This window comes from Micrococcus terreus, from assembly GCF_900116905.1.
In the GTDB taxonomy this organism is placed as follows: Bacteria; Actinomycetota; Actinomycetes; order Actinomycetales; family Micrococcaceae; genus Citricoccus; species Citricoccus terreus.
On record NZ_FPCG01000001.1, the window covers coordinates 1 to 56,469 of the forward strand.

Genomic DNA, 56,469 nt, shown 5'->3' on the forward strand with positions numbered 1-56,469 from the left:
CCCACGGTCTCGGTGGGCGGGTACATCTTCACGATCGCGAAGTCGTCGTCGAACTCGATGAAGTCCAGCATCCGCCCGCCCACCAGGTGGGCCGCGCGCACACCGGCATCGTGCTCGGGGAAGATGATGTGGTTGGCCCCGATCCGCCGCAGGATCTTGCCGTGCGCGGGGGTGATCGCCTTGACCCAGATGTGCCCGATCCCCAGGTCAACCAGGTTCACGGTGATCAGCACCGATGACTCGATCGAGGTGCCCACGCCCACCACCGCAGTGGAGAACTCCTGCGCGCCCAGCTGGCGTAGCGCCTCCACATTGGTGGCATCGGCCTCCACCACGTGCGTCAGGGTCCCGGCGAAGCGCTGCACCAGGGCAGGATCGCGCTCGATCGCCATCACCTCACGGCCCTGGTCGACCAGCTGCTCGGCCACAGCCGAGCCGAAGCGGCCCAGGCCGATCACCAGGACGGGGGCATGGGGGTCCGGACGGTTCTCAGCCAATGATCGGCCTCTCCTCGGGGTACCGGTACAGGTTGCGGCGCTGACGCAGCGCCAGGGCGGACGCGAAGGTGATCGTACCAACGCGCCCGGCGAACATCAGCGCGGCCAGGACATACTTTCCCGACGGCGGCAGCTCACTGGAGAGTCCCGTGGACAGTCCGGAGGTGCCGAAAGCCGAGATCGCCTCGAACAGTGGGCGCTGCAGGGACTCGCCGCTGATGGCGACCAGGGCCATGGTGGCCACCAGCACCAAGGTGGCGGCCAGGGCCAGCACGGAGATGGCCACGCGCATGGCCTCCGGGGCGATGGTCCGACCGTGCGCGGTCACGTCCTTGTCACCCCGGGCCTCGGCCACGATCGCCAGGAACATCACCGCCAGGGTGGTGACCTTGATCCCGCCCGCAGTGGAGGCCGAGCCGCCGCCCACGAACATCAGGGCGTCCATCAGCAGCAGCGTCTCCGGGAACTGGTGGTTGATCGTGTAGACGTCGAAGCCGCCGGAGCGGGTCATCACCGAGGCGAACAGGGAGAACTGGATGCGCTCGCCCAGCTCGAACTGGCCTAGGGTGCGCGGATTGGACCATTCGAACACCGCCACCAGCAGGGCGCCGATGACCAGCAGGGCCAGGGTCATCTCCACCGTGAGCTTGGTGTGCAGGTTCCACCGGTGGTAGTTCCACCGGTACTTGTGCAGCACCATCACCACGGGGAAGCCCAGGGCACCCACGAACACGCCGATCATCAGCGCCCAGACGATGAACGGGTCGTGGATGTAGGGCAGCAGCCCGTCCGGGTGGATGGTGAACCCGGCGTTGTTGAACGCGGAGATCGAGTAGAACACCCCGTTCCAGACGCCCTCCCAGAAGCCGTCGGTGTGTTCGATGAACCGGGGGACCAGCACCAGGGCGAGGATGCCCTCCAGGGTGAACGTGGTGGCCAGCACCACGCGCAGCAGCGTGCCCACCTCGCCCAGCTGCCCGGTGGTCATGCCCTCCTGGGTGACCAGCTTGGAGCGCACCCCCAGCCGGCGTGAGACCGCCAGGGTCAGCAGGGCCGCCATGGACAGGATGCCCAGGCCGCCCAGCTGGATGGCCAGCAGGATCACCAGCTGGCCCAGGAAGCTCCAGTGCTCGGCGGTGTTCACCGGGGTCAACCCGGTCACCGACACTGCGGACGTCGCCACGAACAGGGAGTCGTGCAGCGGGGTGACCTCACCGGAACGGGACATCACCGGCAGGGAGAGCAGGGCGGTGAAGAAGGCGACCACCAGCATGAACACCAGCAGCGCCGTGCGGGAGGGGGAGGCGCCGGCGAACCGCGAAATCGCCGCGGTCACCCGGCGGTAGGTCCCCCGGATGCCGCTGGGGCCGTCGTGCCCGTGGATCCTGGCCCGAGCGTTCGGTGACCTCCAGGTCATCGGGTCTCCGGCCGGCGTCGGGATCCTGCGTGCGCTGCGCAGCGAGCCGGGCCGGCGCGTGCGTCCCCTGCCGAACAGGCCTGCGGCCGGGCCGCGGCGCGGACCGGGTGAGCTGGACTGCCGGGGCATGGGACCTCTCAGGGCGGGGCGAACCGGCTGCGGGAGCCGGGGGATGGGTTCATCCTGCATCATCCTGCACCCGGGAAGCGTTCACCGCCACCGGCAGGACACAGACCAGTGCGAATCCCGTCTGAGTCGAGACGAGGCCGAGTCACGCTGTGCCCCACGTGACCGGGGGGAATAGGCTGTAGGTGATGAGCAGCACACGAGACGACCAGGTCCCCACCGCGGTGATGTGGGATGAGGTCCTGCTGAGCTACAAGTTCAGCGAGGCCCACCCCATGGCCCCGGTGCGCCTGGAGCTGACCCACGCCCTGGCCGAGCAGCTGGATGTCTTCGAGGCCCAGAACATCCAGCTGGTCACGCCCCCCGAGGCCACCGACGAGCAGCTCCAGCTCGTCCACAGCCCCGAGTTCATCCAGGCCGTGCGCTCCTGCAGCTGCGGGGACGGCACCGACCGTCAGGACCTGGGGCTGGGCACCGAGGACAACCCCGTGTTCGAAGGGCTGCACGCCGCCGCCGCGCGGATCGCCGGAGGGTCCATGCGGGCCGCCGAGATGATCTGGTCCGGAGAGGTCCAGCACGCCGTGAACTTCGCCGGCGGCATGCACCACGCCCACCGGGACTCGGCCAGCGGGTTCTGCATCTACAACGACTGCGCCCTGGCCATCCAGCGTCTGCTGGACCTGGGCGCCGAGCGGGTGGCCTACGTGGACCTGGACGCCCACCACGGGGACGGCGTGGAATCGATCTTCTGGGACGATCCCCGCGTGCTGACCATCTCGGTCCACGAGACAGGCATCTCGCTGTTCCCCGGCACCGGGTTCGCCAACAACGCCGGCGGACAGGACGCCCTGGGCACTGCCGTGAACGTGGCACTGCCGCCGGGCACCGGGGACTCCGGGTTCCTGCGCTCGGTCCACGCCGTGGTGCCCCAGCTGCTGCAGGCCTTCGACCCCCAGGCCCTGGTCACCCAGCACGGCTGCGACGGCCACCGGGACGACCCCCTGACCAACCTGATGATGTCCGTGGACGGCCAGCGTCAGCTGGTCCTGGATGCGGCCGACTGGGCCCGGGACTTCGCTCAGGACCGGTGGCTGGCCACGGGCGGTGGCGGCTACAGCCCGTTCACCGTGGTTCCGCGCACCTGGACCCACCTGATCGGCGCGGCTGCCGGCCACCCCATTCCCTCGGGCACCGCCCTTCCGGCGACCTGGCGGGAGCAGGCGGCCACACGGGGCGGACTCGAGCTGGACGAGATGCCCACCACCATGGGGGACAGTGCGGATGTGTGGTGGCGTTCCTGGGAGGTCGGCTACGACCCCTCGGACGCGGTGGACCAGACCATCATGGCCACCCGCAAGGAGATCTTCCCGTACCACGGCCTGGACCCCTGGTTCGACTGATGCGCGTGCCCGTCCTGGGCCCCGGCACCGCCGCCGGTTCGCACGCACTGCCTGCCGCCAGGTAGTCTGGAGGGCGACGTTCTCACGTTAGACACAGGAGGCACGCATCGCCGTGGCCTCCGCCGAGCAATCGATTGAGGTGTCCCTATGGGATCAGTGATCAAGAAGCGCCGCAAGCGCATGGCCAAGAAGAAGCACCGCAAGCTGCTTCGCAAGACCCGTCACCAGCGCCGCAACAAGAAGTGATGCGCGCCCGGCGGTCCACGGACCGTCGGTGACAGCACAGGCCGCTCCCACGCTGTGGGGGCGGCTTTCGTGTTCCTGGGGAGCTCTACAGTGGTGAGCATGGCGAGCACACAGATTCCCGACGACGGCCCCGCACCTTCCACAGGCCGGGCCACCTGGCCGGATGTGGCGGTCCTGGTCAAGGAGGGGTGCCACCTGTGCGAGGACGCGGTGGCCGTGGTGGAGCAGGTCTGCACCCGGGTGGGAGTGCCCTGGCGGGTGGTGGACGGGGCGGATGAGCCGCAGCTGCTGGAGCGGCATGCCGAGGAGGTCCCGGTGCTGTTCGTGGACGGAGTGCAGCGGGACTTCTGGCGGATCGACCCGGACCGGCTGGAACGGCTGTTGACCGGATCCCGCCCGTGACCCCACTGCCCCAGGCCGCCGTGGCGCGGATGCCGGTCTATCTGCGGGTGCTCTCCCAGCTCGCCGCCGCCGGTGCATCGCGCGTCTCTTCGGCCCAGCTGGCCGACTCCTCTGGGGTCAGTGCTGATGTGCTGCGCCGTGACCTGTCCGGGCTGGGCCACCTCGGACAGCGTGGGGTGGGCTACCCGGTGGAGGTGCTGCGGCAGGCGATCAGCCAGGCGCTGGGACTGAACCAGGACCAGTCCGTGGTGCTGGTGGGTGCCGGCCACCTGGGGACGGCGCTGGCCGGGTACACCGGCTTCGCCGAACGCGGACTGCGGATCTGCGCTGTGGTGGACGCCGACCCCGCGCTGGCCGGGACCGCGTGCGGTCCGCTGAGCGTGCAGCCCTTGGACGATCTGACCACCGTGGTGGAGGACAGCGGTGCGCGGCTGGCCATCCTGGCGGTTCCGGCCGCCGCCGCCCAGAAGGTGGCCGACCTGCTCGTGCGGGCCGGGGTCCAGGGGATCCTGAACTTCGCCGCCGTGGAGGTCAGCGTGCCGCCCGGCGTCTCGGTCCGGGCCGTGGACCTCTCCGCCGAGCTGCAGCTGCTGGCCTTCCGCAACGGAACGGCTGGCTGACCCAGATCGCGGGTCAGCCGGCCGTGGATGTGCTCGGTGCTGGAGGGTGGTGTCAGCGTCGGATGCCGCTGGCCTTCTCCCAGGCCCGGGCGCGCATGTATTCGCTGGACGGGCGCAGGTAGGCGAAGACGATGCCCACGATCCCCGGGACCACGTAGAGGAACCCGAGTCCGAAGATCGAGAACACGGAGATCGCCGCGAAGATGGTCCCGAAGATCCGGGCCACGTTCGAGCCGTTGCGGATGCCCCGGGCGATCAGGACGTAGACGCCCACCAGGATCAACGTCATCACGATCGTGGTGGTCTGCACCAGGGGCAACAGCTCCTGGACGCTGATCGGCATGCCGGCATCGGAGAACTGCTGCTCCAGCAGGTCCATCTGCTGCTGGGACATGCCCAGGTTCGGCAGGAAGGCCGAGATCAGGTTGATGATCCCGAAGATCGCACCGGCGGCCAGGATCAGCCAGTAGGAGCGGTCGATGGTCTGCGGCCGCTGGACCGGTCCGGCGGGGGCACCGGGCTGGAAGCCGCCGAACTGCTGCCCGTAGCCGGGCTGGCCGTACTGCGGGTGTGGCTGACCGTAGGGCTGTCCATACCCCTGCTGCGGCTGCTGCCCATAGGGCTGTCCGTAACCCTGCTGTGGAGGCGCTCCGTAGGGGCTCGGCGCCTGCTGGCTGGGCTGGCCCGGCTGGCCGTACTGCGGGGGAGCGTACTGCCCGTACTGAGGCTGGCCCTGCGGCTGTCCTGAGGGAGCAGACGGATCGCGGTTCGGGGCGTACTGGCCGTAGCGCGGCTGAGCGGGCTGGTCGGACCCCGTGTTCGGGTCCTGCTCGCCATACGGATTCTGGCCGTAGGGCCGCTGGGGGTCGCGGGGCTGATCGGTCATGGTGCCCTCCTGGGATGTTCGTCAGTCATCTGATGTCTGATGCTCGAGCTCAACGCTAGCGGTCCCGGGCCGTCCTGGCGGTGAGCTCAGTTCTGCCAGACTGGAGGAATGACCACTTCCTCCACCACTGCCACCGTCCACCTCGTCCGCCACGGAGAGGTGCACAATCCGGATCGAGTGCTCTACGGCCGCCTCAACGGCTTCGGGCTCTCTGAGCTGGGGCAGCGGATGGCCGAGGACCTGGCGGACTGGTTCGCCGGGCGAGCCCGCGCGGCGGGACGGACACCGGTGGTCCTTTCCGCTTCCCCGCTGCAGCGTGCGCAGGAGACCGCAGAGCCCATCAGCCGCGCGTTGGGACTGACCATCGACACCGACGCCCGCGTCCTGGAGGCCGAGAACCACTTCGAAGGCCTCTCGGACGTCAAGGCCGAGCTGAAGAACCCCAAGCACTGGCCGTTCATGGTCAACCCCTTCCGGCCCTCCTGGGGTGAGCCGTACCAGGACCAGGTCAAGCGCATGGCCGCCGCCGTGCATGATCTGCGGGACCGTGCCCTCGCCGCAGGAGGCCCCGGTTCAGAGGCCATCGTGGTCTCGCACCAGCTGCCGATCTGGGTCACCCGGCTCTCTGCCGAGGACCGTCCGCTCTGGCACGATCCCCGCCAGCGTCAGTGCAGCCTGACCTCGGTGACCTCGCTGCATTTCGAGCGGGGTCAGGACCGCCCTCGCATCGAGTATCAGGAGCCGAACAAGGCCCTGCTCAAGGACGCCCTGAACCTGCCCGGAGCCTGAGCGCTGATCCGTTCCGCCTCGTTCTTCTACGGACTGTAGAATCCATCGAAGCCCTGTCCTCGTCGGAAGTGTCTCCCTGCATGTCTGCTCCCACCCCGTCCCGCCGCCATGTCCTGGCCGGACTGGCCGGCGTCGCCGCCCTGCCGCTCCTGGTCGCGTGCAGCTCGGATGACCCGTTGGCGCAGCAGGCCGGCAACGCCGACGGCAAGAACTACATCGCCGGGGACGGCTCGGTGCTGGAGATCGCCCAGGGCGAGCGCGGTGAGTCGGTGCAGTTCAGCTCCACGCTGTTCTCCGGGGAGGAGATCACGGCCGAGCAGATGCAGGGCGAGCCCGTGGTGATGAACTTCTGGTACGCCGCCTGCGCCCCGTGCCGCGTGGAGGCACCGGATCTGCAGGCACTGCACGAGGAGTTCGAGTCCGACGGCGTCCAGTTCCTGGGCGTGAACGTCCGGGACACCGTGGCCACCGCAGAGGCCTTCGAGCGCAACTTCGGCATCACCTACCCCTCGGTGGAGGACCTCAACGGCCAGGTGCTGCTGTCCATGACGGACTACGTGCCGCCTCAGGCCGTGCCCACCACGATCGTGCTGGACCGTCAGGGCCGGGTCTCCGCGCGCATCCTGGGCATCGCCGAGCGAGGCACCCTGCGCAGCCTGATCACCACGGTGCTGGACGAGCAGGCCTGAGCCCTCCATGCCCCTGCTGCTGAGCGCCGCCAACAACCCCTTCGCCGAGGCCGTCACCGACGGCTCTCTGCTGTTGGCCGTGCCCATTGCCGCCCTGGCGGGGCTCGTCTCCTTCCTCTCGCCCTGTGTCCTGCCCCTGGTGCCCGGGTACCTGGGCTACGTGACCGGCCTGACCGGAGCCGATCTGCAGGACCAGAAGCGTGGCCGCATGCTGGCCGGCGTGGCCCTGTTCATCCTCGGCTTCGCCGTGGTCTTCGTGCTGATCGGCATCGTCTTCTCTCAGGTCACCATCTGGCTCCAACGCGATGGTGAGTGGCTCACTCGGCTGCTGGGCGTCGTCGTGATGGTGCTGGGTGTGGTGTTCATGGGCGGACTGGACGCCTTCCAGCGCGAGCGGCGCATCCACTCCCGCGCTCCTGCCGGACTGTGGGGCGCACCCGTGCTGGGCATGACCTTCGGCCTGGGCTGGGCGCCGTGCATCGGCCCCACCATGGCCGCCGTGCTGGCCATGTCCACCGCCGGCTCGCAGTCCCCGGTCAAGGGTGCGCTGCTGGCCTTCGTCTACTGCCTGGGACTGGGCATCCCGTTCCTGCTGATCGCCCTGGGGATCCGCCGCGGCATGGGTGCCCTGGCGTTCTTCCGCAAGCACCGGCTGGCCATCATGCGCTTCGGCGGGGGACTGCTGATCGTGCTGGGCCTGCTGATGGTCACCGGCGTGTGGAACACCTGGGTGATCGAGCTGCAGACCTGGTTCGCCAATGAAGTGAGGCTGCCGATTTGAGCCACACCGAGACTCCTGAGGAGCCCGTGAAGCAGCCGACGACTCCGCCGACTCCCGCCTCGACGCCAGCCAAGAACCGCGCGCGTCAGGACGTGGCCCAGCCGGATCTGGGCTTCTGGGGCATGCTGCGCTTCGCCTGGACTCAGCTGACCAGCATGCGCACCGCCCTGATGCTTCTGCTGCTGCTTGCCGTGGCCGCCGTGCCCGGATCCCTGTTCCCGCAGCGCCCGGCCGGCCCGCAGATCGTGGAGGACTATCTCCGGGACAATCCCACGCTGGGCCCCATCCTGGACAGCCTGCAACTGTTCGACGTCTACTCCTCGGTCTGGTTCTCGGCCATCTACCTGTTGCTGTTCATCTCGCTGATCGGCTGTGTGCTGCCCCGCGCCATCCAGCACGCCAAGGTGTTGCGCTCAGCTCCGCCACGCACCCCGCGCCGCCTGTCCCGGCTCCCGGAGAGCGGCCAGGTGGCACTGGAGTCGGACGGGCCCGCCCCCGCAGAGGCGGTGGAGCAGGCCGCCCGCTGGCTGAAGAAGCGCGGGTACCGCACCGAGGTCCGGCAGGAGGCCGACGGCGGTGCCTCCGTGGGCGCCGAGCGCGGCTACCTGCGCGAGATCGGCAACATCGTCTTCCACCTCTCTCTGGTGGGCGTGCTGGCGTTCATGGCCGCCGGGTCCTTCCTGACCTACCGCGGCCAGAAGATCCTGGTGGAGGGCGAGGGCTTCGCCAACACCCTGGTCGCCTATGACGCCTTCACCCCCGGCAGCGCCTTCAGCGAGGACCGGTTGACCCCGTTCTCCATGACGCTGACCGGCTTCGAGGCCGTCTTCGACCGTGAGTCCGAGACCCACTACGGCCAGCCCCTGGACTTCACCGCCACCCTGGATGTGCGGCGCGGTCCGGGCGAGCCCGTGGAGTCCACCGAGCTGAAGGTCAACCACCCCCTGGACATCAACGGGGCCCGGGTCTACCTGGTCGGCAACGGCTACGCCCCGGAGGTGACCGTGCGGGACGGCAACGGGGACATCGCCTTCCAGGGTCCGGTGATCGGACGCGTGCAGGACCAGGTGTACACCTCCCTGATGGTCATCAAGGCCCCGGACGCGCAGCCGGACCAGCTGGGCTTCGTCGGCTTCTTCGTGCCCACCGCGTACACCGGGGAGGACGGGGTGGCCGTCTCGATCGACCCCGAGCTCTACAACCCCGAGCTGAACCTGAACTCGTACTACGGCGACCTCGGGCTGGACGAGGGCACCCCGCAGAACGTCTACGTCCTGGACACTGAGAGCCTCACCGAGCTGAACTCGCGCACCCTGGACGCCGGCGGCATCACCCTGACGCCCGGGGAGTCCTACGAGCTGCCCGAGGGGAAGGGGTCCATCTCCTTCGACGGCGTCAAGCGCTACGTCGGCCTGGACATCCACCACGACCCCACCAAATGGGCCGTCGGCTTCTTCGCCATCACCTCCATGCTCGGCCTGGGCGTGAGCCTGTTCGTGCGCCGCCGCCGGGTATGGGTTCGTGGCGCCACCGGGCCGGACGGGCGCACACTGGTGGAGTACGGACTGCTCGCCCGCGGCGAGGAGTTCGGCCTGCGCGAGGAGAACCTGGCCCTGCGCCGTCAGATGGAGAAGATGTGGCCGGTGCAGGCACCGGACCAGATTCCCGACGACGGCCCCTCGCCGCGCGCGTCCACCGCACCTTCCGCCCGCACCTCTTCTGATTCCACAGATCGACCGGAGTGACCATGCAGAGCATCAACCTGGAACTGGCCGGCTACAGCGACCTGTTCATGCTGATCGCGGCGTTCATCTACGCCGCCGCGTTCATCCTGTTCACGCTGGATGTCTCCACCTCCTCCAAGACCATCCGCACGCTGGAGGCCGACCTGGCCCGCCAGCACACCGGAGCCCAGGCGAGTGCGCGCTCCGGTGCGCGAGACCGGGAACTGGTGGGGGCCGGCGTCGGGACCTCCGGGGTGGATGCACCGCGCACCGGGACCGCTGCCGCCACCGCTGAGGACGCCGCGCTGACCGCCCGTGCGGACGATGAGCTCGTGGACGACGACATGGACTACACCGGGTCCGTGAAGCGGCCGCTGGCCAATGTGGGCGTGGCGCTGACCGTGATCGCCACGGCCGTGCACGCCTTCGCGGTGATCGCGCGCGGGGTGGCCGCCCACCGTGTCCCGTGGGGCAACATGTACGAGTTCTGCACCACCGGCGCCCTGCTGGTCTCGGTGGTGTTCCTGCTGTTCCTGCTGCGCAAGGACCTGCGGTTCCTGGGGACCTTCGTGACCGGCCTGGTGGTCATCATGATGTGCGCCGCGACTATGGGCTTCCCCACGCCGGTGGCGCACCTGCAGCCGGCCCTGCAGTCGCCGTGGATCATCATCCACGTGTCCATCGCCGTGCTGGCCTCCGCACTGTTCACCCTGACCTTCGCCATGAGCGTGCTCCAGCTGCTGCAGCACCGCCGCGAGGCCGCCGTGAAGGCCGGCACCGCCTCCGGCCGCTCCTCGGCGTTCCTGCGCATGGTGCCCTCCGCGCTGAGCCTGGAGAACTGGTCCTACCGCATCAACGCCATCTCGTTCGTGATGTGGACGTTCACCGTGATCGCCGGCGCCATCTGGGCCGAGGCCGCCTGGGGTCGGTACTGGGGCTGGGACACCAAGGAGGTCTGGTCCTTCGTGATCTGGGTGGTCTACGCCGGCTACCTGCACGCCCGCGCCACCCGCGGCTGGACCGGGGACCGCGCCGCCTGGCTGTCGATCATCGGCTACCTGTGTGTGATCTTCAACTTCGCCGTGGTCAACACCCTGTTCCCCGGCCTGCACTCCTACGCCGGCATCCCCGAGTGATCTGAGGGGCGGGGCTGGGGGCGTCGCCACAACCGTCACCACAACGTGAGGCTGGGAATCACCGGTCCTGCTCCGGCCGGACCCCCGATTCCCAGCCTCACGTTCGTCGACGATCGCCGAAGCCCGTTCTGGGGAATCCGCCCGTGGTCGGACCCCCGCCCGCACCCGTTCCCCCGCCCCCGCGCGTTCCCGGGTCAGCAGTTCCGGGCGCACGGCGTCCGGACTAGGGACTGCTGCCCTCGGAACCGGTGCCGCTGGGCTCGGGGAACGGCTTGGGCCGGCCGTTGGTGAACTGGGAGCGGTCGTCGTGGGGGTACAGCGGATCGTTGGATCCGTGCATGGGGTCATATTCGGAGCGGGTCATGGTGTGCCCCTCTGGCATGCCCAGGCAGCTGGTGGTGACCTCAAGCCTGATCCGCGGGCGGCCAGCTGTGGTCCGGTAGGTCAGGTTCAGGCCCATGTCATCTTTGACTGCCTGATAGACGCGACCATCGTTGGCACTGGAAACCTGTTGAGTGCTCCATCCTGTGTCCTCGGCATGCCCCTGGACCGCGGCAGCTATGCCGTTGGCCTCCTGCTGATCACCGTTCGACCGGCCCGCCACTGCAGACCAACGGGTGCTGCGGGATGCCTCCTCTGGAACGGGCGATCCAGAGGAGGTCACTTCCGAGAGCTGCCCCACTGCATCCCAGCCAGCCGCTCGGACCAGACCGGGCATGATCTGCTCCACCCGTTCACCCTGCTGGGCCGACAAGGTCTCTGCGTCCACCTCTGATGTGTTCCTGCACCCTCCCAGGGCCAATGCTGTGACCATGAGCAATGCTGATGTGGTCCATCGTGTCTTGATCGTGCGTGAACTCGTGCCCATGCGCTCAGCGTTCCAGATTCGGCACGGGCACGGTCTCCGGCTTGCCTGGACCGTACGCCGGGTTCATCCGAAGGGGCTCTTCGACCCAGGGGCCGCCCCCAGAGTTGTGAGGAACTGGTTCGACGTACAGGGAGGCCTCGCCGGCGGGGTCCACTCTGCCCGGAGGGCATGGAGACGTCGATGAGGAGAACTCCCCAGGTCACCCGTCAGCTGCGCGGGGGCGTGGTCCCGGTCCCGGGTCCGGAGCTCGGCGCATCCGGGTCCTCGGGCAGGTTCGGGTCCTTCGGCGCGGACCTCTGCTCGCGGGCCCTCAGCTCGGCCTCGCGGCGGTCCAGCTCTGCCTGGCGGGCCTGCTGGCGGCGCTGGACGTCCAGCTGGCGCAGGAAGGCCTCGTCGTCATCCGGGGAGGACACGCGCGGGGCCGGTCCGCGTCCGGCGGCCGCAGACTTGGCCTTGTGGGCGCGCCCCAGGAACAGCCACAGCAGTGCCCCGACCACCGGGACCAGCAGCACCACCAGGACCCAGGCGGCCTTGGGCATGGCACGGACCTGGTGCTTGGGGGTCATCAGGCACTCCACCAGGGAGTAGATGATCACGCCGGCGGCGACGATGGCCAGGGGGATGAGGAAGCGGGGCATGCCCTCCAGTCTACGGAGCCGCGGCCTACCCGCAGTCAGCGGTGCGCGGATTCAGCGCACAGGGAAGCCAGTGGACCCCGCCTCCCCGGCCGGGCACTGGCCGAGTCGAGCCGAGACTGTGCGGTGAGGGTCCGTCGTCGGGAAAGCTGTCAGGGAGTCTCGGTAGACTTGCCGGGTGAATCTCTTGAAGTACGCCCTCATCCGCCTGGCCGTGTTCTTCGTGGTCTGGGCTGCGTGCATCCTCCTGGGGACGGGGTGGGTGATCGCCACGGTGATCGCCGCGCTGGTGGCGCTGGCCACCGGGTACCTGTTCTTCAACCGCCTGCGCCTGGCCGCCGGTCAGGACCTGGCCAACGCCTGGGAGGGGCGCCCGGGGCAGCGGGGCCGTCAGGAGCAGGCCGACGCGGACGTGGAGGACGCCTACACGCATGGCCGGTACTTCGACCCGGCTCAGGGCCGTCAGGCCGACGGCCGGGCCTCAGACCAGCAGACCCACCGCGAACAGCACTGAGTACACCAGCCCCAGGATCCCCGTCAGCTTCAGCACCGGGATCAGGTCCCGCCGCTCGGTGGAGCGCAGCATGGTGAGCGCAGGCTTGACGGCCAGCGCGCCGGCCAGCAGGACCAGCGCCAGCCACGGGTGCTCGCCCACGAACAGCAGCGGCAGCAGGACGGCCACGGCCACCATCACCAGGTAGGACCAGCGCGCGGCGGTGTCGCCCAGGCGCACGGCCAGGGTGTGCTTGCCGACCTCACGGTCCGTGGGGATGTCCCGGACGTTGTTGGCCATCAGCAGGGCGGTGGAGATCAGCCCGCAGCCGATGGCCCCGGCCCACGCCTCGCCGCTGACGGTGAGCGCCTGCGTGTACGTGGTGCCGAGGACGGCCACCAGCCCGAAGAAGATGAACACGAAGACCTCGCCCAGGCCCAGGTACCCGTAGGGCTTCTTCCCGCCGGTGTAGAACCAGGCGGCAGCCACCGCCAGGATCCCGACGACGATCAGCCACCAGGTGCCCGGCCACACCACCAGTGCCAGTCCAGCCAGGATGGCCACCCCGAAGCAGGCGAACGCCGCGCGCTTGACGTGGGCGGCGGGGGCGGCACCGGATCCGGTCAGGCGCAGGGGACCGACACGGACGTCGTCGGTGCCGCGGATCCCGTCCGAGTAGTCGTTGGCGTAGTTCACGCCGATCTGCAGGGCCAGGGAGACCACCAGCGCCAGCAGGGCCCGGCCCAGGTGGAACCCGCCGAGTTCAGCGGCGGCCGCCGAACCCACGATCACCGGCGCGATGGCCAGGGGCAGGGTGCGGAGCCGGGCTCCTTCGATCCACTGGGCGGGCGTGGCCATGGGCAGGAAGTCCTTCCTCAGGGGGTGTCACGACGATGCAGGACAAGGGTGCCGGCGCCTGGGCGGCGGGACCGGACAGTCCATTGTCGCCCATGGGCAGGGCCGGGACAGAACCGTGGTGGTCCTGGGGAGAGGGGGAGCGGAGCCGGGCGTCAGGCCTTCGCCGCTGCGGGAGGCTGCTGGTCCGGGAAGATCATCCCGATCGGCTCGCGCTTCTCCGCCTGGAACGTCTCCTCGGCGCGGCCGTAGGCCCAGTACGCCGAGAGGGACATCTGCCGACGGTCCACGCCGCGGACATCGCTGAGGTACCGGCGCAGGTCCTTGATCATCTCCCGCTCGCCGTGGGCGAAGACCTGCACACTGCCCTCGCGCCACTCCAGCTCCATCACGGCGTGGGCCAGTCCGGTGGACTCCGGGGTGAACATCTGTCCGCGGTGCAGCCAGCGGATCTCGATCCCCTCCGGGGCGGTCAGCTCCAGCTCGTCCTCGGGGCCGGGGACCTCGATCAGTGCGGTGCCCTGGGCGTCGTCCGGCATGGCCTCGAGCGCCGCGGCGATGGCGGGCACGGCGGACTCGTCCCCGGCGATCAGATGCCAGTCTGCGTCCGGGTCCGGCGCGTAGTTGCCGCCGGGGCCGGAGAAGACCACGGTGTCCCCGGGCTGGGCGTTGGCCGCCCACGGTCCGGCCAGCCCGTCGTCACCGTGCACCACGAAGTCCACGGTCAGGGTCTGTGCCTGGTGGTCCACCGAGCGGACGGTGTAGGTGCGGCGGACCGGCATCTTCTCCATCGGGAGGCGTTCGCGCAGCGCGTCCAGGTCATACGGGGGCGTCAGGCCGAGCGCGGGGTCGGCGAAGAGCAGCTTGATGTACTTGTCCGTGGCGTCCTTGTCCTGGTACTGCGCGAACCCGGGTCCACCCAGGGTCAGCCGGACCAGATGCGGGGTCAGACGGAGACTCTCCACCACCTCCAGCACCACCTGCGGACGCGGCGGGCGCGGGGGACGACCCCCGGCCTGGGCGGGTGCGGCGGGCTGTGCAGGGGAGGGCTGGGGCGAAGAAGTCATGATGGACAGCACGTTACGTCATGCATTGCTGATGTAAAGCCGAGTGTCCTGCGCGGTCGTACTAAGCCGGTCAGTGCTGGTCGGCGAATCGGGCGATCAGCGCCTGGCGGTCGGTCTTGCCGTTGGCCAGCAGGGGCAGCTCCTCCAGGGTCAGCCAGGTCTTCGGGACGGCCGCCGGACCGAGCTCGGCGCGAATGGCCTCAGCCGCACCGCGTTCGTCCCACTCACCGGAGCCCAGCGCGACCGCCGCGCAGACGCGGTGGCCCCAGTCGTCGTCGGGAAGGCCTGCGGCGAAGGCCGCGCGCACCCCGGGCATCTGCTCGAGCACCTGCTGGATGCGGGCGCCGGAGACCTTGATGCCCCCGGTGTTGATGACGTCGTCCACCCGGCCGGTGACGGTGAGCAGCTGGGTGCCGTCCTCGCGGTTCGTGACGGTGCCGGTGTCCTCGGTGAGGTACCAGCGGGCGGTGGGATCAGCGGGTGTGCCGGTCCCGAAGTGCGTGGCCGTGCGCTCAGGGTCGGCGAGGTACCCGGCGGCGACCATGGGTCCGGACAGACGCAGCCGAGGCGTGCCGGACTCCGGGTCCGGCACCAGGTCCGCGTGAACGCCGTCCAGGGGGACGCCGTCATAGACGCAGCCGCCGCAGGTCTCGCTCATCCCGTAGGTCAGGTGCAGGGGCAGGTTCGCCTCGGCCGCGCGCTCGCGGATGGTGTCCGGCGTGCGGGCGCCGCCGATCAGGATGGCATCGAACCGGCGCAGGGCCTCGACTCCGAGGGTCCCTGCGGCGGGATCGAGTAGGCGTGCGAGCTGGGTGGGGACCAGGGAGACGGCCTGGAAACCGGTGCCAGGCACCTGCTGGGCGGCCTCGGCGAACCGCTCTGGGGTGAAGGTGCCGGGCGGCAGGAGCGTGGGGGTGGTGCCGGCGTGGATGGAGCGTGAGAGCACGGCGAGCCCGGCCACATAGTGCAGGCTCAGCGCGAGCAGCCAGTGGCCCTCGCCGCCCAGCCGCGCAGCCGTGGCGGTGGACGAGGCGGCCAGGGCTTCGGCTGTCAGCAGGGTCTGCTTAGGGGTTCCGGTGGAGCCGGAGGTCCTCACGACGGCGGCCACTCCAAGTGTGCTGCCAGCGGCGGTCTCGCGGGCCTCCGGGCGGGTGACGGTGCGCCCGTCCTCGGTGAACTCGACCGGCGGACCGGAGCCGTCCAGGGCGGCGGCGAGTGAGGTCCGGGCAGTGAGGAGCGCGGTGGGGGTGAGGTAGGAGGTCATGTCTTGTCAAGGGGGGAGTAGGTGACTACTCGCACGTCCAGGCCCTCGATGCCCGTGAAGTCGTCCGGATTCGCAGTGTAGACCGGGAGTCCACGCGACATGGCCGTGGCGGCGATCATGGCGTCGTAGGCGCGGGCAGTGGTCTTCCGGCCCTGGGCACGCAGGGACGATGACACGGCGCCGAAGGATCGAGCGGCAGCAGCGTCAAAGGGGATCGGCTCGAAGTCAGCTTCGGCCTGCTGGAGATGAGCCTGTCTGACGGTGCGATCTCTGTCCGTTCGAGCAACGAGAGGCCCGACAGACAGCTCCGCCAGGGTGACCGCGGTGATGAGGGGCTCGGCAGGAAGCGAACTCGGGTCCAGCGCAGCCAGGTCGATGACGGCGGAGGTGTCGAGGACACCTTGATCAGCAGGACGATTCACAGGGATGAATCCATGAGGTCGTCGAGATCAGCGCGGAGATCCGCAGAACTCATCCGTGGAAGGGCCCGTCGGCGAGAGATCAGGTCTTCGGCGCGAAGTGCTTTGCGGGGCAACGGGACGACACTGGCCACCGCCTCACCGTCACGCGTAACGGTGAGGGACTCGCCATGCTCCACCCGTCGAAGGACCTCTGCACCGCGGTTGCGCAGGTCACGAACGCTCACGGTCTTCATGGAGGAAATGTATCACCGGTGATACACCGTCGCCAGTGCTGATGGACAAGGGGCGAGAGCGCCCCGCGTTGACGTCAGATCCCGCACCTCAGGTGTGCTTCCGTCCACGAGCGGATCCGGCGATTGCGGGCGGCGACGAAAGTCATCGATGCTGCCCTGTACTCCAGGTAGTGCGCTGTCGTCGCTGGGAGGGGACTCTGGTCGAATCCCTCGAACGGCAGATGGAAGCGAACTGAGCCATGGTCGTCGACCAAGTCCTGAAGCAGGAAGAACTCCACGTACGTCTCGAAGTCCTCAAGGAGAGAGAAATAATCGGAGTAGCGGTGGAGGACCTCACCCAACGGGTTTGCCTCGTTCACATAGAAACGACGAATGCACTCCAGCGTCAGGTCGAACCGGTCGCGAATGCGGGGATGCATTCCACGTGCACCGTTGACGGTGGGCTTCCGGTTGATCGTGTTCCCGGGGAACACCAGGTAGGACCCGATCGTGCAGTTCAGGGTGTAGAACGACTCGAGTGCGCCGAGGGGAACGGATGCGAGAACGGATCTCATGCTGGTGATGGACGAGAGAGAATGCGAGATGGCGTCGCTGCTCAGCCAGAACTCTCCCGCATGCGAACGGTGATGCAGGTAGGTTCCCGGGGTGTCGGTGCTGAGCGTGAAGTGGTGACCCGAGGGAAGAGACTTGCTCCAGAGGAGCTGATGGTAGCGACGCAGAGTCGGGCTGTGGACATCGGGATCTCTGCCACCCGCATCTGATCTGACGTCGAAGTCGACGTCCACTGACTCCGAGGCCGGCCAGGCGACTGGCTCAGAAGTAGTACGGGAAGCTGGACCAGTCCGGATCACGCTTGCCCAGGAAGGCGTCGCGGCCCTCGACGGCCTCATCCGTCATGTAAGCCATGCGCGTGGCCTCTCCGGCGAAGACCTGCTGACCTGCCATGCCGTCGTCGGGAAGATTGAAGGCGAACTTCAGCATGCGGATGGCCTGCGGGGACTGCCGGTTGATGTCCGCTGCGTACTCCAAGGCGACCTCCTCGAGGCGCTCGTGGTCCACCGCCTCGTTCACGGCTCCCATGCGGACCATGTCCTCGGCGGAGTGCTCGCGGGCCAGGAAGAAGATCGCGCGGGCGTTCTTCTGTCCGACCTGGCGGGCCAACAGCGCGGAACCGTAGCCGGCGTCGAAGGATCCCACGGTGGCGTCGGTCTGCTTGAACCTGCCGTGCTCGCGCGAGGCGATGGTCAGGTCCGAGACCACGTGCAGGGAGTGACCGCCACCGGCAGCCCAGCCGTTCACCACCGCGATGATGGGCTTGGGCGTGGTGCGCATCAGGCGCTGGACCTCGAGGATGTGCAGACGTCCTGCGCGGGCCGGGTCGATGGACTCCGAGGTCTCACCGTCCGCATAGCGGTAGCCGTCACGCCCGCGGATGCGCTGGTCCCCGCCGGAGCAGAACGAGTGGCCGCCGTCCTTGGGGGAGGGGCCGTTGCCGGTGAGCAGGATGCATCCCACGTCCGGGGTCATCCGGGCATGGTCCAGGGCGCGGTACAGCTCATCCACGGTGCCGGGACGGAAGGCATTGCGCACCTCGGGGCGATCGAAGGCGATCCGCACCGTCCCCAGGTCCTTCACCACGGCTCCGCCAGCGTCGCGCTCGACCTGACGGTGGTAGGTGATGTCCTCGAAGTCGAAGCCCTCGACCACGCGCCAGCGCTGGGGGTCGAAGATGTCAGACACCTTCTTCGGCAGCTCCGAGAAGCGGGAATTGGCGGGCTGGGACGCGGGGGAGGAGTTCTGTGCGGTCACCTGGCCGAGTCTAGTGGGGTGGGCGGACGGGGTGATGGGGTGGGGTGCCGGGTCATCCCGTCCTGCACAGAAGACCGATGTGCTGACGCTGTCCCCAGTCGGCCCGGCGGCCCTTAACGTGTCTGCGGGCTGTGGTCGGATATATGTACGAAGGAAGTGGCGGTTTGCAAGAGCGGCAGAGGAGGTGGCAGGCATGGCGCTGGCAGTGGATGACGTCCACGACGAGGGGCTGAAAGCCCGTCTGCTCACCATGGTTGCGGGAGCTGGCCGGGAGGACCTGTGTGCTCTGCCGCTGGAGAGCCTGTTAACGTTGGCACAGCAGGTGATGGGCGAGCTGAAGGACCGGGTGGTGAGTCCAGGCTTCGTGGAGACGCTGGCAGCGGTGAACCTGGAGTCGCCCTCGGGGGCTGACGAGTCCGGGATGACCCTGCCGAAGGTGCAGTCGGAGATCAGGCAGCTGAGCCGTGTGGTGGAGGGCGTCCAGACGGCCGTGGTGGGGCACACCGACCGGGCGTTCAACGACCCGCGGGACCGGCATCGACTGCTCGGATTGCCAGTGGGGAAGAGCGGCTTCCGATCCACGGCTGACTTCCTGGAGCAGACGCAGCAGACCCCTCAACGGGACACCCGTGATCGGGTGAGCCGGGCGGCCCAGCACCTGGCGCCACCGCCGTCGGCAGACGGAGGGGTGCAGGTGGGCAGTGCGCTGCCAGAGGTCTCGAACGCGTTGTGGGACGGGTCTGTGGATCCGTCCGTGGTGGACATGATCACCCGTGCCCTCAACGAGGCCCGGCGTGATGCCGCGAGGGCCGGTGCTCGGCGGGACCTGGTCGAAGAGCTGATCGCCGCCGGTCAGACCCGCCTGATGGTCACAGCCCGTCACGTCTCACCCTCCGCGGTGAAGATCGCGTGCCGGAAGTGGCGCCTGGAGTTCGACCGGGCCATGGAGCGTTCTGGGGCAGAGCAGACCGCCTCGCAGGCCCATCTGGGGCGGAACGCGAAGTTCATCGGTGAGGAGAACGGCCTCTATCTCTGGCATCTGCGTCTGACCCAGGGGCAGCACGAGGTGATGAAGACCGTCACCTCTGCCGGCTCCAACCCCCGTGCGCGCAAGAACCGCGTGGAGACATCCGAGGGGAATGCCTCTGGTGGTCCGGCAGACCAGGGGCTGTTCGACCTGGTCGGCGCAGAGGCACTGGACGCAGACTGTGACGGTGAGCGGTTCTTCACCGCCGCGCCGCCCGAACGGTGGGAGGACCGTCAGCGCCGTGAAGTGGATGCCCTCATCGCGGCCCTGCAGGCGGCACTGACGTTGAAAGACCGCGGTGTTCTTCCCGACGCCGGTGGCGCCAGGCCCCAGGTTCTGGTCACCATCGACTTCGAGACCTTGGCTGGTCGCCTGGCAGCCCATCCGGATCTGCCGCCCCCGCCGGACATCCCGGACAGGCTGGCGGATCAGCATCCGCCAGGGGAGACGAGGGGGCCGGTCATCTCCCACGGAGCGTTCAGCGGGCCGATCGACCCCAGGATCCTCAGGATGTGGGCCTGCGACGCCGACCTGATCCCCGTGGTGCTCGGGGGCGAAGGGGAGGTGCTGGATATCGGCCGGGCACAGAGACCCTTTCCGCCAGCCATCCGCAAGGCGATCATCGCCCGGGACCGAGGATGCGCTGCCCCGGGCTGTGACTTCCCACCCTCCTGGTGCGAAGTGCACCACATCCGGTTCTGGAAGGAGCACTCCGGTCCGACGAGCGTGGACAACGGTGTGCTGCTCTGCTCCCATCACCATCACGCCCTGCACTTTGACCAGCTCGCGATCCACCTGAAGAATGGCGTGCCCTGGTTCGAGGACATCAGCCCCACGGGGCGCATGCAGAACCGAGATGGTGCCGAGCCGGTGCTGCAGAGGAATCCGCTGTGGCACGACTGAAGGGGCCAGGGGAGGGCTCTGCCCGCCGCGACCCGGTGAGCGGTGGGGCCGAGGGCGGTGGGGCTGAGAGCGGTCAGCTGCGTCTGGGGGCAGGCAGGAAGGGGCCGGCAGGAAGGGGCGGCCCGGACGATCGCACTAGGGTCGGGAGCATGAGCGATGCATACGAACCGCTGCCGGTGGACTGGGATGGGGCCGTCAATGCCTGGAGGGTCCGGCACGGACTGTGGCGGATGGGCCGGGCCGAATGGCTGACTGAGGCCGGCTGGGATGCGCTGGCGCAGGACGGAGTGCGGTCCGTGGTGGACGTGCGCCTGCCCCAGGAGGTCACCCGGCGCGAGACCGATCCGCCGGTGAACGTGATCCCCGATGCCGTGGAACGAGTGCACCTGCCCATCGAGGACCACGAGAACCAGGAATTCCGAGAGCTCTGCTTCCTCTACCTGGACCACCCTCGGTACTACAACGACGCCGTGCGGATCTTCCCGGACAAGGTCGCCGATGCCCTGACGGCGCTGCGTGAACGGTGGGACGCAGGGGGAGTGGTGGTGCACTGCTCTGCCGGGCGAGACCGCACCGGGATGCTCACTGCCCTGCTGCTGCAGCTGCCCGACATCCCGGGTGGGCCCGCCAGCTGGGAGGAACAGGCTGCGGTGTACTCAGCCGCCGTCCGGGGGATCAACGAGCACCACCGGACCTCCGGGATCAAGCACCCCTACGAGTCCTACCAGGCACCGGACGTCCTGGAACCGGCCCTGCAGGACCGGCTGGCCTCACTGAAGTCGTTCCTCGAGGAATGGCCCGGCGAGCGGGTAGCCGAGCTGATGGCCTCCCGGGTGTGGCCAGGCGCGGGAGCTCGAACGCACTGACCGGGTGCCGAGGGGGCGTCGGTGCAGCCCGGCAGTCAGGCCGACGGATGGAGTCCAGCGCTGGCGGCTGAGCGAACCGCGCTGCGGAGACGGTCCAGGCGGTCTGAACGCAGTGTCCAGGACTGCCAGTAGAGGGCGACGTCTGCATCGGGGAGATCGGGCAGACGGACGAGGGGGTCGTCCTCGGGAAGCTGCTGCCACTGGTGCTCGGTGACCATGCCCCAGCCCAGGCCAGCGTGGATGGCCGAGAAGAAGCCGTCGAAGGACGGCACGGTGTGTGACGGCGGCTCCGTGTGAATGCCCAGAGAGCGCAGGGCCTGGCGCTGCAGATCGTCCTTGGCGTTGTACTGGACCATCGGCAGGGCGGCGTAGTCCAGGGTCTGCCGTTCGTCCATGCGGTGCCGCTCCAGGAGGGTGGCGCTGGCCACCGGCAGGTAGCGCATCCGGCCCAGCGGCTCGATGCTGCAGCCGTGCACCGGGGAGGGGTCAGCAGTGATGGCGCCCAGCACCTCCCCGCGTCGCAGCAGCGTGGCGCTGTGGTCCTGGTCCTCCACGTGCAGATCCAGCAGCACGTCCGCCCAGTCCGCTGCCTCCCGCAGGACCGGCACGAACCAGGTGGCCAGGGAATCGGCGTTGACCGCCACCGGCAGGCGAGTGCGGCTGTCCGCATCCGCGCCGAGCCGATGCAGGGTGTCGGCCTGCAGGAGCTGGATCTGACGCGCCATCTGCACCAGGGCGACCCCGGCCTCCGTGGGAACGCACGGCACCGAGCGCTGCACCACCACCTGGCCCACCGAGGCCTCCAATGCCTTGATCCGCTGGCTCACCGCAGACGGGGTGACCCGCAGCAGGTCGGCGGCGGCCTCGAAGGTCCCCTCATCCACGATCGCCGTCAGGGCCCGCAGCTGCTCGAAGGTCATGAAGCAACGCTAATGCACCTGCAGAATCATTCGTTTGTCTCAGGTGCGGCACCGGCATAGATTTCAGCACCATGTGGACCACCTGGACTGCCGGACTGCTCACCGGCCTCGCACTGATCGTGGCGATCGGAGCGCAGAACGCCTTCGTGCTCCGGCAGGGCATCCGCCGCGAGCACGTGGGCGTGGTGGTGCTGGTGTGCCTGCTCAGCGACGCCCTGCTGATCCTGGCCGGAACGGCGGGGATCGGGGTGATCGTGGAGAAGTTGCCCGTGGTGCTGGAGATCCTGCGCTGGGGCGGCGCGGCCTACCTGATCTGGTTCGCCGTGCAGTCCGTCCGTTCAGCGTTCAGCCCCACGTCGCTCACGCCGGAGAAGCCGCGGTCCCAGGGCTCCGTGCTGACCACCACGCTGGCCCTGACCTATCTGAACCCCCACGTCTACCTGGACACCGTGGTGCTGCTGGGCAGTCTGGCCAACCAGCAGGGGCCGGACCTGCGCTGGGTGTTCGCCGGCGGCGCCGTGGTGGGCAGCATCGTCTGGTTCAGCGCCCTGGGCTACGGTGCCCGCGCGCTGGCCCCGGTGCTGGACCGGCCCCGTGCCTGGCAGATCGTGGACCTGGTGATCGCCGCGGTGATGCTCGCGCTCGCCGTCAGCCTCATCCTGCGCTGAGGACCATCCAGGCCCGGTCAGCGGTATCCTGGATCCGGCGCCGCATCTGAGCGCGCCCCGCACGGGACGGCCCGCCGCGGACACCTGTGGACGGGGACGACCCCGTGGAACAGGTGCCTGCCGATGTCACAGACCCACACCAACTCCCGCATCCTCACCCCCATCGCCCTGGTGCGTCTCGCGCTCGGGTGGGGTGCCGTCGTCGTGCTGGCCCTGTCCGGACCGCTGCTGGAGCCGCCGGTGGCCACGCCCCTGCTGGTGAGTGCGCTCGCGGTGATCATCGGCGTGATCGTGCTGTGCTCCTTCGGCGTGGTGAAGGAGGCCGAGCAGCTGGCGCACCGGCTCGGCGACCCGTACGGGACCCTGGTGCTGACGCTGTCGATCGTGCTGATCGAGGTGGTCCTGATCTCCGCCGTGTTGCTCGGCCCGGGGGAGCACACCACCATCGCCCGCGACTCGGTGATGGCGGTCTCGATGATCATCCTCAACGCGGTGGTCGGCACCTCGCTGCTGGTCGGCGGACTGCGCCACGGGGACCTGCGGATCAACAGGACCGGCACCTCGTCCTACCTCGCGCTGCTGGTGCCGCTGCTGGCCGTGGTCCTGGTGCTGCCGGTGATGATCGGCCAGGGCGGTGCCTACACGGGCGGTCAGGCCATCACGGTCATCGTCCTCACGCTGGCGCTGTACGCGTTCTTCCTGGTGCGGCAGATGGGCGTGCAGGCGGGGGACTTCCGCGAGGTGACGGTGGTGCCGCCCAGCGGTGCCGTGGGGGTCACGGCCACCTCGCGGCCAGCCATCCGCACCGTCATCGCCGAGCACCGCAGCGAGATCCTTGCCCGCGTGGGTCTGCTGGTGGCCACGGTGCTGCCGATCGTGCTGCTCTCGCACGACATGTCCGCCCTGCTGGACGACGGCCTGGGGCGCACGGGCGCACCGGTGGCGCTGACCGGACTGCTGATCGCCGTGATCGTCTTCCTGCCGGAGTCGATCACCTCGGTGCGGGCGGCGCTGGCTGGAGAGGCCCAGCGCGTGGTCAACCTCTGCCACGGCGCACTCGTCTCCACCGTGGGTCTGACCATCCCCGCGGTCCTGGTGATCGGCATGCTCACCGGCCAGCAGGTGGTGCTGGCCGAGTCTGCCGCGAACCTGGTCATGCTCGGTGTGACCCTGCTGCTGTCCGTCACCACCCTGGCTGCCCGGCAGGTGACCGCGCTGCACGGCGCCGCGCACCTGGTGGTCTTCGCCGTCTACGTGCTCGTCCTGTTCTCCTGACGGGGCAGAGAAGGCGAAGGCCCGACGACGGCCGCACGGGGCGTCGTCGGGTCTTGGCTTCTGCTGGTGGCCGGGTGAGGCGAGGCGGGAGGTCTCGCGCGCTCAGGTCACTGGGCCAGGAATCCGCCGTCCACCACGAACTCGGCACCGGTGATGAAGGAGGCATCGTCCGAGGCCAGGAACAGCAGGGCTGCGGCGACCTCCTCCGGCTGGCCCACGCGCTTCAACGGGGCGGCGTCGGCGAGCATCTGGCGGTCGGTCTCACCCAGGATGGGGGTGTCGATGAAGCCCGGGTGGATGGAGTTCACGCGCACGCCGGCCGGAGCGAAGCCCAGGGCGTTGTTCTTGGAGAAGGTGCGCACGGCGCCCTTGGCGAAGGCGTAGGCGGGGGAGGTGCCGAAGCCGCCGGCGATGCAGAAGATCGAGGAGGTGTTGACCACGGAGCCCTGGGACTTCTTCAGCTCGGCCTCGGCGGCCTTGGTGCCCAGGAACACGGAGGTCTGGGTGATGGCGATGACGCGGTCGTAGGTCTCCTTGGAGGTCACGTCCAGCGGCTCGTTGTCCCCGATGCCGGCGTTGTTGGCCAGGAAGTCGATGCCGCCCATGACCTCCACGGCCTTCGCGACGGCGTCAGTCCAGGCCTGCTCGTCAGAGACGTCCAGGTGGTGGTAGAAGGCCTGGCCGCCGGCCTCGGTGATCTCTCGGACCACGGCCTCGCCCAGCTCATCCTGCACGTCGGCGACCATCACGTGGCCACCCTCAGCGGCGTAGCGGACGGCCGCTGCCTTGCCGATGCCGGATGCGGCGCCGGTGATGATGGCGCGCTTGCCCTCGAAACGTCCTGCGAACTCGGTTATGGTGACTGCGCCTTGATAGTGGGTATCTCGGGAGGCCTGTCTGGTCTCTCACTGGTTCACACTTGAAATAGCTCTGGAGTATTCCGACAGGCTCTCGGTCCATTCTTGCCGGGATGCGGCCGCCGTGGGTGGCGGAAGGGTGAACAGTGCGCCGGGTTCGTAGGATCAGGGGTGTGAACGCCGCCGACGCTGCCGAGATCACCTCCGTCCCCCTGGCCGGGCGCCTGGTGGCGCTCGAACCGCTGAGTCCGGAGCACTGTGACGGGCTGCAGGAGGCGGTCCGGGACGGGCGTCAGTGGGAGCTCTGGTACACCTCGGTGCCGGAACCGGAGGACATGGCGGCTGAGATCGAGCGGAGGCTGGGTCTGCAGGAGGCCGGCACCATGATCCCGTACGCCACGCGCCGCCTGGCCGACGGAGCCCTGATCGGGATGACCACCTTCATGAACATCGACCGCGCCATCCCACGGCTGGAGATCGGATCCACCTGGAATGCGGCCTCCGCCTCTGGCAGCGGCACCAACGCCGAGTCCAAGCTGCTCATGATGACCCGAGCGTTCGAGGCCTGGGGTGTGGTCGCCGTGGAGTTCCGCACCGACTGGATGAACCTGCAGTCCCGGACCGCCATCGAGCGGCTGGGTGCCAAGCGCGACGGGGTGCTGCGCCAGCAGGCCCAGCGCGACGGCTACGTGCGGGACACCGTGGTCTACTCCGTGGTCGCCGCCGAGTGGCCCGCAGTGAAGAAAGGGCTGGAGTTCCGTGTGGAGCGCGCCGCGCGGCGCGACTGACGGACTCGCGCTCCCCGTTACGATCATCGAGTCCCGACGAGGGGACCGGACGCGGCAGGAGGCCGAGATGATCGAGACCACCACGGTGGATGGAGTCCCTGTCTTCTGGACGACGACGCCGGGCCGGCTCAGTGCCAACCTGTACTTTCGCGTGGGAGCAGCGGATGAGACCTATGGGGCTCTGGGCATCTCACACCTGATCGAGCACCTCGCCTTCCACTGGGAGGAGGATTTGGATCCGGACTCGAACGGCAGCACGAACCCCCAGACGACCGAGTTCTGGGTCGAGGGTTCGCCGGAGAAGGTCGTTCGCCAACTTGATCTGATCTGCGCCAGCCTGACCGCCCTGGCGGATGGGACATTGCCGGCCGAGGTGATCGAGCGAGAGAAGAAGGTGCTGATCGCCGAGGGCGGCACATCGCTGGGTGAGCCCTCAGTGGGCGAGGCGCTCACCGCGCGGTTCGGGCTCGAGCGCCACGGACTGGCCGGGATCCCTGCCGCACTGCTGGCCAGCATCACCGTGGACGAGGTCCGCAGCTGGACGCGCACCTACTTCACCCGTGGCAACGCCGTCCTGACGCTCACCGGTCCGCCGCCCGAGGGGCTGGGTCTGCGCCTGCCGCCAGGGGTGAGGCATCCCGTCCCGGACACTGTCGATCCGGTGCCGGCCCTGCCCGGCGAGTACATCTCCGGCGGGGACGAACTCGTCCTCTCCTTCGCCGTCCCCGGCGCGAGCACTGCCGACGACGCCCTGGCGGGGCTGGTGGTCGCGGTGCTGGAACGGCGTTCCTTCCGTACCCTGCGGCGAGAGTCGGGGCTGATCTACGGCATCGACTCCGGCGTGTTCCTGGCACAGCGAGACGGCGTGTTCATCTGCACCGTCCGCGTCAAGCCGGAGCACGCGGGGGAGGCCGCACGGGCAGTGGTGCAGATCCTGCGTGACCTGCGTGATCAGGGCTTGGATGAAGCCGAACGAGTGGCCGCGGTCCAACGGACCCTCGATGCGCTCGACCGGCCTCAGCAAGCCGAAGCGGAGCTCTATGACCAGGCCGTCAGTCACCTGACGGGACAGCCGAGTCAGACGGTCGAGCAGATCGCTGAGCAGATGCGGGTGGTCACCCGGCCGGATTTGGCACGCTATCTCGCACTGTTGGACGAGACCCTCCTGGTCGGCGCGCCCACGGAGGCCTACCCGGAGGATGCTGAGCCTGGTCGCCCCGGGCTGATCGCTCCCTTGCTGGGCCCGGTGCCGGGTCCGGAGATCCAGGGGAAGGATTTCCCGGTGAAGCTGATGGCACGCCTGGCGGGAGCCCCCAAGCGCCTGCGACTGACCGTGGGGGAGGTCGGCGTCTGCTTGGATGACGGCAACGTCCGGCAGGTCCAGGTCTGGGAGGATGTCGTGGCCCTGGAATGGGGGGAGAGCGATCCTGAGTTCCCGCTGCTGCAGGTGGTGGGGCGCAACGGGCAGGTGGTGGAGATCCCGGTCGCCGCTCTGAAGGGCGGGGATGCGGCCGTCCAGCTGATCCAGGAGCATGTGCCCAGCCGTCTTCAGGTCGTTCGCAGTGCCTCGGGGGAGGGCTCGAAGACCGAGGCTTGAGCGCCGCCGTCTCGACCTGGAGAACCGAAGCCGAACCGTGACCTGATCCCTCTAGGCAGATGGCCTACTGAGTATGCATACTCGGAATACATCCTCGGTATGCAATCGAGGAGGCATTCGTCAGGAGGCATCATGTCGGTCAAGCACAGCCTGCTCGCCCTGCTCACCCAGGGCCCGCGCTACGGCTATCAGCTGCGCTCCGAGTTCGAGGAGCGCACCGGCGCCACCTGGCCGCTGAACATCGGGCAGGTCTACACCACTCTTGACCGGCTGGAACGGGACGGTCTGGTGGAGGACACCGGCGACGACGGCGAGGGCCACCGTGTCTACGCCATCACCGATGCGGGGCGGACGGAGGTGGCCGACTGGTTCACCCAGCCCGCCACCCCGTCCACCCCACCGCGCAACGAGCTGGCCATCAAGCTGGCCATCGCCGTGACCACCCCGGGGGTGGACGTCGAACGGGTCATCCAGGCCCAGCGGAGCTCCACCCTGCGCCAGCTGCAGGACGTCACTCGAGCCAAGCGGTCCGTGTCTGAGGATGTCAGCGGGACGGAGCTGGCAGGACTGCTGGTGCTGGAGTCGCTGATCTTCACCGCAGAGTCCGAGATCCGCTGGCTGGACCACTGCGAGGCGGCGGTGCTGCGCGCTGCCCGGCACCGGCAGGACACCACGAAAGACTCTCCCTCCGGCGCGTCACCGGGACAGGACTCCAGTCCGCGCCCTGTCCCCACACACTCCACCCCGAAGGGTCGTTGACCGCCATGAGCCACTCCACTCCCATTGACCATCACGGGGAGGACCACGATCGCCTGCCCGAGCATGACCGACCCGGCACCCACCACGACTCACCGGGCATGCCGCGCCGGCAGATCCTCGAGCTGCGCGGGGTCTCCAAGACCTACGGATCCGGGGCCACCACCGTGGCTGCCCTGCGCGAGGTGGACCTGACCGTCCACGCCGGCGAGTTCGTGGCCGTCATGGGCCCCTCCGGATCCGGCAAGTCCTCCCTGCTCGCGCTGGCCGGCGGGCTCGACGAGGCCACCGAGGGGGAGGTCTACGTCCGCGGGACGCCGCTGGGACGGATCGGCCTGGCAGAGAAGGCGAGGCTGCGTCGTCGGGCCGTGGGGTACGTGTTCCAGGACTACAACCTCATCCCCACGCTCACGGCCGTGGAGAACGTGGCCCTGCCGTTGGAGCTGGACGGGGTCACACCGGGCAAGGCCCAGCGCCGGGGCAAGGACGCGCTGCGGCAGGTGGGGATCGAGGACCTGGCCGGCCGGTTCCTGGACGAACTCTCCGGAGGACAGCAGCAGCGCGTGGCGATCGCCCGCGCGATCGTGGGGGAGAAGTCCCTGATCCTGGCCGATGAGCCCACCGGCGCGCTGGACTCCGTCACCGGTGAGGAGATCATGGGCGTGCTGCGCCGCCGGGCCGACTCCGGTGCCGGCGTGGTCCTGGTGACCCACGAGGCCCGCCACGCCGGCTGGGCCGACCGCGTGGTGTTCCTGCGGGACGGCCGCGTGGTGGACGAGACCCAGGCGGACCGGGACCCGCACGCCCTGCTGACCGGGAGCCGGCCATGAGCACCGGCGTCCAGGACCGCGCGTCCACGCCCGGCGGGGGACCGGAGGCGGGAGTCCCGACGGCGGGAGGAGACGGAGTGGACCTGGCCCCGCGCGCTGGGGGCAGGGCGGGGTCTCGGCGTGCCGCCGCACGGATGGCGGCCCGGGACCTGCGCCGGCACCCGTGGCGGACGCTGCTGGTGCTGCTGCTGATCGGCCTGCCGGTGTTCGGGGTGGCGTTCGGGTCCACCCTGGTGGCCTCCACGTCCCTGCCCACCGACGAGGAGCGGCTGCACCGCCAGCTCTGGGGGTTCGACGGCGTCATCCAGGCCTCGGGGGACCAGGCCCACTATCAGGCGCCGGATGAGATGTACACGGTGGACGCCGAGACGCTCACCCGGCGGGGGCTGGACCTGAAGCCGATCGACGCCGCCGCCGAGCGTCATCCCGTGTGCCCGGACGGCCAGGAGCTGGAGCGTCAGGACCCTGGGTTCCCCGGGTGGGCAGAGCCGGCCTGTTCCGTGGAGGAGGCCGCCGGCCACGTGCTGGGCGGCGGCGGAGAGCAGATCCCGGTCCGCTCGGTCCAGGTGGAGGCGGAGACCTCAGGTGCGTCCATCCCGGTCTGGGTGCACATTGCCGACTTCACGGACAGCCGTCTGGTGGGAGAGGGGAAGCGGTTCGACCTGGTGGACGGGGAGGTCCCGGCCCCGGGTGCGGCGCTGGCCAACCCCGCCCTGCGTGAGGCGTTGGCGGAGGCCGCCCAACGTGCCGAGACTCGCGGCGCCGAGCCGGTGGCCACTGACCGGGTGGACCTGGCCGCAGACGGCTCCACCACGGAGCTGCGCCTGGCCGGGACCATGTCCGACCGGATGGACGACTGGTCCACGATCACGGATCTGCTGTTCCGGCAGGACCACACCGAGCCGGGGATCTTCGTCCAGGCCGGAACGCCCGCCGCGGAGGTCTTCGAGACCCAGGCGGACACCACCGTGTACCTCTCCGGACAGGTGCCCCAGGACTACAGCGCGGTCCGGGCCCTCAACCGGGGCGGATTCGTGGGGATCTACCACCCCGTGGCCACCGCGGACACACAGATCCACGAGGTCTTCGCCGGGGCATGGGGCTCCGAGGTGGGCTGGATGACCGTCCTGCCGCCCCTGCTGCTCGGTGTCCTGGCCCTGGCGGAGACCGGGCTGCTGGCCGGAGCGGCGTTCGCCGTGGGCGCCCGGCAGCAGCGGCGGGCCACCGCACTGCTCTCCGTGACCGGCGCGGAGCCGGCCACGCTGCGTCAGACCATGGTGTTCAGCGGCCTGTGGTGCGGGCTGATCGCCGTGGTGGCGGGCGCGGCCACGGGCGTGCTGGCCGGCTGCGCGGTGGTGTGGGCGGCGCGGGGACCGGGCGTGCTGGTCTACGGGCCCCATGTCCCCTGGTGGGTGGTCCTGGGCGCGATGGTGCTGGGAGTGGCCTGCGCCGTCGTCGCGGCCTGGATCCCTGCCCGCGCCGTGGCCGGGCAGGACGCCTGGGCGGCCATCAAGGGTGCCAGTGGGGAGAGGACACCGGTGCGCCGCGGGATCCTGGTGGCCGGTGCCGTGCTGGCCGGCCTGGGTCTGGCCACGGTGCTGGGGGCCACCCTGTACGGGATGTCCATCCCCACCATGGGGGAGCTGATGTCGGCGGTGCCGGACCTGGTGCTGCTGCTGATCGGCGGGACGTTCGTCCTGCTGATCGGCGTGCTCCTGGTGGTCCCGGGGATCGTGGCCCTGGCCGCCCGGGCGGCCGGCCGGCTCCCGGTGGCGCTGAGGATCGCCGCTCGGGACGCCCACCGGAACCGCAGCCGCACGGTGCCCATCACCGCCGCCGTGGTGGCCGCCACCGCCGTGGGGACCGTGGTCATGACCAGCATGGCCCTGACCATGGGGGACCGGGAGCAGTATTCGCGCGGCGCCCCGGACGAGCGGACCGCCGGCGTCTACGTCTCTGACCCGGAGGAGATCCAGCGTCAGCTGGAGTACGAACGGCAGCACTACAACCCGGACATGACCGCCGAGATGATGGGCCTGTACACGGGCGGACCGGAGGGGATCCTGGCGCAGGTGCAGGCCGCCCGCGCCCTGCCCGGGGCGCCCCGGCTGACCCAGAGCTGGACCCTGCACCGCCCCGCCCAGGACTGCCCACGGTCCTACTCCTCGGACTGCTTCGAGTTCGTCCCGCTGTATCCGGAGGGCTCCCAGTGCCACCTGCCGATCCCGGACACGGACGAGGAGCTGGCGCGCCGGGAACAGATGCAGGAGCGGCTGTACCAACGCTCCCGCCAGGTCAGCCGGGCCTGCGGAGGGCGAGGCGGATCCGATGACAGCGGGTACTTCAGCACCACTCCCCTGGACGGGATCCTGGTGGTGGACACCGACCGCCCGGAGACCGTGCCGCTGCCCGTGCTCCACCACGACCCCGGCCTGGTCCGCGCGCTGGAGCAGGGGCAGGCCGTGGTGTTCGACCAGGAGTTCATGGAGGTGGACGGCACTGTCACACTCGGTGACTTCACCATGGACCCCAGCAGCGTGCCGGGGATGACGCCGATCGAGTACGACGAAGAGCTGATGGGCCCCCTGGCGCCGGGAGAGGAAGGGCTCTCCGGCAGCGCCCTCGAGGGTCGGAACCCGATCTGGGCACCGGAGCGGACCGTCACCCTGGACGCCGTGCGGGCCGACCCGCTGCCCGGAGACACCCCGCTGCTGGTCATCCCCGTCAGCGCTCTGGACGGGCTCGAACAGCGGATGGAACTGCAGACCCTGCTGATGGAGTTCAGCGAGCCCATCACGGAGGCCCAGGCGAACCTGCTGAATGACGAGCTCGCGCAGGACCACCTGGTCGTCAGCACGCTCTCCACCGGCCAGTCCCAGGTCCTGGTGCTCTGGGGTCTGACCGGGCTGATGGGGCTGATCGTCATCACGGTGGCCGGCATCACCACCGGTCTGGCGCTGGCGGACGCCCGCCGGGACCACACTGTCCTGTCCTCGATCGGAGCCAACCCGGGGACCCGGAAGTCCATGGCGGCGGCCCAGACGTTCACGGCCTCCCTGCTGGGCACCGTGCTGGGCGTGCCGGTGGGCGCGCTGGCCGTGATCGGGATCGGGCTGGTGCAGGACGGGGAGGCCGCATGGGTCCCCTGGCCGCAGCTGGCACTGCTGGTGGTGGGCGTCCCGCTGCTGGCCGCGGCGATCACCTGGCTGGTGGTGCCGGGACGGCTGCCCGTCCGTCAGGCCGACCGGGACTGACACTCGGTGCGCCACGGCCCCGGTGAGCCTCCCTCAGGAGGCCGCCGGGGCCGTCGTCGGGACCTGTGTCAGACCTGCTGCGCCGAGCCTGCGGCGCTCGCCGCGCCCGCCGTCAGCTCCGTGGCACCCAGCGCGGTCAGGATGAACGCGTAGTCCCACGCCCGGTCCTCCCACGCCCGGTACCGCCCGGAGGCGCCGCCGTGGCCGCCGTCCATCTCGGTCTTGAGCAGCACCGGCGCCCCGCCCTGGGCCAGCGGCGTGGACTGGTCCGAGGTGACGGTGCGGCGCAGCTGCTGGACCCACTTGGCCGGCTCCACGTAGAGCACGCGGGTGTCGTTGAGCGAGGTGACCGCGGCGATGGCGGGGTAGTCCACCGCGCGCACGTTCTCGTACGGCGTGTAGGCCTGCATGTACCGGTAGACCTCAGGGTCTTCGATCGGGTTGCCCCACTCCTCCCACTCCAGGGCGGACAGCGGCAGATCCGGATCCAGGATGGAGGTCAGGGCGTCCACGAACGGCACCTGGGCCACGCAGGCGCGGTAGAGCTCCGGGGCCAGATTGACTACGGCGCCCATCAACAGTCCGCCGGCCGAACCGCCCATGCACGCGATCCGGTCCGGGTCCACCCAGCCGGACTGCGCCACGAACCGGGTGGCGTCCACGAAGTCGGTGAAGGAGTGGTTCTTGGTCAGCTTCTTGCCGTCCTCGTACCAGCCCCGGCCCAGCTCGCCGCCGCCGCGCACATGGGCCACCACGTACACCACGCCGCGGTCCAGCAGCGAGAGCCGGGTGGCCGCGAAGCCGGGGTCCATGGAGATCTCATAGCTGCCGTACCCGTAGACCAGGCAGGGGTTGGAGCCGTCCCATTCCACATCGCGCCGCCGGATCACGGTCAGCGGGATGCGCACGCCCCCGGCCGAGGGGTCCGTGGCGGTGTGCTGGCTCTGCGCCGGAGCCCACCACCGCTCCACGAGGTACTGCTCCGGGTCGTACTGCGGCACCTCGACCTGACGGCGCAGGTGCACGGTGCCGTCCTCGACCGCATAGTCCAGGATCTGGGTAGGCGTGACCCAGGAGGAGTAGCCCAGCCGCAGGAACGGCGACTCGAACGGGGCCTGGCCCAGCTCGCAGGAGTACAGCTCCTCGTCGAAGTCCGGCTCCACCGGCGCGGCCTGGTCTGCAGTGCCCAGCCCGGCCAGCGGCATCACCAGCACCTTGGGCGTGGTGTCCCGCCGCGCTGAGATCACCAGGTGGGTGGCCGTGACCTCCGCGCCGTCCACCTTGGTGGTGGAATCATGCCCGACGACGCCCCGCCAGGTCCGCGGGTCGGTCACCGTCTCGCGGTGGGCCAGGGAGACGAGGTTGTTGGGCGCGTGCGCGGGCGTGGGGGAGGGGGTGGCGAAGTCCTTGTTGTGCACGATCACGTAGTGCCGTCCGGGGCCGGAGCCGGTGTCCAGGGTGACCGGCTCGACGCCGTGCAGCATCCCGTGGGAGCGGTCCACCAGCAGGCGCACCGGGCCCAGGGGCTGCTCCGGCGACTCGGGCAGGTCCACGGCGTGGGTCTCGGCGATCTCGGAGTTGCCGATCGAGATGACCAGTTCGGTCCGGTCCGCAGCGAGGCCGAAGCCGGACCACATGCCCGGATCACTCTCCTCGAGCAGCAGCTGGTCCTGGGCGGGGTCGGTGCCCAGGGTGTGCGCCAGGATCCGGTACGGACGCCAGGACTCATCCGGGACGGCGTAGAACACGCGCGTGCCGGAGCGGTCGAAGGTCAGGCCGGCGGCGATCCCGGGGATGGTGTCCGGCAGGTCCTGACCGGTGCTGAGATCGCGGATGCGCAGGGTGTAGCGCTCGTCGCCCGTGTTGTCCGTGGCATAGGCCATGCGGGTGCCGTCCGGGGAGACGGCCAGGCCGCCCAGGGAGAAGAAGGGCTGGCCTGCGGCCTCCGCATTGCCGTCCAGGATGACCTCTTCGCCGGGCACCGGCACGCCACGCTCGATCACCGGCGGCGTCCAGTCGGCGGTGAGGTCCCCGGTGTCCTGTGCGGCCACGCGGCAATGCACGGCGTACTGCTCACCCTCCACGGTCCGCACGAAGTACCACCAGCCGTCCTTGCGGGAGGGCACGGACAGATCGGTCTCCACGGTGTGGGACTTGATCTCCTGGAAGATCGCGGTGCGCAGCTCCTGCTGGTCGGCGGTGAGGGCGTCCGTGTAGGCGTTCTCCGCGTTCAGGTGGGCGATGACCTCGTCGGACTCCTTGGCGCGCAGCCAGTCGAAGTCGTCGGTGAAGGTGTGGCCGTGGTGGGTGCGGTCCACGGGGCGGGGCTCGGCGACCGGGGGAGCGGGGGCGGTGTTCGGGGTGGCCGGGGTCTGAGCGTCAGGAACAGAGGTCATGCGTTCCATTCAAACGCATTCGGTCAAACGTGGGGCTCGGTCGGCTCCTCCACGCTCTCTGTCAGCGCAGAGAGGAACTTGGCGACGGCGGCCAGCTCGTCCTGGGTCAGTGCCTCGGTGGCGGCCAGCATGCGCTCGTGCATGGCGCCCAGGGTCTCGCGCACCTCGTGGTCGCTCTGGGTGGTGGGCTCGATCGCCACGGACCGCCGGTCATCCGGATGGGGGACGCGGCGAACGTGACCGCTCTTGACCAGGCGGTCCACCAGGGCGCTGGCGGAGGCTGCGGTGATCTCCAGCGCTGCGGCCAGGTCGCGCTGGCGCATCAGCTGACCGGACTGATGGGTGCGCAGCAGCAGACGGATGGCGATCAGGTCGGTCTCGCCCATGCCCATGGACCCGCGGGTGCGCACGCGCATCCGGCGTTCGGCCTCGCGGTAGCGGCGCAGCAGGTTGAGCACGTCCACCGGCTCGGGAGTACTACCGGGGTACCAGTATCCGGAGGGCGGCTTGGCGGCTGGGGACTCACCCGTGTCGGCTCGGTCACTCATGGCGACACCTCCCGCCAGTTCTGTGTAGTCTGTCTAACAGATAGATTATCAAACGGATGTTTGAGGGCCATCTGCCCCGGACCGCAGTCCCACACCCCGTGCGATCTGCCTGAGTAGAACTGAGCATGACCGTGACTGTGGACACCCCGCCACTGACATCGGTGGACATCTCCTCGGCCTGGACCACGCGGATGGGCCGTCTGGCCCGCAGCGCCTCGCGCGCCGCGCTGGTCCTGCCCGGAGTGGATGCCGCCGAGGTGCAGATCACGGGCTCCCCGTCTGCTCCAGTGCTGCACGTGGACTGCGCCGTCCGGGGCGCCGACGCTCTGGACAGGGTGACGGAACGGGTCACCCTGTCCATCGTCCACAGTCTCGAGGAGCTGATCGGCGTCGGATTTGCCGAACGCCACATCACCGTTCGCCACGTCCAGCTCGCCTGCTGAGGCCACGGGCCGGATCACTCCAGACCGAAGATCCCGCGGAACACGCCCATGCCGAAGAACACCACGAAGGCGGCCGCCACCACCCACAGCAGTGGGTGCACCTCTCGCGCCCGTCCCTGAGCCGTGCGGATGACCGCGTAGGCGATCATGCCGGCGCCGATCCCGTTGGCGATCGAGTAGGTGAACGGCATCAGGATGAAGGTCAGGAACGCCGGGAACGCCGCACCCCAGTCGGTCCAGTCGATCTGCACCACCTGGGTGGCCATCATGAATCCGACCACCACGAGCGCCGGGGCCACTGCCTCGAAGGGGACCAGGTGGATCAGCGGGGTGAGGAACATGGCGATCAGGAACAGCACGCCGGTGACCACGGAGGCGAAGCCGGTCCGAGCGCCCTCGCCGATCCCGGTGCCGGACTCCACGAAGATCTGGTTCGCCGAGCCGGAGGCACCACCGCCGCCGGCCACGGCCAGGGCGTCCACCATCAGCACCCGGTTCAGGTCGGGGATCTCGCCCTTCTCATCCACGTTCCCGGCCTCGCGGGCCAGTCCCACGGAGGTGCCCATGGCATCGAAGAACACCGAGAGGAGAATGGCGAACACCAGCAGTGCGGCCATGATCGGGCCCACCTGGCTGAACGCGGCGAACAGGTCGGCCTGACCGATCAGGGACAGGTCCGGCGCGGTCCACTCCGGGAAGGACGGGGCCACCAGGGACCAGCCCAGCGGGTTGACGTTGCCCTCGGCGTCCACGGACGGGCCGATCCGGAACACCGCCTCCAGGATGTTGGCCAGCACGGTGGCGACCACGATCCCGATCAGAATGGCCCCGCGCACCTTGCGGATCACCAGCACTGAGGTCACCAGCAGGCCGACCACGAACACCACCACGGGCCAGCCCTCGAGCTCGCCGCCGGTGCCCAGGCCCACGGGGACGGTGGTCCCGGCGGCATCCGGCAGGCGGCGCACGAACCCGGCGTTGACCAGGCCGATCAGCGCGATGAACAAGCCGATGCCCACCACGATCCCGGTCTTGAGCGCATCCGGCACCGCGTTGAACACGGCCCGCCGGAACCCGGTGGCCACCAGCAGCACCATGACCAGTCCGGTCAGCACCACCAGGCCCATCACGGCGGGCCAGGTCAGGTTCTCGGTGGTGGCGATGGAGATGGCCACCAGCGCGTTCACGCCCAGCCCGGCCGCCAGCGCGAAGGGGTGCCGGGCCCACACGCCCATGGCGATCGTGGCCACGCCGGCCACCAGGGCGGTGACGGCGGCGACCTGGGGGATGCCCAGGGTCGCCCCGGTGGAGTCCGGGCCGGAGAGCACCAGCGGGTTGAGCACGATGATGTAGCTCATCGCCAGGAAGGTGGCCAGCCCGCCGCGGATCTCCTGGGCCACGGAGGATCCGCGGTGGGAGATCAGGAAGTAGCGGTCCAGCCCGTTGCGCGGCTGGGCCGGCACGGCATTGACGGTGTCGGTGGTGGCCGGGCCACCACCGCGGCCGGATCCGTCCCGACGACGGCCAGCCGGGTCGGCCTCGGCGGTCACCGCAGGATGCGGGGCCGGGTGAGGGGAGTCGCCGGGGCGCTGAGGATCAGGGACGGAAGGGTGCGAGGAGTTCTCGTCGATCGGCATGGGCTCATGGTACCGAGGGGTGGCACCGGACCCTCCCGATCACCCTTCGATGTCCTGCTCGGGCTCATCCCACCGCCGACCGATCCTTCCGATCCTCACCCAGTCTTGACGGGGGAGGATCCTCCAGGCCAGCCAGCCTGCGGCTCCCATCAGGACGACCAGCAGAGGTGCCAGCTCCTCGGGCTGCGCCTCGGCTGCCGTCTCCCAGAGGTCGGGGTCTGCGAAGAGAGCACCGTCTGGCTCTTGGGCGTCCAGCACCACGGACGCGCTGTCGCCCACAGCCAGTCCAGGGTCGTCCCAGAAGTGGAGGAAGCGCGGGCCGGTGGGGGTGTCCACCAGGTACTCGGTGTAGGTCTGGCCCTTGAAGCGGGAGACGTTCGTCTGCAGCACCTGGGCGCGGAGCGGGACGGAGTTCTCCACCAGCTCCGCCCGCCGCAGATGATCCGCTCGGGCGGACCATAGGATGAGGACGCAGATGCCCACGGCGAGCACAGGAATCGCAGCAGCGACCAGGCGACAGATGCCGTCCGGTGGAGTCATCCGTACCAGTCCTCTGCGCAGCCTGGAGCTCAGTCGTTCCCAGGTCTCGGGGACCAGGTGGTACGTCAATACACCGGCCGCGGAACCGGCGAGGAACAGTCCTGCTCCCACGGCGGCGACCTCCACGAGCGGCTCGCGCTGCCAGGGGCGGTGGGAGCCGACGGCGATGACAGTTCCGGGGTCGTGCGGATGGAGGACGACGGGGATCCGCGAACCGGGACGGGCCTGGAACCCCTCCAGCCAGCTGGTGTCCACGGCGGCCAGACGCCCGTGCACCTCGCGTGGTAGTCGATGCTCAAGTCCTCGAGGGCGGTCTGCCGGACCACCTCGGCTTGGATCACCGGTCCGGCATTGACCACACGGGCCGTGCCCACGTACCACCCGATCAGTCCCAGGGGGAGCCCGATCAGCACCAAGGCGGACAGGGCGATCAACGCCAGGGCGAGGCGTCGTCGCCGGGCGAAGGGCATGGTCTCGCTGCCGAAGCGACGATGTGAGGCCATGGCCCACGCCCTCCGTGCTGCCTGGGCGGGGTGGCCCATGGTCGGAGCAAGATTCTACGGTCGGATCGGCCGATCTCCGTACCGTGTCCTGCGGTGGGATTAGTCTGACTGGCAGTGGCTTGGTAAGGCTCAGCCGCCGCCCGCAGCCGCCGATCCGGACACGCGAACGGAAGGTCCCGTCATGACTGAGTCCTCAGCCCCGCAGGCGCAGCGCGAGGTCGTGCACGGGTGGACGCGTGTCTCCGAGCATGCCTACACCCGCCCACTGGAAGGCTGGAAGGCCAACGTGGGGGTCGTCGTCGGGAAGCAGAGGGCGCTGCTGGTGGACACCGGTGCGGGTCCGGAACAGGCCCAGCGGCTGCTGGGGTTGGTGCGGAACCTGACTGATCTGCCGCTGGTGGTGGTCAATACGCACGCGCACTTCGACCACGTGTACGGCAACGCGTTCTTCGCTGACTCGGAGGCCGGTGGCGCCCAGGAGATCTGGGGGCATGAGGCCGCCGCGGCGTGGATCCGGGAGCACGGCGAGAGCCAGCGCACCGAGGTGGCCGACCTGGAGCCGCAGTTCGCCTCCGCTGAGGGGTCGCATGCCCAGATCCTGGCGCCCACGCGGACCATCGGTTCCGCACCGCAGGACCTTGACCTGGGCGGGGTGACCGCCACCCTGTTCCACCTGGGCCGCGGGCACACGGACGGGGACCTGCTGGTGGGCGTTGACAACGTGGTCTTCGCCGGGGACCTGGTGGAGCAGGGCGCCGATCCGGCGTTCGAGGGCTCCTGGCCGCGGGACTGGGTGACCGCCCTGCGCAAGCTCTCCGCCCTGCGGGACCTCTACCCGGTGGTGGTCCCCGGTCACGGCGAGGTGGTGGGGATGGACGTCGTGGATGACATGCGCGCCACCATGGGCCAGGCCGTGCGCGTGGCCACCACCGCTGTGCAGCAGGCCGCCACCGACGCCACCAAGGCGGTGCCGATCCTGCCGTACGGTCCCGAACAGGCCCGCGCGCTGATCCGTCGTCTGCGCGCCACCGGCTGACCGGATGACTGGCTCACTCAGACACCCCTTCCGGGACGGACCCCTCGCTCATGCCTTCCAGATCTACGCGCCCTCGGTCATCTACTCCGTGGGGCTGGGAGCCATCACCCCGGCCATCGCCTCCGCGGCGATCGCCCTGGGCGTGGGACTGGCCGTGGCCGCCGCCACCGTCACCCTGGTGGGCCTGGGATCGCTGATCAGCACTGCCCCGGCGGCCCTGGTCGCCTCCCGGTTCGGCGAGCGGCGGACCATCATCGCCTCCGCCTGGCTGGGCACGGCCGGCGCCCTGCTGGGATGGGCCACTGTGGCCGGTTGGCTGCCAGTGGGAACGCTCGCGGCATCGGACACCGGTGCCCCTCCTGACGGTCCTGACACCACGCGCATGGCCCTCTACATGCTCGCCATCCTGATGGTCGGCGCCGCCGGAGCCGGGTTCAACCTCGCCCGGCAGTCCTATCTGGCCGTGGCGGTGCCCATCACCCACCGGGCCCGGGCGATGTCCACCCTGGGCGGGACCATCCGCATCGGCCTGTTCGCCGGACCGTTCATCGGGGCGGCCCTGCAGACCCTGATGGGCCTGCAGGGCGCCTTCGCCGCCGGCACCGCCTGCATGCTGGCGGCCGCCGTGATCTGCTTCGCCATCCGTGACCTGGAGGCACCGGGCTCCGGTGCGCCGGGCCCGGGAGGTGAGGGGGCGCCGTCGGGAATCTCCGCCACTCCCGGGGGAGAGGGCAGCAGGATACCGACGCCGGCCCCCACCATGCGCTCGCTGGCTCGCCGGCACTGGCGTGTGCTGGCCTCCGCGGGTGTGGGCGTGCTCTGCCTGTCCGCGGCACGGTCCACGCGCACGGCGGTGGTGCCGCTCTGGGCAGAGCACCTGGGCCTGAGTCCGGCCACCGCCTCGCTGATCTACGGCCTGTCCGGATTCGTGGACCTGATCATGTTCTACCCCTCCGGCCTGCTGATGGACCGGAAGGGTCGACGGGTGGTGGCGGTGAGCTGTCTGGGCGGGATGACCGTGGCGATGGCCCTGGTGCCGCTGACCGGCACGCCCTGGTGGTTCATGGCCTCGGCGATGCTGATCGGGCTCGGCAACGGATTCGGCTCCGGGATCGTGATGACCCTGGGTGCGGACTACTCCCCGGAGGTGGGCCGGCCCAAGTTCCTGGGGCTGTGGCGGCTGCTCTCCGACTCCGGTGTGCTGGCCGGGCCTGCGCTGCTGTCCGTGGTGACGGCCGCGGCCGGACTGGCGGCGGGGATCTGGGCGGTGGCCGTGGTCTGCGCGGTGGGCACGGCGGTGTTCGCCGTGGTGCTGCCGAAGGGCCCGGGCCCGGTGGGCGGTCGCGGACGGGACAGCGCGCCGGTCTCCTCAGGCTGAGGCGGATCAGGCGGAGGGGAGCGGATGGTGGGAGTCGTGGTCCTCGAAGATCATGTATGTCTGGCTGTCCACCACGCCCGGGATGGGCTGGAGCTCATCGAAGACCACCCGGCGCAGATCGGCGTTGTCCTTGGCGCGCACCAGCAGGACCACGTCCATGTTCCCGCCCACCAGGGAGACGTGCCAGACCTCGGGGATCGCCAGCAGCTGGGCCTTCAGCTCCCGCCAGTTGTGCTGGCGCAGCTTCAGGGTGACATGTGCAGAGGCGCCCAGCCCGGCCTTGACCGGATCGATCGTGGCGGAGAACCCGGTGATCACGCCGTCCTCCTGCAGGCGGTTCAGCCGGGAGTAGCAGTGAGCCCGGCTGATGTGCACACGCTCGGCCAGGGCAGCCACCGAGAGACGTCCGTCGCGGGTCAGCTCGGTGATGATCGCGCGGTCGATCTGGTCCAGCGTCATGGGTGTCTCCGTTCGGCTCCGGCGGGACGTCAGCCCGTCTCTGTGCGGTTCGTCACAGTAGCAGAGTGTCCATCAGTCTAGGTGTCAGCAGTCAGAAAGTCTCTGCATGCTGGGACACTGCTGAACAAAACGTCCCTGTGACTGAGACTGGGAGCAGACCTGACCAGTCGGCATACCCCCTGGGCGATCCCCGGGGAGCCCCACTGGTCCCGACGCACCCGATCGGCCGCCGCGGCCGGGAAGGACGGGGCACCGTGACAGAGACAGCCCAGACCGACCACCCTGACCAGTCCGGACAGACCGACTCCAGCCGGGCGGCCCAGCGCTTCGGCATCTCCTTGGAGGACTACCTGCTGCCCACCCACGGGCGGATCCAGCTGGTGGACCAGGACGGGGCGCTGCTGCCCACCGAGGACCAGGGCACCACGCCTGGCCATGAGTACCCCATGCCCTCGGACGAGGAGCTGCTGGAGGGGTACCGCCACCTGGTGATCGGGCGGCGGGTGAACGACCAGAACTACGCCCTGGTCCGCCAGGGCCGGATGGCCGTCTACCCGTCCTCGCACGGGCAGGAGGCCTCCGAGGTCGCCGCGGCCCTGTGCCTGGAGCAGCGGGACTGGCTCTTCCCCACCTACCGGGACACCGTGGCCGTGCTCGCCCGCGGCGTGGAACCGCTGGAGGTGATGGCCTCCTTCCGGGGGACCTGGCACCAGGGGTATGACCCCCATGAGCACCGCACCTCGGTGCAGTCCACGCCGCTGACCACCCAGCTGTTGCACGCCGTGGGCATGGCCCAGGCGGCCCGGCTCAAGGGCGAGGACACCGTGGTGCTGGGCATGGTGGGGGACGGCGGCACCTCGGAGGGCGACTTCCATGAGGCGCTGAACTTCGCGGCCGTGTTCAAGCTGCCGGTGATCTTCTTCATCCAGAACAACAAGTACGCGATCTCGGTCCCGCTGGCTCGTCAGACCGCAGCCCCGTCCCTGGCGCACAAGGCCGTGGGCTACGGCCTGGCCGGCGAGCGGGTGGACGGCAACGATCTCGCCGCGCTGCTGGCCGTGCTCGGCCGGGCCGTGAAGCTCTGCCGCGAGGGCGGGGGACCGTTCCTGGTGGAGGCGGACACCTACCGCATGCAGTCCCACACCAATGCCGATGACGCCACCCGCTACCGCGAGGACGACGAGGTCTCCCAGTGGGCCGCCCAGGACCCGGTCCCGCGCATGCGGACCTTCCTGAGCGAGCGCGGGGTGCTCACCGAGGAGCTCGAGCAGCAGATCTCCGCGCAGGCCGAGCAGGTGGCCGCCGGACTGCGTGAGGCCATGTCCCAGGAGCCGGTGATCGACCCCCTGGAGCTCTTCGACCACGTGTACACCGTCCAGACCCCGCAGCTGGCCGCCCAGCGTGAGCTCCTCGCCGAGGAGCTGGCGCGCGCCGCGCAGGGATCCGCACAGCACCAGACCGGACAGGAGGGCCAGAAGTGAGCACCACCGCCACCGAGCAGCCGGCTGCGCCCGCAGCACCCGCCAAGCCCCAGACGCTGACCTTCGCCGCCGCCCTCAACGCCGCCCTGGCCGATGAGATGGAGAACGACCCCATGGTGGTGGTCTACGGCGAGGACGTGGGCACCCTCGGCGGGGTCTTCCGCATCACCGACGGCCTGACGAAGCGCTTCGGCGACCACCGCTGCTTCGACACCCCGCTGGCCGAGTCCGGGATCGCCGGCACCGCCGTGGGACTGGCCATGGGCGGGGCCCGCCCGGTGATCGAGATGCAGTTCGACGCCTTCGCCTACCCCGCGTTCGAACAGGTCGCCAGCCACATCGCCAAGATGCGCAACCGCACCCAGGGCGCCGTGCCGATGCCCCTGGTCATCCGCATCCCCTACGGCGGCGGGATCGGCGGCGTGGAGCACCACTGCGACTCCTCGGAGTCCTACTACGCCCACACGCCCGGACTGAAGGTCTACACCCCGGCCACCGTGGCGGACGCCTACCTGATGCTGCGTGCGGCCATCCGGCTGGATGATCCCGTGGTGTTCATGGAGCCCAAGAAGCTGTACTGGTCCAAGGCCGCGGTGACCCTGGAGGAGCTGCGCGCCGAGTTCGAGACCCGCTGGGCCAACGTGGAGGCCAGGCGCGAGCACGGGGAGCCCTACGCCCGCGCCGCCGTGGCCCGCACCGGCACCGACCTGACCCTGGTCAGCTACGGGCCCTCCGTGCCCACCTGCATGGCCGCCGCGGCCGCCGCTGAGGAGGAGGGCGTCAGCGTCGAGGTGATCGATCTGCGCACGGTGGTCCCCCTGGACGAGGAGACCGTGGTGACCTCGGTGCGCAAGACCGGCCGGGCCGTCGTCGTGGCCGAGCCCCAGGGGTACGCCTCGGTGGCCTCGGAACTGGTGGCACGCATCCAGCAGGCCTGCTTCCACTCGCTGCACGGACCGGTGCTGCGTGTCACCGGGTTCGACATCCCCTTCCCCGCCCCCAAGCTCGAACATCACCACCTGCCCTCCGTGGACCGGATCCTGGACGCGGTGGACGAGCTGATGTGGGACGCCGAGTCAGAAAAGGCCGATTCAGCAGATCAGGCACAGCAGGCAGGAGCGAGCCGATGAGCCAGAGCACCTTCAACCTTCCGGACCTGGGCGAGGGCCTGACCGAGGCCGAGCTGACCCGCTGGCTGGTGTCCGAGGGCGAGCAGATCGTGGTGGACCAGCCCATCGCCGAGGTGGAGACCGCCAAGGCGCTCGTGGAGGTCCCCAGCCCGTACGCCGGGACCGTGGCCACCCTGCACGGCGCCGAAGGCCAGACCATGATCGTGGGCGAGCCGCTGATCACCGTGACCACGGCTGTCCCCGCGGACCAGGGCTCCGGCCCGGAGGGAGTCTCAGGAGTTCCCGACGACGGCCACGCACCGGGCGCTCTCAGCTACCGGGAGGAGGAGCGGGCGGGGATGCAGATCCCCGCTGCCGACGGTGCTGAGACCACGCCGGACCTGGACCGGGTGCGCGGCGGAGATGCCGGTGGCGGCGCCGCTGAGCGTGCGGCCGAGACCGGCGAGGCCACGCGCACCGCTCCGGACCGCGGCGCACAGCCGGAGGATGGAGAGCCAGACTCCGAGGGCTCAGGCAGCGTGCTGATCGGCTACGGGACCTCCGGGCACGGCGCCGGTGGACGGACCCGCCCCAAGCGCCGGCGTCCGCGGTGGACGGAGTCCACGAGTGCGGGAGTCTCCGGTGCATCAGCCGCTGCTGGTGGTGGATCCTCGGACTCGAGCCCGTCCGCTGCGCCGCGCGTGGTCTCGCCGATCGTGCGCCGCCTGGCCAAGGAGCTCGGCGTGGACCTCGCCACCGTGCGCGGGACCGGGCCGAACGGTCTGATCCTGCGCAGGGATGTGGAGCAGACCGCCAGCGGGGCCGGAACGGCCCCGTCCGCTGGGGCCGCCGCCTCGTCCACCCAGCAGCTCGCGGCAGGTGAGGCGGGCACCCAGGGCGAGGGAGCCGCCGTCGGGAACACCAGTGCTGGGGGAAGCGCAGGCGAGACCGACCAGCGCTCCGGACTGGGGATCGCGTCCCGCGAGCCCATGCGCGGAGTGCGCAAAGCCGTGGCCGAGCAGATGGTGCGTTCACGCACCCAGATCCCCGAGGCCACGGCCTGGCTGGACGTGGACGTCACCCGGCTCGTAGAGCTGCGCGCCGAGCTGAAGTCACAGGATGCGGCCACCGCGCCGAGCCTGCTGGCGCTGATCGCCCGGTTCACCACGGCCGCGCTGAAGCGCTACCCCATCATGAACTCGCGCGTGGAGCAGGGGCCGGACGGGGAGTCGATCGTGCAGTTCGACGGCATCAACCTGGGCCTGGCGGCACAGACCGACCGTGGTCTGGTGGTGCCCTCGATCCAGCGTGCGGATCAGTACTCGGCGCGGGAGCTCCACGAGCAGATCGCCGCCCTGGTGGAGCGCGCACGGGACGGGAAGTGCACCCCGGCCGAGCTGACGCGCGGCACGTTCACCCTGAACAACTACGGGGTGTTCGGGACGGACGGCGCCGCCGCGATCATCAACGCCCCGGAGGTCGCCATCCTGGGCGTGGGCCGGATCATCGACCGCCCGTGGGTGGTGGACGGGCAGATCGTGGTCCGCAAGGTCACCGAGCTGACCCTGTCCTTCGACCACCGGGTCACGGACGGTGGCACCGCCAGCGCATTCCTGACCACCGTGGCACGCTGCCTGGAGAACCCGGGGTCGGCGCTCGCAGACCTCTGAGGTCTCAGCCCCGGGCTGCCGGCCGGCCGGACTCCCAGCGCAGGAAGCTGGCCAGGACGGCGAACACCAGCAGTCCGGGGCCCACGCTCACCAGCAGGCCGCCCAGGTAGTGCCAGCCGGAGGTCCACGGCACCGCCGGGTCCAGGGCCTCGCGTCCGCCGGCCAGCAGGTAGCAGAGCATCCCGCCCACGGTGGTGAGCAGCCCGCCCAGCCACAGGGCGATGTCCCAGCCGGGGTGCCCTCCGGGGTGCGGGTGCCGCGCAGTCCGCCGCGCGCGGGTGTTCCACTCAGCGCCGGTGCGGAGGATCAGCAGTCCGCCGGCCAGACCCCAGAACGCCGCCACCAGGTACGCCGCCGCCATGTCCGAGGGGCGGTGCCAGGTCTCCAGGAACGTCCCCGCGCCCACGGCGGTGGCGAAGAGAGCTCCCAGCGCCGCGGTCATCGGCCGCCAGCGGGGTGCCACCACCAGGACCACGGCCACCACGGCCGCCGCCGCGAAGGTGGTGTGTCCGGACGGCAGAGAGTTGCCGGTGTAGTACGGCACGCCGTTGTCCAGGTCCGGGCGGAGGAGGATGACCTTCTTGAGCAGCTGGGTGGTCAGGTTGGCGGCCCCGAAGCTGGCCAGGGCGATCGCCGAGGCCAGCCACCGCCGCCGCCAGACCGTGATGACCAGGAACACCAGGACCGCCGTCACGGCGGAGACGCCGGGCAACAGCCGCAGGACGGTCTCACCCAGGGGCGGCATGGTCTCCAGCCGCGCGGTGGCCGCCTGCAGGGCCATGTGCTCGGTGACCTGCCCCGTGCTCGTGGTGACGAACACCTGGAAGATCGCCAGCAGCAGCGCCACAGCGCCCAGCATGCCCAGTACCCAGGCCCAGGGACGGGACGCGGGCGGTCGTCCGGCACGCGCGGAGAGCGTGGTTCCCGCGGAGGGCGGCACGTCGCGGCGGTCAGAGAGACTCGAGGGCATGGCAGACATTGTGCGGCACGGTGCTGGACGAACGCCGGAAGCCCCCCTTCCAACTGCAGGTCAGTTATCACGCTCATCAGGCTCCGAAACGGCCCGTTGCGGGTGATGACTGACCTGCAGATGCAGGGACGGGCTCCCTAGACTGACGGGCATGTCCGCCGACCCCGCCGAGCCCGCCGAGCCAGCCCAGCCCCTGCCGCCCCTGCCCACCGGCGCCGACCTGCCCCCGCTGGAGGAGCTGCTCGAGCACGCCACCGTGGTCGCCCAGCCGATGCGCACCCGTTTCCGGGGCACCACGGTGCGCGAGGCCCTGCTGCTGCGCGGCCCGCACGGCTGGGCGGAGTTCTCCCCGTTCCCGGAGTACGGTGCCCAGGAGTCCTCCCGCTGGCTGGCCGCGGCGATCGAGGCCGGCTGGCAGGGCTGGCCGGAGCCGGTCCGCACACACGTCCCGGTCAACGCCACCGTCCCGGCCCTCCCGGCGGAACAGATCGCCCCGCTGCTGGAGCGCTTCGGCCCCGTGCCCGCGGTCAAGGTCAAGGTCGCCGAGCAGCCCGCACCCGGCACCGCCCCGGACCCCCGCGTCCACGGTGTGGAGGCGGACCTCGCCCGGGTGGCTGAGGTGCACCGCCTCCTCCCGGACGCCGCCGTGCGGATCGACGCCAATGCCGGCTGGGACCATGCCACCGCGCTGGAGGCACTGAGGCGACTGGCCGTCGTCGTGCCCCTGGAATATGCCGAGCAGCCGGTGCCGGGCATCCAGGGCCTGGCCCGTCTGCGCGAGGCCCTGGCCGCCGAGCACATCCCCACGCCGATCGCCGCGGACGAGTCCGTGCGCAAGGAGACGGACCCCCTCGCCGTCGCCCAGGCCGGGGCCGCGGACCTGATCGTGGTCAAGGTCCAGCCCCTGGGAGGCGTTCGCCGTGCCCTGGCGATCGTGCAGGCCACCGGGCTGGACGCCGTCGTCTCCTCCGCCCTGGACACCTCGGTGGGGATCGCCGGGGGAGTGGCCCTGGCCGCCGCCCTGCCGCGGCTGCCCCACGCCTGCGGGCTGGGCACCGTCGCGCTGTTCACGCAGGACGTGGTGGATCCGCCCTGGATTCCCGACGACGGCCGGCTGGCCGCCACCTCGCGTCCCGTCCCGGACGGGGAGGCGATGGCGCGGCTGCGCGCTCCGGAGGAGGCCCAGCGGCGCTGGCGGGAGCGGCTCGCCGGGGCCTATCAGGTGCTGGCTGCCGGGGAATAGGACCCGCCGGCGTGACCGAAATAGACCTCACGCAGAGTTCATCTGGAGGTCACCGTCCGGTCCGCCCACTGGTCGCTTGAGCTGACCACAGTGAGAGCCGCGAATCCCCCCCAGCGTCTCGAAGGGACCCCCGATGCTCAAGCGTCTCCTGCCCATGGTCGGCCACACCCGCGGCAACCGCTCTGCCGTGACCTGCGCACTGAAGTGCGGCAACGCCTGCGCCCACCCGGTGCCGAACACCTCGGACAACCCTCACTTCCAGGACATCGCCAACGCCGCGTTCTCCCGCCGTGCCGCTCTGGGCATGGGCGGCGGTCTGGCTGCCGCCGTCGTCGTGGGCGCCCAGGCCGTGTCCACCGCTCCGGCCGCCCAGGCCGACTTCGGCGCCACCCCGAAGGGCGGCGGCAAGCTGCCGTTCCAGGCGATCGACCCGGTTCCGCGCACCGTGGACCGGATGACCGTTCCGGAGGGCTACGACTGGGCTCCGGTCATCCGCTGGGGCGACCCGCTGTTCGCCGACTCGCCCGAGTTCGACATCAACCGGCAGACCGGTGAGTCTCAGGCCCAGCAGTTCGGCTACAACTGCGACTACCTGAACATCATCACCGACGGCCGCAACGACCGCTCCGGCTACCTGGTGAACTCCCACGAGTACACGAACGAATACATCATGTTCTCCCCGGAGTACATCGCCTCGAACTTCGAGGACGTGGTCAACGTCGGCATCGCCGCCCACGGCCTGTCGATCGTGGACCTGAAGCGGGACAAGAAGGGCGCCCCCTGGACCTACGTCCGTGGTGGCCGCCGCAACCGCCGCATCACCGGCTTCACCCCCTTCGCCGTGGACGGGCCCGCAGCGGGCTCGAAGCTGCTGCAGACCGTCGAGGATCCCACCGGTCGTCGCGTGCTGGGCACCCTGAACAACTGCGCCGGCGGCACCACCCCCTGGGGCACCGTGCTCTCCGGCGAGGAGAACTTCGACCAGTACTTCGTCGGCACCGGTTCCCCGGAGGAGGCCCGCTACGGCCTGCGCCCCGGGCCCACCGGCCGCCAGTGGGAGCGCGTGTACGACCGCTTCAACCTGAACAACCCGGGCTACAAGAACGAGGCCAACCGCTTCGGCTGGATCGTGGAGATCGACCCGGAGGACCCCACCTCCACCCCGGTCAAGCACACCCTGCTGGGACGCTTCAAGCACGAGGCCGGCAACGTGTACATCGCCCCCAATGGTCAGGTCGCCGTCTACATGGGCGATGACCAGGTCAACGACTACGTGTACAAGTTCGTCTCGAAGAAGAAGTACATCGAGGGGAACAAGAAGCACAACATGACCCTGCTCTCCGAGGGCACCCTGTACGTCGCCCAGTACCAGGGCGACTCCCCGCAGTCGGAGATCGACGGCCGCGGCACCGTCCCCTCGGACGGCGACTTCGACGGCACCGGCAGGTGGATCCCGCTGGTCAAGGACAACCGGTCCATGGTCCCGGGCATGTCCGTGGACGAGGTCCTGGTGTACACCCGCCTGGCCGCGGACACGGTCGGCGCCACCAAGATGGACCGTCCGGAGGACATGGAGCCGAACCCGGTCACCGGCAAGATCTACCTGGCCCTGACCAACAACTCCTCCCGCAGCCTGGCCACCGTGGACGAGGCCAACCCGGTCGCTCCGAACCGCGACGGCCACGTCATCGAGATGATCGAGGACGGCAACGATCACGCCGGCGAGTCCTTCACCTGGAACATCCTGTTCCTGGCCGGCGACCCGGCCAAGTCCACCTCGGCCTACTTCTCCGGCTTCCCGCAGGACCAGGTCTCCCCGATCTCCTGCCCGGACAACCTGGCCTTCGACTCCCAGGGCACCCTGTGGGTCTCCACCGACGGTCAGCCCGGCAAGATCGGCTACGGGGACGCCCTGCACAAGGTCACCCTGGAAGGACCGGAGCGGGGCAAGGTGGAGCAGTTCCTCTCCGTCCCGCGGGATGCCGAGACCTGCGGTCCGGTGATCCACGACCGTGACAACTCGGTGTTCGTGGCCGTGCAGCACCCGGGCGAGAACGGCACCTGGGGAGCCCAGACCTCCTACTTCCCCGACTACCTCCCGGCCTCCGGTCCGGTCCAGGTGGGGGACAAGGTGGCGGCACCGCGTCCGACCGTCGTCCAGGTCTTCTCCACCCGCGGCAACAACGGCGTGGGCCACGCCAAGCGGGCTGAGAAGGGCGAGAAGGCCAACCCGAAGCACGCCGGCAAGGGCGTGCGCCGCGGCAACGGCCGCAATGAGGGCGTGAACTCCAACCCGACCGCCGGCAAGGGCAACAAGGGCAAGGGCAACAACAACGGCAAGGGCAAGGGCGCGAAGGGCTGACCCTTCACCTGCCCGACGGCGGCCCCCTCACCAGGACTTCCCGGCCCCGGTGAGGGGGCCGTCCCGTTCCTCCCTGTTTCCCCGTCCCCCCGTTCACCCGGTGGTCAGACTCCCTCCGTAGGATGAGGGACATGGACTCCAGCCGCACCAGCCCGCTTGATCCGCACACCACCCCTCACGCAGCGCAGCCCCCGCACCCGCGGCGTTCGCACGTGAGCACGGCGGTGCCCACCCTGTACTCCGAGCAGGTGGCCCAGACCGTGGTGGAGGCTCTGGTGGACGGCGGCGTGCGGGAGGCGGTCATCGCCCCTGGTTCCCGCTCCGCACCGCTGGTGTACGCGTTGGCCCAGGCCGAACGTGCCGGGCGGCTGCGCCTGCACGTGCGGATCGACGAGCGCTCCGCCGCCTTCACCGCGCTGGGACTGGCCCTGGCCTCGGGCCGGCCGGCCGTCGTCGTGACCACGTCCGGGACTGCGGTGGGCAACCTGCTGCCGGCTGTGATGGAAGCCGACCACGCGGGGGTGCAGCTGGTGGCGCTCACCGCGGACCGGCCGGACGAGCTGCAGGGCACCGGGGCCAACCAGACCACCGCACAGGACGGGATCTTCCCGCTGCACGTGCGCTTCAACCAGACCCTCTCCGGGGACCGGGTGCTGCCCGAGGACTCTGAGCCGCTGCCGGAGTGGCTGGCCGCCGAGACCGCTGAGCTGCACGGCTCCGAGGCCGACCCGGTCCGCGAGGCTGAGCGCGAGCACACCGAGCTGATCCGCGCCACCGTCTCCCGCGCGCTGCTGGCCGCCCAGGGGTTCGACACCGAGGACGTGGAGGGCTTCGCCGGGGTGCCCGGCGTGGCCGTGCGTGAGTCCGCGCCGGGCCCGGTGCACCTGAACATCCGCTTCCGTGACCCGCTGGTGCCCCGTGAGGACGCACCAGCAGCGGTGGAGACCCCTGGCCTTCCCGACGTCGGCCCGGTCACCTCCTCGCTCGAGCTTGCCCTGGGCGGCGGGTCCGGTGCCGGTGCGGAGAGCGCCGAGCGGATGGCCGGACGGCTGACCGAACAGCTGGACATCGACGTCAGCGGACTCTCCGAGCTGCGCACGGTGGTGGTGGCCGGACACGGCGCCGGCCCGGTGGCCGCCGCCTTCGCCACCGCCCTGGGGCTGCCGCTGTTCGCCGAGCCCAGCTCCAACGCCCGCTTCGGCTCCAACGCCGTGGGGGCCTACCCACTGCTGCTGGGCTCGGCAGGCGGCCTGGGCGAGGACTCGCTGGACCTGGCCGCCCAGATCGAGCAGGTCATCCTGTTCGGCCGTCCCACCCTGACCCGGCAGATCGCCGCGCTGCTGAACCGCGAAGACCTGCACACCGCGTTCTACCAGCCCGAGCCGGTGGCTTGGTTCGAGCCGGGCAGCCGCCGGGAACGCCCGGTGGAGGACCTGGACGAGCTGGCCGTGGTGGCCGGCCGGGGACCTGCAGGATGGCTGACGCGCTGGCAGCAGGCCGGGGTCAGGGCCCAGGCGGCCGTGGAGGATGCCCTCGCCACTCGGCATGACGTCGTCGGGCATCCCGGGGCCATGCGCACCGGACAGCTGGTGGCCTCCACCGTGCGCGGGCCGCTGGTGCTGGGCTCGTCCTCGGTGATCCGGGACGTGGACCTGTCCTGGCGCCCGCCCGCGCAGGCCCAGTCCGTGGTGTTCGCCAATCGCGGCCTGGCCGGGATCGACGGCACCGTCTCCACCGCCGCCGGGATCGCCCTGGCCACGGGGGAGCGGACGGTGGTGCTGTGCGGGGACCTGACCCTGCTGCATGACACCAACGGCCTGCTGCTGGGGCCAGATGAGGCCGAGCCAAATCTGGACATCGTGGTGGTCAACGACACCGGCGGGGCAATCTTCGCCGGACTGGAGCATGGCGAGGTAGCTCAGCGCGAGGGCATGGCCCCGGTGGTGGAGCGGTTCTTCGGCACACCGCACGGCGTGGACCTGGAGGCGCTGTGCCGGGCCCACGGTGTGGAGTGGATGGCCGTGGAGTCCGAGGAGGGTCTGGTCTCGGCGCTGGGCAGCCCGGTGCGCGGCCGGCGGATGCTCGAGCTGCGCTCAGACCGTGAGGCGCGTCCCGGGGTGCGCCGGTCGGTGACCGAGGCCGTCCGCGCCACGTTCGAGGACTGAGCACTCAGCCCCTTCGTCGTCGTCTCTGCGACGTGTCGTACCGGCAGTCGGTACGCCATGTCGCAACGCAGACGCAGATCCAGTTCGGGTGGGTCGCGTGGGTCGCCAGGAACCCTGGCGCCGCCTCAGTCGCGCAGGCCGAGCGCCTGGAGCATGGGGCGCATCTTGGCGCTGGTCTCGGCCAGCTCGGCCTCGGGATCGGAGGCGGCCACCACGCCGCAGCCCGCGTAGAGCCGCACGGTGTGCTCATCCTCCACCACGGCCCCCCGCAGGGCGATTCCGAACTCCCCGTTCCCGGCAGCGTCCATCCACCCCACCGGCCCGGCGTACAGGCCACGGTCCATGCCGCGTTCGGTGTGCTCGAGCTGACGGATCAGCGCCGCCGCCTCGTCCCGGGGCGTCCCGCAGACCGCCGCCGTCGGGTGCAGCACCTGGGCCAGGTCCAGGGCGCTGGCCCGGCGGCCACCCTCCGTGGAACGGGCCAGCTGTGCGGTCACGTCCGAGGCCAGGTGCCACACATTGGGCAGCTCCAGCACGAACGGCTCCTGGTGCGCATCCAGGCTCTGCGTCAGCGGTCCCAGCCGTTCGGTCAGGGAGTCGATGGCCAGCTGGTGCTCATGGCGCTGCTTCTCGTCTTCGAAGAGCATCCGCGTGGCGAAGGCCGTGCCGTCTGAGCCGCGCGGGGCGCCGGAGCGGTCCAGCGTCCCGGCCAGCACGCGCGCCCGCGCCTGTCCCCGCTCGACCTTGATCAGCATCTCCGGGGTGGCCCCGATCAGCCCGTCCACCGAATACGTCCAGCAGTCGGCGTAGCGGGTGGTCAGCTCGCCCAGCACGCCCGGCACATCCACGGGGTCAGCGGTCTTCACGACGGCGTCGCGCGCCACGACCAGTTTGGTGAGCCTCCCAGCGCGGATGGCCTCCACGCCGGCGGCCACGGCGCTCAGGTACCCCTCCCGGTCCAGCACACCCTGGGTGAGCGTGGCATCCGGGGAGGTCCGCGCGTCCGGCCCCGCGATCTGCGCCGCGCTGGCAGGACCAGTACCGGGGGAGCCCAGCAGCTCGGCCAGCCGCTGCTCCGCGCCCTCGGCATCCGGCCGCCAGCCCTGCGCAGCTCGTGCGCGGTGCTCGGGGGCGTCCAGGTCCACCTGCCAGGTCAGCCAGGCATGCCCGTCCACGGCACTGACCACGATCTCCGGCACCCGCACCACGGAGGGGACCGGACTGGCGTCGTCGAAGGCGAAGGCCGCGAACGCGATCGGTGCCGTGGCCGCGGAGGGCACCGGGCCGTCGTCGTGGTGGAGGGTGTGGGGCGGGATCACCGGGATGGTGCCGGTCAGAGCGGGGGTGCCGGGCAGCTCAGTGCCGGCGGCACCGTTGACAGCGTCCTCCCACCACTGGCGGGCGGCGTCGAAGCGCTCCGGGCCGGTGGCGTGGAAGCGGGCGGCGGTGCCCAGACCGACCATGCCGTTGCCGAAGCGGATCCAGGCGCACTCGTCGCCGGTGCGCAGCAGCTCCGCCAGGGTGTTCTCACCGGACAGGGGCCGGGCACAGGTGACGGACGCCAGCCGCGGTGCCGACGTCCGATGGTCAGGGTTGTTCATGACCGTGCCAGCCTACCGGTCTGGGAGAATGGGGCCGTGCCCACCCCGAACCCCGCCTCCGCGTCTGCCCCGAACCCGTCCCCCTCCCGTCCGCCCCGCACCGCCCAGGTGCTGATCGCCGGGGGCGGCCCCGCCGGTGCCACGGCTGCATTCCATCTGGCCCGGGCCGGGGTGGAGGTCACGGTGCTGGAGAAGACCGCCTACCCGCGGGAGAAGGTGTGCGGGGACGGACTGACGCCGCAGGCGGTGCGTGAGCTGCAGCTGATGGGCCTGCCGCACAGCGCCGAGGAGGGCTGGCGGCACATCAAGGGGCTGCGCCTGGTGGCCGGGGAGCGTGCGGTGGAGGTGCCGTGGCCGCAGACCGAGACCTGGCCGGACTACGCCCTGGTCCGCACCCGGCATGACTTCGACCAGCTGCTGGCCGAGCATGCCCGCGCCGCCGGGGCCACCATCCTGGAACGCCACTCCGTCACCACCGTCCTGAAGGACGAGGCTGGCACGGTGACGGGTCTGCGGGCGGAGCTGCTGGACCCGCGCGGCCGCAAGACCGGCGAGTTCCAGGACTTCACGGCACCCGTGGTGATCGCCGCGGACGGCAACTCCACGCGCACCGCCGTCTCGGCCGGGCTGCACCGCCGTGAGGACCGGGTGATGGGAGTGGCCGTGCGCGCCTACTACGAGTCCCCGCGCCACACCGACGACTGGATGGAGTCCTGGCTGCGCCTGCCGGATGCGGACGGCAACCCGCTGCCCGGATACGGCTGGCTCTTCCCCGTCGGAGACGGCACCGTGAACGTGGGCCTGGGCATCCTGGACACCTCCCCGCAGTTCGGCAAGCTGGACTACCGCGGCATCCTCAAGGACTGGTCCAGCGCACTGACACCCACGTGGGGCCTCTCCGAGGACACCCGGACCTCCAAGATCCTGGGCGCTGCCCTGCCCATGGGCTTCAACCGCACCCCGCAGTACCAGCCGGGCCTGCTGCTCGTGGGCGACTCGGCCGGCATGGTCTCCCCGTTCAACGGTGAGGGGATCTCCTTCGGCATGGAGGCCGCCCGGCTGGCGGCCGACCTGGTGGTCACCGCACTGCAGCGCCCGACGGCGGCCGGCCGGGAGGCGGTCCTCTCCCGGTATCCGGTGCTCACCCAGCAGACCTGGGGCGGGCACTTCGCGCTGGGACGGCACTTCGCCCAGCTGATCGGGCACCCGAAGGTGCTGGAGGCGGCACTGGCGGTGGGGCTGCGCACCCCGGCGCTGCTGCGTCCGGTGGTGCAGGTGATGGCCAACCTGGTGGACCGTCCCGGGGATTCCCTGGTGGATCGGACGGTCCGCCTGCTGGAGCGGGCCGTCCCGGCGGCCACCACCCAGACCGTGCTGCCTCTGGAGTCTCCCGTCACACCGGGCTCGGCGCCGGGCGGGCCCGTCCAGTCGGCACCGAAGATTCGTTAGGCTGGTGCGGTGACTTCCCATGACTCGGGCCATGCGGCCGACCCTGCCGTGGCCAGCCCTGCCCTGGCCGGGATCACCCTGCCCGCCGGGTTCGAGGGCCTGACCGAGCACCCTCGGCTGCTGGATGTGGTGGTCGAGGCCCTGGACGCGGTCGAGGCCGAGCTCTCCGAGGCGGTCTCACACGCCGATGAACTGGCTGACACCACCAGCCGCCACCTGCTGGAGGCCGGGGGCAAACGCATCCGCCCGCTGCTGACCATCCTGGCCTCCCTCTTGGGGGACCCTGAGGTGGCCTCGGGGCAGGTCGGTGAGGTGGGGGAGCAGACCCGCCGGGCTGCCGTCGTGATGGAACTCACCCATCTGGCCACTCTCTATCACGACGATGTGATGGATGAGGCCCCCGTGCGCCGCGGCGCTCCCACCGCCCACCGGATGTGGGGCAACTCGGTGGCGATCCTGGCCGGGGACCTCGTGTTCGCCCGCGCCTCACAGTTGATGGCCACCCTGGGTCCGGAGGCGGTGCGCATCCAGGCGGACACCTTCGAGCGCCTGGTGCTGGGACAGCTGCGGGAGACCGTGGGTCCGGCCGATGGGGTGGACGAGCTGGAGCACTACCTGGATGTGCTGGCGGGCAAGACCGGTTCGCTGATCGCCGCCGCCGGGCACCTGGGCGCGTTCTTCGGCGGCTCGGACCCGCAGGCGGTGGCGGTGCTGGCGGACTACGGCGAGAAGGTGGGACTGGCCTTCCAGCTCGCCGATGACGTGATCGACCTGACCAGCGCCTCTGAGACCTCGGGCAAAGTGCCGGGCACGGACCTGAAGGAGCGGGTGCCCACACTTCCGGTGCTGCTGCTGCGGCGGGCCGCCCTGCAGGACGGGCCCGACGGCGAGGCCGCACGCTCTGCCGTGGAGCTGATCGACGGGCCGCTGGACACCGACGAGCAGCTGGCGGCGGCCGTGCAGGCGGTGGCCTCGCACCCGGTGATCGACGAGGCGTGGACCATCACCCGTGGCTGGGCTGAGGATGCCCGCGCGGCGCTGGCCCCGTTGCCGGACTCCCCGGTGAAGGTCGCCCTGGAGGCGTTCGCCGACTACGTGGTCTCCCGCCGCGCCTGACCCTGCGGTCCTGCGGACGCCGGCCACCGGTCACGGCAGGGCCACGGAGTGACCGTTCGGCATAATCCCAGGTCACAGTTGAGACTCGATGTCCGTGGAGGCTGTTCCGCACCATCGGGTCGGGGGCAGGCTGCTCCTCATGACACACCGTTCCACGACCGCTGCAGCCGCAGTGCTGACCGCCCTGGGCCTGTCCCTGGGCGCCTGTGCGGCACCGGGATCGGGGGGGTCCGTGTCCGCGGTGTCCTCGGTGCAGGCATCCG

General features: G+C 70.2%; 52 protein-coding genes (1 of these 52 only partly in view). 31 read left to right on the top strand and 21 right to left on the bottom strand.

Annotated features, from left to right (window positions below):
• Positions 1–497, bottom strand: a 497-nt coding sequence (locus BM355_RS00005) for a potassium channel family protein (RefSeq protein ID WP_091692595.1), incomplete at its 3' end; no start/stop codon positions are given.
• Positions 490–2,043 (bottom strand): TrkH family potassium uptake protein, encoded by a 1,554-nt coding sequence (locus BM355_RS00010; RefSeq protein ID WP_245760488.1) that lies wholly within the window; start codon positions 2,041–2,043, stop codon positions 490–492. The genes BM355_RS00005 and BM355_RS00010, both read right to left, overlap by 8 nt.
• Positions 2,044–2,228: 185 nt before the next feature.
• Between BM355_RS00010 and BM355_RS00015 the strand changes: the two genes are divergently transcribed.
• From BM355_RS00015 to BM355_RS00030, 4 genes are all read left to right on the top strand, one after another.
• On the top strand, positions 2,229–3,440 hold the full coding sequence (locus BM355_RS00015) for an acetoin utilization protein AcuC (RefSeq protein ID WP_091692600.1): 1,212 nt from the start codon (positions 2,229–2,231) through the stop codon (positions 3,438–3,440).
• Positions 3,441–3,587: 147 nt separating this feature from the next.
• Positions 3,588–3,686, top strand: a complete 99-nt coding sequence (locus BM355_RS00020) for a 30S ribosomal protein bS22 (protein WP_003792170.1) — start codon at positions 3,588–3,590, stop codon at positions 3,684–3,686.
• Positions 3,687–3,785: 99 nt separating this feature from the next.
• Positions 3,786–4,088 carry a glutaredoxin family protein gene (locus tag BM355_RS00025; protein ID WP_091692603.1) on the top strand — a complete coding sequence of 101 codons (303 nt, stop codon included), beginning with the start codon at positions 3,786–3,788 and terminating at the stop codon, positions 4,086–4,088.
• Complete coding sequence (locus BM355_RS00030; protein WP_245760489.1) at positions 4,085–4,708, top strand: redox-sensing transcriptional repressor Rex; 624 nt, start codon at positions 4,085–4,087, stop codon at positions 4,706–4,708. Before BM355_RS00025 ends, BM355_RS00030 begins: the two co-directional genes overlap by 4 nt.
• 52 nt (positions 4,709–4,760) lie before the next feature.
• On the opposite strand, the gene BM355_RS00035 is transcribed toward BM355_RS00030, so the two are convergent.
• On the bottom strand, positions 4,761–5,594 hold the full coding sequence (locus tag BM355_RS00035) for a DUF6264 family protein (RefSeq protein WP_091692606.1): 834 nt from the start codon (positions 5,592–5,594) through the stop codon (positions 4,761–4,763).
• A gap of 108 nt (positions 5,595–5,702) precedes the next feature.
• Here BM355_RS00035 and BM355_RS00040 point away from each other — a divergent pair, with 108 nt between their 5' ends.
• The 5 genes from BM355_RS00040 to ccsB all read left to right on the top strand — a co-directional run bounded on the left by BM355_RS00040 (position 5,703) and on the right by ccsB (position 10,713).
• Positions 5,703–6,383: a histidine phosphatase family protein gene (locus BM355_RS00040; protein WP_091692609.1), complete on the top strand. Its 681-nt coding sequence runs from the start codon at positions 5,703–5,705 to the stop codon at positions 6,381–6,383.
• An 80-nt stretch (positions 6,384–6,463) separates the two neighbouring features.
• Positions 6,464–7,072, top strand: a complete 609-nt coding sequence (locus BM355_RS00045; RefSeq protein WP_091692611.1) for a TlpA family protein disulfide reductase — start codon at positions 6,464–6,466, stop codon at positions 7,070–7,072.
• Between the two features lie 7 nt (positions 7,073–7,079).
• Complete coding sequence (locus BM355_RS00050) at positions 7,080–7,853, top strand: cytochrome c biogenesis CcdA family protein (RefSeq protein WP_091692613.1); 774 nt, start codon at positions 7,080–7,082, stop codon at positions 7,851–7,853.
• A gap of 122 nt (positions 7,854–7,975) precedes the next feature.
• Positions 7,976–9,598, top strand: a complete 1,623-nt coding sequence (resB, locus tag BM355_RS00055) for a cytochrome c biogenesis protein ResB (protein WP_091693723.1) — start codon at positions 7,976–7,978, stop codon at positions 9,596–9,598.
• Between the two features lie 2 nt (positions 9,599–9,600).
• Positions 9,601–10,713, top strand: a complete 1,113-nt coding sequence (gene ccsB, locus BM355_RS00060) for a c-type cytochrome biogenesis protein CcsB (RefSeq protein WP_091692615.1) — start codon at positions 9,601–9,603, stop codon at positions 10,711–10,713.
• A 223-nt stretch (positions 10,714–10,936) separates the two neighbouring features.
• Here ccsB and BM355_RS00065 read toward each other — a convergent pair whose 3' ends face one another.
• A complete protein-coding gene (locus BM355_RS00065) occupies positions 10,937–11,482 on the bottom strand; it encodes a hypothetical protein (protein WP_091692617.1) in 546 nt (181 codons plus the stop codon).
• Between the two features lie 305 nt (positions 11,483–11,787).
• Positions 11,788–12,219 (bottom strand): PLDc N-terminal domain-containing protein, encoded by a 432-nt coding sequence (locus BM355_RS00070; RefSeq protein WP_091692619.1) that lies wholly within the window; start codon positions 12,217–12,219, stop codon positions 11,788–11,790.
• A gap of 175 nt (positions 12,220–12,394) precedes the next feature.
• Here BM355_RS00070 and BM355_RS00075 point away from each other — a divergent pair, with 175 nt between their 5' ends.
• Entirely contained in the window at positions 12,395–12,730 is a 336-nt protein-coding gene (locus tag BM355_RS00075) for a DUF4229 domain-containing protein (RefSeq protein WP_091692622.1), read from the top strand.
• Here BM355_RS00075 and BM355_RS00080 read toward each other — a convergent pair.
• The 7 genes from BM355_RS00080 to BM355_RS00110 form a co-directional block, all read right to left on the bottom strand.
• Positions 12,698–13,567 carry a 1,4-dihydroxy-2-naphthoate polyprenyltransferase gene (locus BM355_RS00080; RefSeq protein WP_091692625.1) on the bottom strand — a complete coding sequence of 290 codons (870 nt, stop codon included), beginning with the start codon at positions 13,565–13,567 and terminating at the stop codon, positions 12,698–12,700. The two genes, BM355_RS00075 and BM355_RS00080, sit on opposite strands and share 33 nt — an antisense overlap.
• 152 nt (positions 13,568–13,719) lie before the next feature.
• Complete coding sequence (locus BM355_RS00085) at positions 13,720–14,631, bottom strand: siderophore-interacting protein (protein ID WP_091693726.1); 912 nt, start codon at positions 14,629–14,631, stop codon at positions 13,720–13,722.
• Between the two features lie 70 nt (positions 14,632–14,701).
• Positions 14,702–15,895 (bottom strand): AMP-binding protein, encoded by a 1,194-nt coding sequence (locus tag BM355_RS00090; RefSeq protein ID WP_091692627.1) that lies wholly within the window; start codon positions 15,893–15,895, stop codon positions 14,702–14,704.
• Positions 15,892–16,317 carry a type II toxin-antitoxin system VapC family toxin gene (locus BM355_RS00095; protein ID WP_091692629.1) on the bottom strand — a complete coding sequence of 142 codons (426 nt, stop codon included), beginning with the start codon at positions 16,315–16,317 and terminating at the stop codon, positions 15,892–15,894. Before BM355_RS00095 ends, BM355_RS00090 begins: the two co-directional genes overlap by 4 nt.
• Positions 16,314–16,550, bottom strand: a complete 237-nt coding sequence (locus BM355_RS00100) for a type II toxin-antitoxin system Phd/YefM family antitoxin (RefSeq protein ID WP_091692631.1) — start codon at positions 16,548–16,550, stop codon at positions 16,314–16,316. Before BM355_RS00100 ends, BM355_RS00095 begins: the two co-directional genes overlap by 4 nt.
• Positions 16,551–16,624: 74 nt before the next feature.
• The gene (locus tag BM355_RS00105) at positions 16,625–17,335 is read right to left on the bottom strand and encodes a DUF6994 family protein (protein ID WP_091692633.1); all 711 of its coding nucleotides are present in this window, start codon (positions 17,333–17,335) and stop codon (positions 16,625–16,627) included.
• A 28-nt stretch (positions 17,336–17,363) separates the two neighbouring features.
• A complete protein-coding gene (locus tag BM355_RS00110; protein WP_091692635.1) occupies positions 17,364–18,359 on the bottom strand; it encodes a 1,4-dihydroxy-2-naphthoyl-CoA synthase in 996 nt (331 codons plus the stop codon).
• Between the two features lie 193 nt (positions 18,360–18,552).
• Between BM355_RS00110 and BM355_RS00115 the strand changes: the two genes are divergently transcribed.
• Positions 18,553–20,289 carry an HNH endonuclease signature motif containing protein gene (locus BM355_RS00115; RefSeq protein ID WP_091692638.1) on the top strand — a complete coding sequence of 579 codons (1,737 nt, stop codon included), beginning with the start codon at positions 18,553–18,555 and terminating at the stop codon, positions 20,287–20,289.
• Positions 20,290–20,438: 149 nt separating this feature from the next.
• Positions 20,439–21,155: a tyrosine-protein phosphatase gene (locus BM355_RS00120; RefSeq protein WP_091692640.1), complete on the top strand. Its 717-nt coding sequence runs from the start codon at positions 20,439–20,441 to the stop codon at positions 21,153–21,155.
• Positions 21,156–21,190: 35 nt separating this feature from the next.
• Here the strand turns inward: BM355_RS00120 and BM355_RS00125 are convergent, their stop codons facing one another.
• Positions 21,191–22,075 (bottom strand): LysR family transcriptional regulator ArgP, encoded by an 885-nt coding sequence (locus BM355_RS00125; RefSeq protein WP_091692642.1) that lies wholly within the window; start codon positions 22,073–22,075, stop codon positions 21,191–21,193.
• A gap of 71 nt (positions 22,076–22,146) precedes the next feature.
• Between BM355_RS00125 and BM355_RS00130 the strand changes: the two genes are divergently transcribed.
• Both BM355_RS00130 and BM355_RS00135 read left to right on the top strand, forming a co-directional pair.
• Positions 22,147–22,743, top strand: coding sequence for a LysE/ArgO family amino acid transporter (locus BM355_RS00130; RefSeq protein ID WP_091692644.1), 597 nt, complete (start codon positions 22,147–22,149; stop codon positions 22,741–22,743).
• Between the two features lie 123 nt (positions 22,744–22,866).
• Positions 22,867–24,018 (top strand): calcium:cation antiporter, encoded by a 1,152-nt coding sequence (locus tag BM355_RS00135; RefSeq protein ID WP_091692646.1) that lies wholly within the window; start codon positions 22,867–22,869, stop codon positions 24,016–24,018.
• 107 nt (positions 24,019–24,125) lie between these two features.
• Here BM355_RS00135 and BM355_RS00140 read toward each other — a convergent pair whose 3' ends face one another.
• Positions 24,126–24,875 carry an SDR family NAD(P)-dependent oxidoreductase gene (locus BM355_RS00140; RefSeq protein ID WP_091692649.1) on the bottom strand — a complete coding sequence of 250 codons (750 nt, stop codon included), beginning with the start codon at positions 24,873–24,875 and terminating at the stop codon, positions 24,126–24,128.
• A 173-nt stretch (positions 24,876–25,048) separates the two neighbouring features.
• Here BM355_RS00140 and BM355_RS00145 point away from each other — a divergent pair, with 173 nt between their 5' ends.
• The 5 genes from BM355_RS00145 (at position 25,049) to BM355_RS00165 (ending at position 32,100) form a co-directional block, all read left to right on the top strand.
• Positions 25,049–25,663, top strand: a complete 615-nt coding sequence (locus BM355_RS00145) for a GNAT family N-acetyltransferase (protein ID WP_245760490.1) — start codon at positions 25,049–25,051, stop codon at positions 25,661–25,663.
• A gap of 67 nt (positions 25,664–25,730) precedes the next feature.
• Positions 25,731–27,260, top strand: coding sequence for a M16 family metallopeptidase (locus BM355_RS00150; RefSeq protein ID WP_091692651.1), 1,530 nt, complete (start codon positions 25,731–25,733; stop codon positions 27,258–27,260).
• 132 nt (positions 27,261–27,392) lie between these two features.
• Positions 27,393–28,019 (top strand): PadR family transcriptional regulator, encoded by a 627-nt coding sequence (locus BM355_RS00155; protein ID WP_091692654.1) that lies wholly within the window; start codon positions 27,393–27,395, stop codon positions 28,017–28,019.
• A 98-nt stretch (positions 28,020–28,117) separates the two neighbouring features.
• Positions 28,118–28,846, top strand: coding sequence for an ABC transporter ATP-binding protein (locus tag BM355_RS00160; RefSeq protein WP_091693733.1), 729 nt, complete (start codon positions 28,118–28,120; stop codon positions 28,844–28,846).
• Entirely contained in the window at positions 28,843–32,100 is a 3,258-nt protein-coding gene (locus tag BM355_RS00165; RefSeq protein WP_143109359.1) for an FtsX-like permease family protein, read from the top strand. Before BM355_RS00160 ends, BM355_RS00165 begins: the two co-directional genes overlap by 4 nt.
• Positions 32,101–32,168: 68 nt before the next feature.
• Here BM355_RS00165 and BM355_RS00170 read toward each other — a convergent pair whose 3' ends face one another.
• Both BM355_RS00170 and BM355_RS00175 read right to left on the bottom strand, forming a co-directional pair.
• Complete coding sequence (locus BM355_RS00170) at positions 32,169–34,496, bottom strand: S9 family peptidase (protein WP_091692659.1); 2,328 nt, start codon at positions 34,494–34,496, stop codon at positions 32,169–32,171.
• Positions 34,497–34,519: 23 nt separating this feature from the next.
• Positions 34,520–35,044, bottom strand: a complete 525-nt coding sequence (locus BM355_RS00175) for a MarR family winged helix-turn-helix transcriptional regulator (RefSeq protein WP_091692661.1) — start codon at positions 35,042–35,044, stop codon at positions 34,520–34,522.
• Between the two features lie 125 nt (positions 35,045–35,169).
• Here BM355_RS00175 and BM355_RS00180 point away from each other — a divergent pair, with 125 nt between their 5' ends.
• Positions 35,170–35,487, top strand: a complete 318-nt coding sequence (locus tag BM355_RS00180; RefSeq protein WP_091692663.1) for a hypothetical protein — start codon at positions 35,170–35,172, stop codon at positions 35,485–35,487.
• 14 nt (positions 35,488–35,501) lie between these two features.
• Here BM355_RS00180 and BM355_RS00185 read toward each other — a convergent pair whose 3' ends face one another.
• Together BM355_RS00185 and BM355_RS00190 are read right to left on the bottom strand one after the other, a co-directional pair.
• Positions 35,502–37,124, bottom strand: a complete 1,623-nt coding sequence (locus tag BM355_RS00185; RefSeq protein ID WP_245760491.1) for an NCS2 family permease — start codon at positions 37,122–37,124, stop codon at positions 35,502–35,504.
• Positions 37,125–37,163: 39 nt separating this feature from the next.
• Positions 37,164–37,940 (bottom strand): hypothetical protein, encoded by a 777-nt coding sequence (locus tag BM355_RS00190; RefSeq protein WP_091692666.1) that lies wholly within the window; start codon positions 37,938–37,940, stop codon positions 37,164–37,166.
• A gap of 408 nt (positions 37,941–38,348) precedes the next feature.
• Here BM355_RS00190 and BM355_RS00195 point away from each other — a divergent pair, with 408 nt between their 5' ends.
• Positions 38,349–39,203 (top strand): MBL fold metallo-hydrolase, encoded by an 855-nt coding sequence (locus BM355_RS00195; RefSeq protein WP_091692668.1) that lies wholly within the window; start codon positions 38,349–38,351, stop codon positions 39,201–39,203.
• Between the two features lie 4 nt (positions 39,204–39,207).
• Positions 39,208–40,581: an MFS transporter gene (locus tag BM355_RS00200; RefSeq protein ID WP_091692671.1), complete on the top strand. Its 1,374-nt coding sequence runs from the start codon at positions 39,208–39,210 to the stop codon at positions 40,579–40,581.
• Positions 40,582–40,587: 6 nt separating this feature from the next.
• Here the strand turns inward: BM355_RS00200 and BM355_RS00205 are convergent, their stop codons facing one another.
• On the bottom strand, positions 40,588–41,040 hold the full coding sequence (locus BM355_RS00205; RefSeq protein ID WP_091692674.1) for an Lrp/AsnC family transcriptional regulator: 453 nt from the start codon (positions 41,038–41,040) through the stop codon (positions 40,588–40,590).
• Between the two features lie 254 nt (positions 41,041–41,294).
• On the opposite strand from BM355_RS00205, the gene BM355_RS00210 reads away from it, so the two are divergent.
• The 3 genes from BM355_RS00210 to BM355_RS00220 all read left to right on the top strand — a co-directional run bounded on the left by BM355_RS00210 (position 41,295) and on the right by BM355_RS00220 (position 45,300).
• Positions 41,295–42,521, top strand: coding sequence for a thiamine pyrophosphate-dependent enzyme (locus tag BM355_RS00210; protein ID WP_091692677.1), 1,227 nt, complete (start codon positions 41,295–41,297; stop codon positions 42,519–42,521).
• A gap of 98 nt (positions 42,522–42,619) precedes the next feature.
• Complete coding sequence (locus BM355_RS00215; RefSeq protein WP_245760537.1) at positions 42,620–43,651, top strand: alpha-ketoacid dehydrogenase subunit beta; 1,032 nt, start codon at positions 42,620–42,622, stop codon at positions 43,649–43,651.
• Positions 43,648–45,300: a dihydrolipoamide acetyltransferase family protein gene (locus BM355_RS00220; RefSeq protein WP_091692681.1), complete on the top strand. Its 1,653-nt coding sequence runs from the start codon at positions 43,648–43,650 to the stop codon at positions 45,298–45,300. Before BM355_RS00215 ends, BM355_RS00220 begins: the two co-directional genes overlap by 4 nt.
• Before the next feature lie 4 nt (positions 45,301–45,304).
• On the opposite strand, the gene BM355_RS00225 is transcribed toward BM355_RS00220, so the two are convergent.
• Entirely contained in the window at positions 45,305–46,270 is a 966-nt protein-coding gene (locus BM355_RS00225) for a phosphatase PAP2 family protein (protein WP_177227776.1), read from the bottom strand.
• Between the two features lie 151 nt (positions 46,271–46,421).
• On the opposite strand from BM355_RS00225, the gene BM355_RS00230 reads away from it, so the two are divergent.
• The 3 genes from BM355_RS00230 (at position 46,422) to menD (ending at position 52,040) form a co-directional block, all read left to right on the top strand.
• Positions 46,422–47,513, top strand: a complete 1,092-nt coding sequence (locus tag BM355_RS00230) for an o-succinylbenzoate synthase (protein ID WP_091692686.1) — start codon at positions 46,422–46,424, stop codon at positions 47,511–47,513.
• Between the two features lie 133 nt (positions 47,514–47,646).
• A complete protein-coding gene (locus tag BM355_RS00235) occupies positions 47,647–49,875 on the top strand; it encodes a PhoX family protein (protein WP_091692689.1) in 2,229 nt (742 codons plus the stop codon).
• Between the two features lie 131 nt (positions 49,876–50,006).
• Entirely contained in the window at positions 50,007–52,040 is a 2,034-nt protein-coding gene (gene menD / locus BM355_RS00240; protein WP_091692692.1) for a 2-succinyl-5-enolpyruvyl-6-hydroxy-3-cyclohexene-1-carboxylate synthase, read from the top strand.
• Positions 52,041–52,165: 125 nt separating this feature from the next.
• Here menD and BM355_RS00245 read toward each other — a convergent pair whose 3' ends face one another.
• Positions 52,166–53,641, bottom strand: a complete 1,476-nt coding sequence (locus tag BM355_RS00245) for an isochorismate synthase (protein ID WP_245760492.1) — start codon at positions 53,639–53,641, stop codon at positions 52,166–52,168.
• Positions 53,642–53,749: 108 nt separating this feature from the next.
• On the opposite strand from BM355_RS00245, the gene BM355_RS00250 reads away from it, so the two are divergent.
• From BM355_RS00250 to BM355_RS00260, 3 genes are all read left to right on the top strand, one after another.
• On the top strand, positions 53,750–55,090 hold the full coding sequence (locus BM355_RS00250) for a geranylgeranyl reductase family protein (protein ID WP_245760538.1): 1,341 nt from the start codon (positions 53,750–53,752) through the stop codon (positions 55,088–55,090).
• 9 nt (positions 55,091–55,099) lie between these two features.
• Positions 55,100–56,206 carry a polyprenyl synthetase family protein gene (locus tag BM355_RS00255; protein WP_425435572.1) on the top strand — a complete coding sequence of 369 codons (1,107 nt, stop codon included), beginning with the start codon at positions 55,100–55,102 and terminating at the stop codon, positions 56,204–56,206.
• Positions 56,207–56,345: 139 nt separating this feature from the next.
• Positions 56,346–56,469: the 5' portion of a hypothetical protein gene (locus BM355_RS00260; protein ID WP_143109360.1), read on the top strand. Its footprint extends 428 nt past the window's final position; 124 of the gene's 552 nt are visible here — the first part of the coding sequence; its start codon is at positions 56,346–56,348; its stop codon lies off the right edge, out of view.

What these genes read in the sequence shown, in the direction of transcription:
- BM355_RS00245 (WP_245760492.1), bottom strand. Translation starts at nt 53,641, where the DNA reads ATGAACAACCCTGACCATCGGACGTCGGCACCGCGGCTGGCGTCCGTC.
- BM355_RS00010 (WP_245760488.1), bottom strand. Translation starts at nt 2,043, where the DNA reads ATGCCCCGGCAGTCCAGCTCACCCGGTCCGCGCCGCGGCCCGGCCGCA.
- resB (WP_091693723.1), top strand. Translation starts at nt 7,976, where the DNA reads ATGCTGCGCTTCGCCTGGACTCAGCTGACCAGCATGCGCACCGCCCTG.
- BM355_RS00195 (WP_091692668.1), top strand. Translation starts at nt 38,349, where the DNA reads ATGACTGAGTCCTCAGCCCCGCAGGCGCAGCGCGAGGTCGTGCACGGG.
- BM355_RS00125 (WP_091692642.1), bottom strand. Translation starts at nt 22,075, where the DNA reads ATGACCTTCGAGCAGCTGCGGGCCCTGACGGCGATCGTGGATGAGGGG.
- BM355_RS00100 (WP_091692631.1), bottom strand. Translation starts at nt 16,550, where the DNA reads ATGAAGACCGTGAGCGTTCGTGACCTGCGCAACCGCGGTGCAGAGGTC.
- BM355_RS00035 (WP_091692606.1), bottom strand. Translation starts at nt 5,594, where the DNA reads ATGACCGATCAGCCCCGCGACCCCCAGCGGCCCTACGGCCAGAATCCG.
- BM355_RS00090 (WP_091692627.1), bottom strand. Translation starts at nt 15,895, where the DNA reads ATGACCTCCTACCTCACCCCCACCGCGCTCCTCACTGCCCGGACCTCA.
- BM355_RS00070 (WP_091692619.1), bottom strand. Translation starts at nt 12,219, where the DNA reads ATGCCCCGCTTCCTCATCCCCCTGGCCATCGTCGCCGCCGGCGTGATC.
- BM355_RS00080 (WP_091692625.1), bottom strand. Translation starts at nt 13,567, where the DNA reads ATGGCCACGCCCGCCCAGTGGATCGAAGGAGCCCGGCTCCGCACCCTG.
- BM355_RS00175 (WP_091692661.1), bottom strand. Translation starts at nt 35,044, where the DNA reads ATGAGTGACCGAGCCGACACGGGTGAGTCCCCAGCCGCCAAGCCGCCC.
- BM355_RS00085 (WP_091693726.1), bottom strand. Translation starts at nt 14,631, where the DNA reads ATGACTTCTTCGCCCCAGCCCTCCCCTGCACAGCCCGCCGCACCCGCC.
- BM355_RS00040 (WP_091692609.1), top strand. Translation starts at nt 5,703, where the DNA reads ATGACCACTTCCTCCACCACTGCCACCGTCCACCTCGTCCGCCACGGA.
- BM355_RS00185 (WP_245760491.1), bottom strand. Translation starts at nt 37,124, where the DNA reads ATGCCGATCGACGAGAACTCCTCGCACCCTTCCGTCCCTGATCCTCAG.
- BM355_RS00180 (WP_091692663.1), top strand. Translation starts at nt 35,170, where the DNA reads ATGACCGTGACTGTGGACACCCCGCCACTGACATCGGTGGACATCTCC.
- BM355_RS00120 (WP_091692640.1), top strand. Translation starts at nt 20,439, where the DNA reads ATGAGCGATGCATACGAACCGCTGCCGGTGGACTGGGATGGGGCCGTC.
- BM355_RS00025 (WP_091692603.1), top strand. Translation starts at nt 3,786, where the DNA reads ATGGCGAGCACACAGATTCCCGACGACGGCCCCGCACCTTCCACAGGC.
- BM355_RS00150 (WP_091692651.1), top strand. Translation starts at nt 25,731, where the DNA reads ATGATCGAGACCACCACGGTGGATGGAGTCCCTGTCTTCTGGACGACG.
- BM355_RS00135 (WP_091692646.1), top strand. Translation starts at nt 22,867, where the DNA reads ATGTCACAGACCCACACCAACTCCCGCATCCTCACCCCCATCGCCCTG.
- BM355_RS00230 (WP_091692686.1), top strand. Translation starts at nt 46,422, where the DNA reads ATGTCCGCCGACCCCGCCGAGCCCGCCGAGCCAGCCCAGCCCCTGCCG.
- BM355_RS00215 (WP_245760537.1), top strand. Translation starts at nt 42,620, where the DNA reads ATGGAGAACGACCCCATGGTGGTGGTCTACGGCGAGGACGTGGGCACC.
- BM355_RS00020 (WP_003792170.1), top strand. Translation starts at nt 3,588, where the DNA reads ATGGGATCAGTGATCAAGAAGCGCCGCAAGCGCATGGCCAAGAAGAAG.
- BM355_RS00205 (WP_091692674.1), bottom strand. Translation starts at nt 41,040, where the DNA reads ATGACGCTGGACCAGATCGACCGCGCGATCATCACCGAGCTGACCCGC.
- BM355_RS00045 (WP_091692611.1), top strand. Translation starts at nt 6,464, where the DNA reads ATGTCTGCTCCCACCCCGTCCCGCCGCCATGTCCTGGCCGGACTGGCC.
- BM355_RS00115 (WP_091692638.1), top strand. Translation starts at nt 18,553, where the DNA reads ATGGCGCTGGCAGTGGATGACGTCCACGACGAGGGGCTGAAAGCCCGT.
- BM355_RS00130 (WP_091692644.1), top strand. Translation starts at nt 22,147, where the DNA reads ATGTGGACCACCTGGACTGCCGGACTGCTCACCGGCCTCGCACTGATC.
- BM355_RS00015 (WP_091692600.1), top strand. Translation starts at nt 2,229, where the DNA reads ATGAGCAGCACACGAGACGACCAGGTCCCCACCGCGGTGATGTGGGAT.
- BM355_RS00165 (WP_143109359.1), top strand. Translation starts at nt 28,843, where the DNA reads ATGAGCACCGGCGTCCAGGACCGCGCGTCCACGCCCGGCGGGGGACCG.
- BM355_RS00155 (WP_091692654.1), top strand. Translation starts at nt 27,393, where the DNA reads ATGTCGGTCAAGCACAGCCTGCTCGCCCTGCTCACCCAGGGCCCGCGC.
- BM355_RS00220 (WP_091692681.1), top strand. Translation starts at nt 43,648, where the DNA reads ATGAGCCAGAGCACCTTCAACCTTCCGGACCTGGGCGAGGGCCTGACC.
- BM355_RS00050 (WP_091692613.1), top strand. Translation starts at nt 7,080, where the DNA reads ATGCCCCTGCTGCTGAGCGCCGCCAACAACCCCTTCGCCGAGGCCGTC.
- BM355_RS00235 (WP_091692689.1), top strand. Translation starts at nt 47,647, where the DNA reads ATGCTCAAGCGTCTCCTGCCCATGGTCGGCCACACCCGCGGCAACCGC.
- ccsB (WP_091692615.1), top strand. Translation starts at nt 9,601, where the DNA reads ATGCAGAGCATCAACCTGGAACTGGCCGGCTACAGCGACCTGTTCATG.
- BM355_RS00160 (WP_091693733.1), top strand. Translation starts at nt 28,118, where the DNA reads ATGCCGCGCCGGCAGATCCTCGAGCTGCGCGGGGTCTCCAAGACCTAC.
- BM355_RS00200 (WP_091692671.1), top strand. Translation starts at nt 39,208, where the DNA reads ATGACTGGCTCACTCAGACACCCCTTCCGGGACGGACCCCTCGCTCAT.
- BM355_RS00225 (WP_177227776.1), bottom strand. Translation starts at nt 46,270, where the DNA reads ATGCCCTCGAGTCTCTCTGACCGCCGCGACGTGCCGCCCTCCGCGGGA.
- menD (WP_091692692.1), top strand. Translation starts at nt 50,007, where the DNA reads ATGGACTCCAGCCGCACCAGCCCGCTTGATCCGCACACCACCCCTCAC.
- BM355_RS00170 (WP_091692659.1), bottom strand. Translation starts at nt 34,496, where the DNA reads ATGACCTCTGTTCCTGACGCTCAGACCCCGGCCACCCCGAACACCGCC.